Consider the following 57,671-nt stretch of genomic DNA (forward strand, 5'->3'; position numbering starts at 1 on the left):
TCCCCAGCTTACGGGCGTGATCAAAAAGTGGCTTATGCCATTCCCACGGCATATGCGCTTCTTCATACAATTCATAAAGCGTGCGGCCATCCCATAAGCCACCTTTGATACAGAACTCCTCTGCCTGGGAATCGAGTGTAATCGTGTCCGGGCGATAGGTTTGCAGCTTAACGGCGTCTGCTCCCGCTTTAACCGCTTCCTCGATGATCCTCATTGCCGTTTCAAGTTTGCCGTTATGATTGGCCGACAGTTCCGCAATAATGTACGGGGATTGATTTCCGGAGATCTCCCGCCCATCGATAGTAATCATCGCCTCAGTCATAAATATGTCCACAGGTTACGAATTCGAATTCTGCCACTCTGAAGCAAGAATCCCGAAACAGACAATGTCATGGTATTGCTCACCATCGAAAAACTGGTCCCGGAGTGTGCCTTCAAGTGTAAACCCCAGCGCGCGGTGGAACCTGATCGAACGCTCGTTAAATCCAATGGCCTGGCCACAGAGCTTGTGTAACGACATGGTTCCGAAAGCATGCCGAAGCGCAGCCTGACCCAGTCCGCGCCCTGTCCCACTCCTTGCATTCGGAGCCAGATAAAAGCCCCAGTCGGCGATTGCCGGCCATCGCGTTTCGGAAATATTGACGAAGCCACACGGAATGCCGTCGAGCTCGTATACCAGCAGCGAGACTCCTTGCTCCTTCTGAGCGCGCTCAAACCAGTGCTTGTGCTCTTCCGGAGCAATCTCATGACTGCTGTACATATACCTTCGCACATCCGGATGATTACGCCAGGCAAGAACGCGATCGAGATCCCCGGAAACCATCGGCCTCAATTCACCTGTCGTCACTAGGCCCCTCCAAGCATTTGCGCAACAACCCGCCTGACTCCCTGTCCGTCACACAGAGAAGCGGCTCGATCGCTCATGGCTCGGATATGGGCCGGATCAAGCAACGACCTTACAGCACCGGCCAAGGATTCCGATACATGCGTTCTGTCCCCGACGGCAAGGGCGGCGCCGGTTCTAGCCAGCGCGTCAGTCCCGGGTTTCTGATTGGCGGCCATCACGACCAACAGAGACGGCAAACCAAGGCAGCATCGCTCCCAGGCGGTGCCTCCCGCGGCGCCGATGGCCAAGTCCGCGTCAGACATCAGTGACGCCATATCGCCCACATTCACCATCATCCGGGCGCGCAGACGCATCCGCTGAATCAACTCCGAAATTTCCTCAGCGTGAGGAGCCCCCCTCCCCATCACCACGGTAACGTGACAGGATTTCAGCTCTTGAACTGAATCCAGTGCGCGCAGTACATCGGACGTTATGTTCTCACTATCGACGCCGCCCATGCTCACAAGGATAGTTTGAACTGCTCCGGATCGCCGCCGCGCGATACTTATGGCCCGCTTATCGGCAAATTCAGGTCGCAACAAAGCGTAACGGAGGCCCATCAGTTTCACCGCAGTCTGAGGCAGCAAACCATCGTAATCGCTCTGACTGCGCCCAAGATTCTGATCCAGTAAAACATCACAAACGTGGGGGCGATCGGCAAGATCATCGATCACCAACAATGACTCCACGCTGTCGGCAAGAGCCTGCTCCCACCGGGCATCCAGGGCGTAGTGGTCTACGATAAGCCAGTCGGGCGGAGCATCCTGAATTGCGGCGATGGTGTCGGCGGCATCTGTTTTCCAGTCCGTCCGAAGCCAGCCTTCATGGCCGGTAAGAACTTCGCTATCCGATGGGCCGCGTTCCGGAAGCATCCTGACCTCATGGTCTTTGCTTTTTACCAGGCTCTCGAGGTTCCCGGGCAGGTTTCGCATCACAAAGATACAGCGAGCGTGCTTTGCTTGAAGGACATCGGCAAGCGTCAGGCACCTCATCGCATGGCCGGTACCGATTTCCAGAGACGCATCAACCCGGAAAACGACAACCATTTTACCCGCCATGACTGTTCCGGGCCCTCAACGCTTCAAACATATACTCCGCAGATTCCCAATCCTCTGGGGTATCCACGTCCTGAACGCGATACCGGGGAACGGGTACTGCCACCGAGTCCGGACTGAAGATGACGCGCTCCTCCATCCAGGCATCCGCCGTCCCCCAGTAAAACTGACCGGCATCATGCCACGCCTCCTCAAGATCCTGGGATCGCGTTGCAAATTGTAGGGGATCAACCATCTCCACCCGACCACCTTGTTTCAATCGCAGTGCTCGTTGGATCGGGAAGGCATAACTCGTTACTGAAAATGCAAAGCTGCAGCCGGACTCACGCAAACGCTGCTCTCCCTGCTGAATGTCCTCGACGGCCAGGAAGGGCGCCGTGGCGTATATGCAGCAGGCAAAGTCAACGGGGAAACCCTGGCCGACCAACCAGTCAACCGCATGCCGAATCACGGGAACCGTCCCGGCATAATCGCCAGACAGCGTCGCGGGTCTTCGGAAGGGAACCTCAGCACCATACTCCCGGGCTACGCTTGCGATTTCATCATCATCCGTCGACACAATGATTCGATCAAAACAGCCGCTGAGCTTCGCGGCATCAATGGACCAGGCGATCATGGGCTTGCCAGAAAAATCACGAATGTTCTTTCGGGGTATGCGCTTACTTCCCCCACGGGCAGGAATAATCGCGACCTTCATGCCGCCAGCGCCTTCGTCAGTGCAGCAACCACGGTGTCCTGCTGATCAAACGTCAGGCCGTGGAACATAGGAAGACTGATTGCTTCCCGGTAGTAACGCATGGCCTCCGGAAAATCCTCGGGCGAAAACCCCATGTCAGCGTAATACGGCTGGGTATGTACCGGAATATAGTGCAGATTGACGCCGATCCCCAGCGCTCTCAAGGATTCAAAGACTTGCCGATGGTAAGGGCCGGCGCCAGTGAAATGCAGGCGCACAACGTACAGGTGGAGCCCCGAATAGCTGTCTGGATGCTGAAAAGGTGCTGTCAACGGAAGATCGGCAAGAAGGGTGTCATAGCGTTTCGCCAACTCGTGACGTTTGGCCACAAAACTGTCCAGCCGATCCATCTGGCTGACACCAAGCGCTGCCTGGAGCTCGGTCATCCGGTAATTGAACCCAAGGCCAACCTGCTGGTAATACCAGGGGCCGTCCGGTTCGTGCGTCATTCGGTCTGGATCCCGGGTAATCCCGTGGCTTCGCAAAAGCTCCATACTCGCGGCAAGTTCCGGGTCGTTGGTCACGGCCATACCGCCTTCCGCCGTGGTCACTATTTTGACCGGATGGAAGCTGAAAACTGTGATATCGCTGTAGCGACCGTTCCCGATGAATTCGCCCCGGTATTTCCCACCAATGGCGTGGGAGGCATCTTCAATCACCCGAAAACCATAGTGATCGGCCAGGGATTTGATCGCGGCCATGTCACAGGACTGCCCACATAAATGAACCGCTACCACGACCTTTGGCAACCTACCTTCAGCCTTCGCGCGCTCCAGTTTGCGTTCCAGTGCCCGGGGACAGAGGTTGTAGGTTGCGGGATCGATATCGACAAAATCCACCCTGGCCCCACAGTAAAGACCGCAATTGGCGGATGCCACAAACGTCACAGGCGATGTCCAAAGCCAATCTCCTTCCGACAGCCCCAGAGCCGCGCACGCAATATGCAGGGCCGACGTCGCACTGTTCACTGCCACGCCAAAGCGGGCGCCGACGTGTTCGGCCACTTTTTGTTCAAAGGCCGGAACTTTTGGCCCCTGGGTCAGGAAATCTGACTGAAGAACCTCAACAACCGCATCAATATCCTGCTGGGTAATTTCATGCCGACCGTAGGGAATCATTGATCAAAAACTCCCAATCTTCTCGCGATTCGAATCGATCCAGCTCTGCAACTCCTGGTCCGACATCCACTCTGAATTATTGTCACTGGAGTAGATAAACCCTTCCGGGACTCTTTTGCCGTCCTTGATCCGATTCGCATCCGAACTCCAATCGTGAATCGCCGGCAAAATCTTGAAGTGTTCCGGATACTCGTACGTGTAGTAAGCGTCTTCGGCCCCAATCATCTGTTCGTGCAGCTTCTCACCGGGGCGGATACCGACGATCTCCTGCTTCGCTTCAGGGGCGACCACCCGGGCCAGATCCGTCACCTTCATGGAAGGAATCTTCTTCACATAGATCTCGCCACCTTCCATGTCCTCAAAGGCGTGCCAGACCAGTTCAACACCATCTTCCAGAGAGATCATGAAGCGTGTCATTCGCTCATCGGTAATCGGCAGAACACCTTTCTCCCTGAGCGACATGAAGAACGGAATCACCGACCCTCGAGAACCCATCACGTTCCCGTACCGTACGACGGCGAAGCGGGTATCGTGACTTCCCGCGTAGGAATTGCCAGAAACAAACAGCTTGTCCGAGGCGAGCTTAGTAGCGCCGTATAGATTGATGGGACTGCTTGCCTTGTCGGTGGAGAGAGCGACAACGCGCTTAACGCCCTTATCGATGCAGGCATCAATCAGGTTCATCGCACCATTGATGTTGGTCTTGATGCACTCGAACGGGTTGTACTCGGCAGTCGGAACGATCTTTGTCGCGGCGGCATGCACCACGTAGTCGACACCATCCAGGGCACGATACAGGCGATCCTTGTCACGGACGTCACCGATGAAGAAACGAACCCGATGATCGCCAGAGAATTTCTTGGCCATCTCCCACTGTTTCATCTCATCCCTGGAGAAAATAATGACTCGCCTCGGATTGAATCTCTCGAGGAGCATGGGCACGAAGGTATGGCCGAACGAGCCAGTGCCGCCGGTGACCAGGATGGAGCTGTTGTTAAACATGGATATCGAATCGCCTCAGTTCAGATGTTTCCGAGCCACATGCCCGAGCAATTAGTACTCCCGATGATAAAAGAAAAAAAGGACAAGGTCTTGTGGCCCTGCCCCCGACATCCCAGCTCCCCGTTCACCGGACACTTGTGTTCAAACTCGGTCGCGTTTCCCATCGAAAATTTCAGCCAAAGCCTCACTCATCGATTGGGGGGGAATCCAATCCACCACGTCCCTTGTTTCCTGAATATCAACCTGAAGTGTCCCACACAGTCTTCGTAGCGCAGCGTTTGCGCCAACTATCCGCCCTGCAACTCGCAGGAATACTTCAGGAACCGGGAAAAGAAGCGGACGCTTGTTCATAGACTTTGCCATTTCCCTTAGCAACTCTGTTGTAGACACGTCACGTCCGTCACTCACCAAGAACTTGTGCCTCGGCGCCTTTGGATGTTCGAGACACACACCAATCAGATCGACCAGATTTCCAACAGAGACCAAACTGCGCTTGTTTTTCAGTGCCCCCAAAGGCAGCGGCAATCGCAATCTTACGAGTTTCGCCAAAGCCCTGAAATTCGCTCCAACACCAGGGCCATACACGAGGGGAGGTCTAATGATTATCCATTCCAGATCCGACCCAATTGCCGCTTTCTCCAAAATCGCCTCGGCACACAGTTTTGATTTCGCATAGGGGTCATCTGTAGCTGGCGTATCTCCGGCACGGAAGGGTCTTCCCAACGTGGATTCCTCCCCGTGCACTTTCACGGTACTAAGAAAGACGAAGCGATTTACGTTCCGCCGCACGGCGGCCTGAACCAAGGCATCAGTCGCATCACAATTTACTCGTGTGTACTCACGTGAAAGCTGGGCACTCTCTTTCCCCATAAGGTGCACCAGAGCGGCACAGTGGACAACCGAATCTCCTGGCTCCAGCAACGCCATCCAGTCTTCCTGAGTCATAGCGGTGATATCCGACACCTCTACTCTCTCGCTCCCAACGGGTACACTCTGCTCTGACCGAACGACGCTTTTTACCTTATAGCCCCTCTCCAAGAGGTGTTTGACTACTGCACTGCCAACAAAGCCCGAAGCTCCTGTTACCAAAACGGTCTTCCTAGACATCGCTCTCTACCTTCAAATCAATGATATCGGCCGCCATAGCATTCATGATTTCCGTGCGAGCGTATCGGGATACAAAATCTCGACGGTCGTATGTTTTTAGAGCCAATCGATTAAGGGCCGCTTCAGCCTCATTTGAATTACATGGCGAGAACGTTTCCGCGCCTTTTACCTGATCAGCTATAAAAGACTTCGCGTATCCCTCCACACCGGCAAGGATGGGCTTTCCAGTAGCGGCATACTCGAAGAGCTTTGAAGGCAATACCCGGGAAAAGGCCGGCAAATTGTTTAAATGGAGGAACAAAACGTCAGCTTGAGCGTACTCCGCGGCAAGCTTCGAACGGGGCATTGCGCCGTACAACGTCACAGGTGCGTCCATTCTCTTTATTGCAGCATTTAGCCTTGGCAACGCCCCTCCATCACCGATCACCACGAAGTGCGCACGGTCTCGCAGTTTTACCGCCAACGAAGGAAGGATATGCTCAAGCCCTTGACCATCCCCAATATTTCCCGCGTACAAAATGGTGTACCGTTTTTCAGAGCTTGATTGGCTGCGATCAGGTTCGCTGGGAATGAACCCGAGAAACTCTTCATCAATTCCATTGGTGAAGAATCGATAGTCGGTTCGCGTATACCTAGATTCGAAATACGGTAGAAAGCCTTTTGATACCAGGTTAACTCGACTTGCCTGACCCAACACCCAGCGCTCGGCAAGCCCGAAGACCCATTTCGCAGGCCTCATCCAAGATGAAGTAAATACATCGTCAACCGTCTCGACAAAGATGTCTCGCACGTCCAGATAGAGCTTGGCACGCATACGCTTAGCGACGAATGCCCCGAGGCATGCAGTCATCAATCGTGATGAAGTCGCGACCACGATGTCGTAGTTGTCAGAGGGTAACGAGCGAATTGCTGAAGCAGCAAAGCTTCCGAACGCCCGGGTCTGACCGGAGACGCCATAACGCTGTTCCGGTAATGGGATACGTGTGACCGTATATCGCTGGTCGTTATTCTGACCAAGCTCTGGTTTATGACTACGATAACGATTCGGTTCCGTCGTCACGACATCCAGCTGTATGTCGGATCCCTCTTCCACCAAGGCATCGGCTAAAGCCTTGGCCCTGAACGAGCCGGCACTGAGATCTGGAGGAAAGTAAAAGGTTAGAAACAGAATTCTCACGACAAAACGCGCTCGTACAGCTCGACCAGTGAACCTTCCTGCTCCTCCCAGTTGAGTTGGTTTGCAGCAGTTTCAGCGTTGGAGGAATAGCGCTTTCTCAGGCCAGGATCCTTTACAAGGCGATTAATGGCATCGGCCAAGTCCTCAGAATCGCCTGGTTTTACAAGAACTCCCAAATCATATTTACGTATCACCTGCGCTATTTCGGGAAGCGCCGAAGCCACCACCGGGATACGGGCAACGACGTATTCAAAAAGCTTATTCGAGTCTGTGGTGAAGTGATTTAGACAGGTATTCTCAATCGGTTGCACACCGATATCCGCCGATGCGGTGTAATAAGGCAAATCCTGCAAAGGGACCGTGGGAATAAACTTGACCCGGTCCTCAAGGCCAAGCTCCTTTGTCCGCTGCTCCAACTCATCCGCTTGGCTGCCACCACCAACAAACACGAAATATGCGCCAGGCACATCCTTGGTAACCTCAACCAAGCGTAACAATCCTCGACCCGGTTGCAGGCCGCCCTGATAGAGAACAATTGGCCAATCCTCATCCAGAGACAGCTCCTCACGGATACGATTGCCTCGGCCAACCTTTGTTAACCTGGGACGATTCTGAAGCACGATCGGTCGCTCCATACCATAAGCCCTGGCAAAAAACTTGGCTCGTGCATCCGTGGTGGTGATTGAGCCAGCGGCCCTTGGCATGATCGCTCCTTCGAGACAGGCAACCATTCGGCCAATTTTTCGGTAGCCCTCTCGACCGGAACTTATTTCGTGGGCATCGTAAACCAGCCTGGCTCCGGAGAGACGGGCTGCCAACCAAGAGGTCGGCAAAACGTTCACGTCATGCGCATGGATAACATCTGGCCGTTTGCGCAAAAGGCTAACCAGAACCGCCAGATGCGTAAGTAAGCGGCTTAGCATCAGTGTCAGTAATTGTACCCGACTACGACCAGCAGTGTGTTTCCGGGGCTCGAGTAATCTGAGTCCTTGGATACGTCCATGACGGACCACTTCAACACCGGATGACAGGGACTCTGTTCGAGCCGTATAACCTGGCGCGTGCAGTGCGTGAACGGTAACCCGGTAGCCAGCCCTCGCTAAGGTATCTGCCTCATTTTGTACCCTTGCGTCATTTTGGAATGTATTCCATACAAACATATCAACTTTGGCACTGATGATTCTTCTTCCCATCTCTCTTGTTTCTGACTGACAACTCACTAGCAGACCGCTTCGGTACAACGAGCGAGACGTTCATATATTTCCGGAAGCAGTTCAAGCGCCTGATTGAGCCTTTGCCTCCTGCATTCACGGTCCAACGCATAAGATAGTGCTGCCAACTCCGCGTGGATTGGGTCGACCTCGGCGTTTGTATCCTTTTTCGAAGACTGCTCTTTCAAAGCATTCTCTAGTCTTGACAGCATGCTACGCCTCACGGGCCAGCCTGCACCTAACGGTTCAACCGTCCAACTCCCCAAATGCGTCACCAGAGGCCCTGAGCCATCATCAGGCAACCAAAGTTGGTCCTCTTTGATATCGGGAACAACGAGCGTCAAAGGTAACGAGCGAAGGATACGTTGCAGGTTGCCAAGCAAATTCCCCAAGGCAACTATGCATGCGTCATCAGTAGATGAAGCGGCTGCCGTATACAATTGGTCGCAAACCTGAGGCCCCAGACGTTGCCAAAGCATTGGTTGCGACCGTTCGAATCGATAAACGATATCCCGTGGTAAGCGGAGTGACATAAGGCGACGGCGGACTTCCAGCTCTGCCGACCTGAAAGACCGGACTGACGGGTAACTTCCGCTGGGAAGTCTGTAAAGCAGACAGGAAAACTTCTGGATGACTGTAGTTCCCAAAAACTCAGGGGCGGGCAAATCTGTAATTGCCTCACTGACCAAAGAGGCTTCATGCAGTCCTTGCCCTTTCCTTCTAGACCCGTATATTTTCAGGAGATAACCTTCACCGTCGCTTACAAACCTTAGTCCTGCCACATCCTGAATACCGGTTTGATGCCAGGTGATTCGCTGCAGAGCGTCAGCTCCATCAACCAGTTCACGATACACCGCTGACGCAACCGCCTCTCGTTTTTCCCTTGCTATGAGAGGCCAGATGGTTTTCTCCGGCTTCGTTGCCGGCATCAGTACCTTCCCGTGAAAAAACAACGCATCAACCTTAGTCTTTTGCTTTTGAAGCCAAGCCAGATCTTTGACCAGACTGACAACACGATTTGTCATTTGCCTCAGCAACAAAATGGCTACGATCGCCACAATCAGACCTGGCGGAGAACCCACGATAAAATCTGCCACCAAAAACCCAAACGCGATAAAGAAACCAACGCCCCCTGCGACCTTCAACGTCTGGTTCAGCCGGGCGTTCAGCTTCTCTTTAAATCCAGAACTTATGAAGCTCAAGCCGAGTAGCAGCATCGCCACTATCATTCCGTGGAGGGAAATGACTATAGCTACCCCCGGATACAGCCAAACCATTGTTGCCAGGGATATGAGTATGAAACATAAACTGGCCAAAGCACGTGTGTATCTCTGGTACGCACTCCCGGCCACCTCGTCCTGATTCTGGAAAAGAATGACTTTCCTACTCCTGGCAAGTAAGCGGACTGTTCCGCTACCAGTGACCCAATCAATGGCTCGCTCGGCCAAGAGATGTAGGAGGAAGAACGCAACAGTGGCTCCGCTCAAAGATACAATCAGGAAATCACGATCAACGCTCGACCAAGAGGCCGGAAAATAACGGGGAATTCCCTCAGAGCCTAGAAGAATGACAACTTTTAAAGGCAGAAAAAATGCCAGTAAAGAAGTTAACTGAGAACTCAGGGTGAGCAATACAACCCAAGACGTCTGCCACGGCACAACCCTGAAGAATTTATTCCCGAGCGATAGACACCATCGAATGAACGGCATAAGACTCATTTACCGAGGACGCTCTTCAAGCGGGCTTTGAGCTTGGCTTTGAACCCCCGATTAACTGAAGCCACGGGCCGCTCAATAGTTTCAGGACCGGCGACGTCACTTTTCTTACCAGAACCCATTTCGTACATTCCCGCCGTAGCACCCGAGGTGTCAGATTCCTTCCAGCGATCGAGAATCTCTCTGACTACCGGCGGGCAATCCGGAGTAAACAGTTGCTCAAGCTGAACACACTGAATCTGGTGATAATGTTTTGAGCATGGTTTCCCAAATATGTTGTATGCAGACCAATTCCCCATATCAAACCTGGGCAACATTGCTTCCACCGCCGAAAGCCCCTTATCCAGCAGATCATCAGCAAGTTGGCTATTGAACCTGTGTGAATACTCATGCAAACCCAGCAGCGCAAACAGCATCCCGTTCAGAACGAACGGTTTCTCGCCACCCTCACTGGCAAACTTCAAGTACCACCAGCTGTCGTCACTAAGCTTCTCAGTAAAGCCTCCCTCTTCCGTTTGAATACAGTAACCTCGAACAGCCCCGTCGGCCACCTGGAGATACTTCCGGTCACCGGTTGCATCAAACGCCCGAATCAGCAACAAAATAGCCTGCCCTTGCGCATGCCCCGATCTCCAGCCTGCGCTCATTTTGTTTTTGAAGGGATAGTTATACTTCCACAGGACAGCATCCGCTTGGGTAACAGCATTTTCTACAAGCCAGTCAGCACAATTAATCATGCCTTCAAGGTTGGACACTTGAGGTTCTGAACCGTTAGATGTTCTCAGGTCACGGCCCTCTGACCAAGAGTATGACAGCAGCACAGGTGATTGCGACGGATTCTCCTTGTTCCAGTAATCTAACCCCTTGTCCGCCACTGCAACTATTGATCTTTGATGACCTACAAGCTCCCCTTCTCTTTTTCCATAATCACTTAACGGAATGCCCTTATCATCCAAATTTACTGTTGCTGCGACCATATATTCCCCTCATAAAGTAATTACACGCGGCCGGAACTCGAGAAACAGGGTAAGATCAGCGTCTTACAAGCGCCCACCACATACATGGAAATCAATCGAGGCCCATGTAGATGGTTTTGAGTTCCGCGGCTCTTGTCGCCCAGGTAGGAATCGAATCGATGGGAGTCACTTCCCGCGAAAAAAGTTCGTCCAACCGATCAAGGTTGTCGAAGTCAACTACTGAAAAGCCGCCATCCAAGCTACCCTCCAGGGCTTCGGCAAGAGACTCGCTCACCATGAGTGGTCGCCCCTCAGCCACCACCTCAAAAGGCTTAATTGCGGGGACCAGACGAGTCAGCAGGTCTGCCTTCCGAGGCAAAGCAACTAGGTCCATCAGCTGATAACAGGCAGAAACCTCATGCCGTTCTACCCTCCCCGCAAAAATGACGTACTCCGCAACGCCAAGCTCAGCTGAAAGGCTCCTGAGCTTTCCCTCGTGTTTACCGCTGCCGACCAGCAACAGCGTCGGACGCGCATGTGAGGGAGTCCGAGCCAAAGATTCGATTAAAAGATCCAGACCCTCGTATTCAACCAACGAGCCGAGATAGCCGATCACGCGTCCATTCTCTGGCAAAGCAAACCTTGATCGCAGGTTTTCAACCGAAGTTTCTGAAAATTCTTCTACGTCAGTAACATAGGTCGCATTGCCTACTACGGAGATTTTGCTCTCAGGAACCCCCTTACCCGCCAACCATCTCTTCAAGGCCTCCGAAATAGTCACGACCTTGTCCACGTAAAAGCACGCAGCGATTTCTCGTTTCTCGCAATAATGATAGTGCTCTGATTGCCGATAGTTGGGCTGGGAAAAAGCTCGGGTTACATGCCATAAACCCCGAACCTCATAGACTGAGGTAATGCCGAGCAATGCACCCGCTTTGGCGGCAGCGAAGCCGTTCAGATAATTCGAAGCTGCATGGATGACCGAAGCCCTGCGATCGCTTGCAGCTTCGGCCAGCAATCGCCCATACACCTCGATATACTCAGAATCCGGGGTCCGCAGAGACACTCCGGCGTTAGGCCAGAACTGGAACTCTACACCCTGATAAGTTGTGTAACGAATCCGACGTTCCGTTTTGTGGGCAGGTAAATCCCACGGGTAGCCAGGCCTTACTACCGCGTTGACCCCAATACCCAATGCCTCGAGCCCTTGAGCCAAGGCAGTGGAACGTGAGGCGTATCCGGAGGGATCGAAAGCTCCGCAGCTATGAAAGGCCAGCATCACACAGCCATTAAATGGCTCCCGTCTTCCGTTTTCCTTTGAAATAGGATCATCCTTGGACACCAAAAAATCACGCATGTCCGCGATTTTCCGCTCCTGCTGCCTGACTCGCCCGCCGGTAAATCGCCACTTTCTCAATATCCGAAGACTCCCGGTAAGATCGCCCTGGGAATAAGCTTTAAGAAATGAAAAGGGAAAGGTCTGCGAAAGAACATTAAACCCCATTGCCAAAAAAGGGCGCACTTTCCCACCTTTCACGAAGAAAAGGTATTCTCTCAGCAGCCTCATACAATCACCGGATAAACACAAGCCAACCGGCGACAGGGAACCGGATCATTTCCAACGCCTCTAGCCATCAGCCTTCCTATATAAGTGCAAACCTTGGCCCTGCTCGATAGCCAAGCGCCCTAGCTTCTCGGAACCCCTCATACTTAGGTGGCCGGAATCATAATAAACGGGAACACCTTCCAGATACCCTGAACAAACCTTTCCTTGACAAAGCATATCCCTGACACTAATCGTGTTTACGTTATCAATCTTCTGAGCAAGATTTACAATAAACTCGTTAACCTCATAGTCACCGTCATTCTCGGTCATGGCGGCGTTCATGCAATCCATAAATGGAATTTTCAGAGCTTTATATTCGCAAAATCTATCGAAACTCGGTATTACCGGAATTTTTAGCGCAACAATTACTGACTCAGCATTATCACTGAGGTACTTAATAGTCTTCTCAACCTCCTGGTAAAAACCATCCTTCCGATATGCAGTCCAACTTGCAGCTACAATAACCGTTTTATATTTTTTTACTTCGGCCATCATAGCCTCATTAAAAGCTGAGCAAGTTTGACGATTTCTTTTTGCATAGAATCCAGAGTTTTCAAGCAGAGGAGGGCACGCCGAATGCGCAATATTTCTCATCGGCACCTTTAGTTCATCGGCTATTGCCTTAAAGTATCCTACATAGTGTGATGCATTAGAATCGCCGAATATCAAAGTATCAGGCTTAGCTCCTTCCGGGCCAATAACACACTTGGGATCATCCATCAGTTCCCGTCTGAAGTCGGGTCTTTGACAAACATAGGGGAAACGAGGTGCCGATATTGTTGCTTCCTCAAGTCCACTCAAAGCCGTCTGGTATCCGCTCGGCGAAACCGGATCAACCATACCTTCCGAGGCGTAAATAAGTGCCCCTAGTGACAAGGAGGCCAGACTTGCTCCTCCCACCATTACCGAAGCGCGCTTCAATTTTTCTGGACGCCTGAACGGCGTTTCAATCAGGTAGTATGAAACAAGTGTCCCCAATACGATAACAGCAGCGCAGATGAGTCCCGACCATAAGCCAAGTTCACCATAGGCATAGCGATAAAATGCCAGCACTGGCCAATGCCACAAATAGAGAGAGAATGAGATCTTCCCAATGAACCGAACCGGCCCAAGTGATAGGGCAAAACTTACTGGATTACCGGCGAATGCCCCACCAAAAATCAAGAGGGCTGTCGCTATGGTCGGCAGCAGAGACGCAATGCCCGGAAAACCGATATCGCGAGTAATTGTCATCAAGGAAATCACCAACAACCCCGCGCCGACAACAGAAGCCACGACACTAAACTGGCGACCGAGGTCAATTCGACTGTTACTTAACGCGAGAAACGTCAACGCACCAAAGAGCAACTCGCCAGCACGGGTTGGGAGCATGTAATAGGCGAAAGCAGGATATTCCTTAACCGACCACGCGCTTAGCGCGAATGAGATCAGGGTCAACCCAACCGCTGACAGGATGATGCCGCGCTTCCCGTCTATCCTGAAAGCAAAAAAGATGATTGCCGGCCAAAGAAGATAAAACTGTTCCTCTACCCCCAAAGACCACATATGAAGCAAAGGTTCGAATTCAGAGGAAGCCGCAAAGTAGCTGGTATCCAAGAACAGCCAGAAGTAGACGTTGGCAGCCATAAAGATTGATGCGACCGATGAATAAGTCAGATCCAAAAGATCATCAGGCAACATCACCAGCCAGCCAAACACTAGCGTACAAACCACCACAAATGTTGTGGCAGGCAAAATCCTCCGAAACCGCCTGAGATAAAACTCCTGAAAAGAAAAGGAGTCGTCCTGAAGCGTCTTGAATATAATCCCGGTTATTAGAAACCCTGAAATGACAAAAAATATATCGACACCAATAAAACCACCAGGAACCCAATCCTTGTTAAAGTGGTAAAGGACTACTGATAAGACTGCGATTGCACGCAGGCCATCAATATCTAAGCGGTATTTGAGATGCTTCACTTTTTCTCCTGGTTATACCTTGAAACCGTTAACCCCTTCCTAAGATCTTAAACATCAGAATCCCTAGCCAAAACTCACACTGAACCCGGAGTTAGTACTCTCAAAAACTGACAGCTCCTGCCTAAGAAGGTTTTTGGCCTCGACGATAAATTGATTGTCTACCGACCTATCCCCTTTATACTTATTATCAAAATTCCTGCTTCTGAAGTCTGTGCACATAAAACTTCGAGCAGACTCTCTAGTGAGAATCGACTTAAGATTCTCAATTACTTCATCCTCATGCCCGGAAATTTCTTCAAACTTTATAACAAGGTCAAAAGTCTTCCCTATTGCCTTTCGATAAAACTCCTTAACGAAGCTCACATTTTTTCTTAGATATTCCTGATCATCTGAGTCCGGAGATATAAATTCCCGATAGCTATTTTTCCTAAAAGTGCGAGACATAACTATATCAACTGGATCACGCAATAGCAGGACATTCCTTTTCTTCCCTCTATACAGGTCACTCATTTTCCAGCCACTCATATGTGATGAGTTCACAATTGGAATATAAAGAGAATTTAAATCTATATCACTCAAATTTAATAGGTGGATAGCGTTTAAGGCTACATCCCGTTCTGTACCCTTGAGACGTGAGACAATGGAACTCACCGGCTTGGCGAACTTTACCTCCCCGCATGGCTGTACCAGTCCCTTTTTCAAAAGCAGGTCCTGAACCCAATGCGATCCACTTCCCCCAGCGCTATGGAGGAAAATAATTTCTGCGTCGTTCGAAACTCTTTGCTCACTGACCGAAAAAAGAACCTTGTAGAAATTCGTCCTGCTAGATATATTCGCTAACTCTTGCAACCTTGGCAGATGAGTGCGAACCTTCGAAGCTGCTCTTTTTTCAGAGGGTGTCTCACCCGGAAGCTCTGGCGAACCCAAGCACTTTTCAAAATAATTAACCAAGTCAGTCTGCCACTGCGTTTTCACCGATACACTCCAAATAAATCAAGACAGCTTAAGTGGTAATAGCGCTAGCCTTTGATTGATAAGTTCATGCCATGCTTGGCGCTGGCTGAAAAGGATAAAGACTGCTCCTCCTTGCCATCCCGCCAGACTAAAACTTCCGATATGGTCTCGTCTCTATCGTTGCTTTCAGCTTTGCTTACCTCCGCATTGGAGGAGAAAGTAAACAAAGTCTTAAATCGGCCTCGGCTCTGTCCTCGCATTGCATACTGAAAGGCTGGAGATGGCTTGACCTCGCCATCGGACTCTGAGATCCAACCTCTCAATTCAGGGCTTTCATCCCCGAGGAACAAAGCCCCATCAACCGGACTTTCACTCGCCGATAGCACTGTCAATCGGGGGTCCATTTCGCACTCTGATTTATTGAGATAGATTGTAAACTCTTTATCGTTTTTGACTACAGAGTGCAGAGGAGACACGTTGAAACATTGTCGAACATCGTGGCTATGCCCCTTGATATCCGAAAAGTTATCAACGACCCATAACCAGTAACCTGGTTTAAAGATGAGGAAGCGGTCATAGCGGATGCTGTCAAATTCTTTGCATCGCGACCAACAAAAATACACGCCTGACGACTCACCGAAGCTTTCAATCGCGCTTCCAAACGGTTTGACGCCTCTTCTTTTGAAGTTGCGGCCATCGAATTCCAGTGTGTTGTGAGCACGAGTTGATTCACAATAGATTCGGTTTTCGTCTGAGTACCAAAATCCGTCAAGCCAGAGCCTAGACAGCCTTTTGGTCTTACCGATGTACCCATAACGGCCCGCATCAGTCAGAATTGGTACACCTCGGTCAAACCAAACAAAATTCAAATCGTCGGCATGCTTATGCGTTCGGGAATGAAAAGCCGCTGCATGTGCCAGATAACTGGATTGATTTTCCGCTAAAGATGCATTTGTAGTGTTGGCCCTAACAATCCAATAGCCTGATTTGTCGAAACCTCCGACTGGTGAATCGAAAAATTCCCCAGCTTGTCCTGAACTTGCAACAAACTGCATTTCGGGGGTCCGCCACTTTGTGCGCGCTTCCTCCACTGGCCGTCGCATGTCACGACTCGGAGAATCACCAAAGTTAACAAGAATGCCGTCTGGGTATACAAACCACGCAAGGACCTGCTCGATCCTTAAGGCACGTTCCGTAAGTTCAGGATCCGTTACCAACCCGGCATCCAACAAACCTTTTAGCGTTTCATACACCATCCGGTGATAGTCAGGTGAATGCTCTTTATGGACGCCCTCCTCAGTAAAGTGAAGCGCTAGTATTCGATGTAACCGATCAAGCCCTAAACGATAGGCTTCGGAGAGTTCCTTTGAAACGCTTGCAAACCTTCTCCCCAATGCCAACTGCCCGGCAATCTGGTAATAGCCGTGATTGTTTTGATAGGTGATGTTCTTTTCAGCTGCCAAATGTCGAGCATGTTTCAACATACATCGCCAAAGCAGCCTTAGCTGTGACCTATTTAATAGGCGCTTGTTATGGGCAGCATCGATGAGGTACGCCAAACGATAAGCACGCATACCCACCGCCATGTCATACCAGGAAAACTCGGAGACAGAACGAGTTTTCTGGTGGAGTTCAGCCCATTCCAGAGCTACCTCAAGGCAGGGTGTGAGAAAATGATCTTCGCCTGTTTCGGAATAGGCTGCCAAAGGGACATCCAGCATATTCCAGCAATGTAACGCACAAGCCCAAGAACGTGATTTGGGGTCCGAGATAGTCCAGTCGATCGAGTCGTGTCCAACTCGAACCGGCACGTTCTTCCCTACTGACCACCCAGTCTTCAGAATCCGGCGAGCGTTATCGACACAGCGCTGTGTGCTGATATTAGTGATTCGCTCGTAAGGATAAAATTCTCGACCCGCCAGCCGAGGAACTCCGAAACCAAACATTACCCCGATCCTTTCCCGATAAGATTTGCTAGAAGGCGGCGTATCCTGCCAGAAGAAATGTCCTTCTTTAAAAGGCGGGCATTTTCACGGGCAAGCGTCTCAACCCTTGCTGACAGTTTCTTCTCTCGTTCTTTCACACGCTCATAGGCTTCTTTTCGAGCGGCAACGACTTCCTTGTGCCTCGTGTTTCGGGAACGTAACGCCGTTTCAACTTTCTTGCGCTCGGATGCCGAAACAACCTCTGGCCACCAAGGCTGATATTGAACCGCTTCACTGCTAGACATAAACGGGGCTGGATCATTTGTTTCAGTCGTCAATTGCCTCAGCCACTCGACCGTTTCGGACTTCCGTTTTTCAATTTCCGGATGTAGGGAGGGGTAATCATCGATCGCCAAAAAAATGGCATTAACAATCTTATCCCGCTCGGCATCCATCAAACGGCCACCTAGCTCAAAACAGAATTGCTCCCGGCCAAGGTACTCGTATAAGCCGGGCATTTTGTGTCCATGCTCGGGAAAATAGGCGGTCACCGAGGGTGTTCCCGCCACATACCCAAGGATGGCAGCATGGAACCTCGACGTGTAGATGCAGTCGCAAGCGGACAATTCTCTAAGGTAATCTGATACCGATACAGGGCGATACAGACTAACCCTGGAGTCACCAAATTCTCCGCTTAATACGGCGTATAGCCCCTGCGTCAGATCTACATCCGCGTTGGACTGCATAAACAATCGGACGGTGAAACTCTGATCAGAAAGCAACTGCCGAAGAACAGCAAGGGTAGATTGGAATGAAGGTGATTCGGAGTATCCAGAGGCTGCGTAGCGCTCTGCCGCCTGTTTTGTTTCCAGTTCGCCCACTCTCAAGCCAGCGCTATCAGGGCGAACAGTCACAGCCAAGACCTTTTGGTGCTTTTGGCGTGACCGCTGCTTATCAGACCGCAAAAAGAACGCCATATCCGTAAAGACAGGAGCATCCGCCAGTAATCCCTGTGAGGCTAAAATCTCGGCGGACCGCGCGTCCCTCGCAGCAACTTCGGGGCCTTCACCCAAAACGTTGTGCATGAAGTCAACCGAATCCTTCGTTTCAAAAGGCCCAAAGCTCGAAGGAACAACAGCGCATCGCAGTCCCGACGCCGATGCCGCAATTATCGGCAAGGATCGCCAGAAAAGGTTATGCCAGTTTTCATTGTGATGATAAGAGAAGAAGTGCTCGCCACCATTGACCAATACCAGATCGAACCCCTCAACCCCACAGTCAGAAATAAAAGCCTCAGGGGAAGCAAGATACTTTATGGCTTCAGTTGCTGAACTGAAGACAGATTGAAATTCGCATTCAGGGAATTCCGAAAAACTCTCCCTGCCACCCAGTTCCTCCCCGGTGCTGTTCAAAAAGAAAACCCTTAACCTTAGGGAATCGCCAAACGCGCGACGCAAATACTCCACGAGCCCGGCATTGATCGCAACATCTCCAATGTTGCTAGAATAGTGTCCGTAAAACAGCGCCACCTTCATTGGTCGGCCCCTCCGGGATTCATTTTACTCTTCATGAAATCCGCTCCAGAACTCGAATCATTTCCTGTGCGATGTTGTTCCAGGTTCTTTTCGGCAGCATCTCTGAGCGCGCGTTTTGGGCCAGCTTGGCGGCGAGACCGGTGTCACTCAATAGAAGCCGAATCGCGTCAGCCAAGGACTCCGGATCGCCAGCCTTGTGAACCAGTGCTGAAACCTTGTCCGTAACCATCTCACGCAAGGCCTCAACATCAGAGACAACCATAGGGACGTTCATAGCCATGGCTTCGAGTGGTTTTAACGGGGAAACCAACCGACAGACCTGATAGGGCTTTCGAGGAAGTGCTATCACATTGAACAGGGAGAAATATTTCGTCACTTCCGAAGGCGGTACTTTGCCCGTGAACGTCACAAATTTGCCGAGGTTATTTTCCTGGACCCGATGCTCGAGATCCTCGCGTACGTCACCGTCCCCTACGACAACCAATCTCAGGTTCGGGAAGTCAGATACAAGCAATTCAACAGCTTTGATCAGATCATCAAGCCCCTCATACGCCACGATAGAACCGACATACCCCACAACGAACGAATCATCGGCCAACTCCAGATCGGCCGCCATACGTTGATCACGTTCAAGTGGGCGGAAGGCGTCAGGTTCAATTCCATTGGGAGCCAGAGAGATACGATCACAGTCTGTTCCACGCTTCGTCAGCTCCTCCGCCATCGCAGAAGTCAGCGTGAATACATGGTCGGCATGGGAAGCCACCAACTCCTCTAATCTACGATCCAGTTCAAAGCGCTCGGTACGCTCCCAACCGGGCTTCTTTGAGGCTGCAGTATACTCCCAGAGTCCGCGAACCTCGTACACGAACGGAATGCCGAGACGCCGTGATGCAATCAACGCGGGTAGCGCAGCCTCGTAGTTGGAAGCCGCCTGAATAATTTCCGGTTTAAGCTGTTTGGCTGCGTTTTCAATAGCGCACGCCGAGCGAATCAAGTATTCATCGTAGTCGACTTGCCGTCGGTGAAATCCAGGAAGTCTTTCGTAGATGATCCCATCAATTTCACGAGTCAGTTCCCCACCCCCTTCCCTGGCATCAGGACGATCATACGGATAACCCTGTCGGGTAACACAATGGGTAGTCCATCCCGACGCCTTTAACGCTCCCAAGATGTGATGGGTACGTGAGGTATAACCGGTAACATGGTACGGACGCGAACTCGATGCTACGTAGAGCATGGTCCGGGAATTAGGTTGGTATGCAGGCGAAGGTCTCGCGTCAGGTATCTCTGGTAGCTTTTGAAGAAGTTTCCCAGAGCCTCTAATCTGGTGTATCTTTTCGGCGACTGCCGAGGTTGATAATTCCGGATCACCAAGTGCATCGATCAACTCGTAGGGAACTCGGATGTTTCCACTATCCCAAGTAGCTAGTGCAGCCCATTGGCGCATGTTCGGCCGTTCGCTCTCCAAGCAAAGAGCTCGTGCGGTCCGCTCCGCATCAAGCACATTGACTGTCATTGCATACCGCGTAAGCGCAACAAGGCATTTCTCACGATCTCGCTTTTTGGTTTGAGAGCCAGATATATCCTGTAGAGCCGCATCAAGTCCCTGCTCGTTATAGATTTCGAGAACCTTTCCACGAATCCTCTCCATGAGACGACGATTCCGAAACCGCCTAATAGAGCTACTGACACGATCTGGAAGCACCCAAACCACTAAAAACCGAATAAAGTCACGGACAAAACGACGAAGGGCCCAATGGGCCCTTCCGATTACATGCCGCACCTGGCCGAATACTGAGCTATTGTGTTTTTGAGATGCCATGGCCCCTTAACTTGTCCCTTCAGACGCTTAATTCAGCCTGGTGAGAACCATCGGCTCCCAGAGGCCCTTAGTATCGACCACAATCTGCCCCTGATGTGCGGTAAACTCCTGGCCTTTAAAATCTCGATGATCTACCAATAAGACTGCGATATCAGAGCGTTTTCCTTCCTCCATCGAAACGAGTACCAACTCCGACGAAGCGGAGGCTGGCAATTTCTCGATGTTTGGCTCTACTGCCCATACTTTGGAAGCATGCTGTTGTGCAATTGCATTGGCGATCTTGAGAGCTGGGCTCTCCCTTAAATCATCAATGTCCGGCTTAAACGCAAGACCGAAGCAGGAAATGGTCACTTCTTTAGCTGTTTTGTCGGGATTGCTGCTCAAGAATTCACCGACAGCTTGTTGAACCTTCCCAAGAACCCATTCTGGTTTACCATCGTTCACCTCACGGGCAGTCCGAATAAGCCTGGCCTCATCTGGTGTTTCACTCACAATAAACCAAGGATCCACCGCAATGCAGTGCCCCCCGACACCCGGACCGGGCTGGAGGATATTCACACGAGGGTGACGATTGGCCAGCTTGATGAGTTCCCAGACATTAATGTCGAGCTTATCGCACACGATCGAAAGCTCATTGGCAAACGCAATATTAACGTCTCGGAAACTGTTCTCCGTTAACTTGGCCATTTCAGCGGTTCGAGCCGTTGTGGTGATGCACTCACCATCCACAAACAGCTTGTAAAGACTTGAGGCCGCATTCGAACACTTTGGCGTCATACCGCCAATTACCCGGTCATTCTCAACCAATTCACGAACCACATGTCCAGGTAGCACCCGTTCCGGGCAATGAGCCACACGAATATCGGAGTCCTCACCATGAGATTGAGGGAAGGTAAGATCAGGTCGAGCTCCGGCAAGCCAAGCCGCCATTTGCTCTGTGGCGCCAACGGGAGAGGTGGACTCAAGAATCACAAGATCCCCTTTCTTGAGAACCGGAGCAATCGCCTTACTTGCCGACTCGATATAGGTCAAGTCTGGCGTATGCTCGTTTCCATTCTCCGCCTTGAAAGGCGTCGGCACCGCAATCAGAAAAGCATCGGCAGGCTCAGCGCTCGTGGTTGCACGGAGATAGCCTTCTTTAACAGCCGCGTGAACGACGATATCCAGCTCGGGCTCCACAATATGGATTTCCCCCTGATTAATCGTATCTACCGCGTGCTGGTTGATATCAACCCCAATGACTTTTTTGCGGCGTGAAGCGATTACTGCAGCTGTCGGTAGGCCAATGTAGCCCAGACCAATAACGGAGATGGTATCAAATTCCATATTAATCCTATTCAAACTCGAAATGATCAGTTGGAGCCAAACTCGTAAAGCGACTCAAGAATCCGGGAGCACGCTTTGCCATCGCCGTAGGGGTTATGAGAAAAGCTCATAAGTTCGTAGGCATTAGAGTCATTTAGGAGGCCCTGTATCTCGGCGACAATAACCTCCACATCTGTGCCTACCAACTTTACAGTACCAGCCTCGACGGCTTCCGGGCGCTCAGTGGTATCGCGCATCACCAAGACGGGCTTGCCGAGGGAGGGGGCCTCCTCCTGAATACCGCCAGAGTCAGTGAGGATAATGTGAGCACGATTCATCAGATAGACGAACGGCAGGTAATCTTTAGGCTCAATGAGGTGTACATTTTCAAGCGTGCCCAAAAGCCTATGGACCGGTTCACGGACGTTCGGATTAAGGTGAACCGGATACAACAAATCGACATCCGGATTCTCTTTAGCTACCCGCGCAATCGCCTCACAAATCCGCTCGAAGCCGCCGCCAAAGCTCTCTCTGCGGTGACCGGTAATGAGAATCATGCGGGCATCCGGCCGGAGAAAGGGGAACTGAGCGGAAAGTTTATTTCTCAGTCCTTTTTCCGAGTCAATTTTTGCAACTACATCAAACAGCGCATCAATCACGGTATTCCCTGTGACAACAATGGAACAATCTCTTACGCCTTCACGAAAGAGATTAGAGCGCGACGTATCAGTTGGCGCAAAATGTAGCTCTGTCAAAGCACCAGTCAGCTTACGATTGGCCTCCTCCGGCCAAGGTGAATAGAGGTTTCCAGTACGCAGCCCGGCTTCGACATGGCCAACGGGTATCTGCTGGTAGTAAGCGGCCAAAGAGGTGGCAAATGTGGTCGCCGTGTCGCCGTGAACGAGCACGATATCCGGCTTTTCGGTAGCCAGTACCTCACGCAACCCGCCAAGAATTGAGCAGGTAACGTCGGTCAGGTCCTGACCGGGCTTCATGATATTGAGATCATAATCCGGCTCGATTGAGAACAGGTCCAGCACCTGATCCAGCATTTCCCGATGCTGGCCAGTTACACAAACCCGGGATTCAAACCGGCTATCACTGGCGAGCGCCTTCACCAAAGGCGCCATTTTGATGGCTTCCGGGCGCGTGCCAAACACACACAGGGTCTTCATTCGTGACTCCACTCAAATTCGGGTTCGAAGGTTTTCTCGACGGCGAAGAGCGCTCGTTCTGATAAAGCGGACGAGTCTAACACAATGGAGAAGGAGGATCTTTCACCGATCTGTAAAGCTCAGTAAAAGCTCAGTATAAAACTCGAACCTTATCGCCAGCATCGGCGTCCGATCCAATCGACTTGCCCGAACCGTTTGAGGCGCGCCAGACAAAGTCTTCCAGAGACTGGCTCTGATCATAACCAAGTGGAGCTTCTCGCAATAATCCAATCAGTGCTTCACAATCAAATGCGCGACTCGCGGACTCCAGACGTTCAAGCATTTTTTTCAGCTCTTCCCAAGTAAGCGAAAGCTCATGAGCCATCATTATCCTCGGGTGAGAGGTACCTTGCGGCGAGTCTCCCACCAAGAGTTCTTCGTATAGTTTTTCGCCCGGACGAAGACCGGTATACACAACATCAACATCTCCTTCCGGGCTTTCCTTTGTGCATTCGGTCAGGCCCATCAGGCGTATCATTTTCCGGGCTAGGTCAGCAATCTTCACTGGCGCGCCCATGTCGAGAACAAACACTTCACCGCCCTGACCCATTGCGCCAGCCTGCAAAACCAGTTGGCTTGCCTCGGGAATGGTCATGAAGTAACGGGTAATATCGGGGTGAGTCACGGTAACCGGTCCGCCATCCCGAATTTGATCTCGGAACAATGGGACAACCGATCCGGAGGAACCCAGAACATTTCCAAAACGCACCATGGAAAACACGGTTTTGCTTTGGCGTTTTGATAAGCCCTGAAGAATCAGTTCAGCAAGGCGCTTGGAGGCCCCCATTACGTTGGTCGGGCGAACAGCCTTGTCGGTACTGACCAAAACGAAGCGCTCTGCACCAGCCTCTATGGCGGCCTCTGCAGTGTGCCACGTTCCGAAGACGTTATTCTGCACACCTTCGATAACATTGTGCTCAACCAAAGGCACATGTTTGTAGGCAGCCGCATGATAAATAACCTCGACACCGAACGCCTTCATGACGGCCGCACACCGCCGCCGGTGGCAAACACTCCCCAAGATCGGATAGAGCGTAACATTCAGCCCTTCCACACGGCTGATGGACTGCAACTCCCTCTCAATGGCGTAAAGCGAAAATTCGGATTGCTCAAACAACACCAGAAGGCGCGGCCTATAGCGAATAATCTGTCGGCATAACTCAGAGCCGATTGATCCGCCGGCTCCGGTCACCAACACTGCCTTGCCACAAAGGCTTCCAGACAATACTGAGGTGTCTGGTTTAACAGGCTCCCGGCCAAGAAGATCTTCAACATCCAGATCCCGAATGTCATTGATCCTTGCCTGCCCAGCCACCAATTCTGACATTGAGGGTACTGTCTGAACAGGAACCGCCAACTCCTCCAGGCGCACTATTAAGTCCCGGCGCTCAAGGGACTCATTCTGCTCAAGAGCAAGGAAGATGCGTTGAATGCCCTGCTCGCGTACAGCCTTACGGATGTGCTTCAGGCCATAGACCTTCATACCTCCGATCATTGATTTATGATTGCCGCCATCGAGCGAGACATAGCCCATGGGCCGATACTCGGTCCCCTGGATAAGAGCCGAAGATAATTGCAGGGCGGTTGGTCCTGTACCGACGATGAGCACACGCCCTTTCGCCTTGTCCCGCGGGCGGTTAATCAAAGTGCGGAAGCCAAAGCGGGTGCCCGCAACCAATGTAAATACAAACGCACCATAAATAACAGGAACCGACCGGGGAACGATCGCACGAAACAGAAAACCGTAAAGAATCAGGGCGATCGCCGAGATGAAGATACCGGTAAGGATCACCACCAGTGCTTTCTCACTGATATAGCGGATGACGGCCCGGTAAAGACCCAGCTTTACAAAGCCAAAAACGGTTGTTAGAGCGGTACAAGCAAAAACAACCAGTTGGTCGATGGAAGGTAACCAGAGAGGATTCTCAAAACGAAGAGCAAACGCGGCCCACAGAGACGCAAAAATAAACAAGAAATCCGCCAGCACCGATATGGCCCGCTTCTGAGGACGCGGCAAGTCAAAAATAGCGGACTTGATTTCGTTAAATCGCTCTCTAAGCACGCATCATCCCTATGACAGATTAATTCTTAAAACGACGAACACCATCGCCAGAACCTTTCCCAGTGATCGTCATGAGCAAATACCCAAAATAACGCCTGACCGTAAGATCCTGCAGCATTTCGGCGTCCGTTTGGGCTAAAAGAGCCGGCGTCGACATATCAATACCATTCACTTGCCCCAAGCCGGTAATTCCGGGTGCAAACTCGAAAACCCCAAACATGTCACGAGCTTCGATCAATTCACTTTGGCTGGCCAGGCACGGGCGCGGACCGACCAGACTCATTTCACCTTTCAAAACGTTCCAGAGTTGGGGCAACTCATCCAGCTTGGTTCTCCGGAGAAAGCCGCCAAAAGAAGTGATCGCAGCCTCCGGGGCAAGGTGAGAAGCCACTGACGCGGTGCCCTGCCTCATGGTACGGAACTTCATCAGAATGAAAGGTTTCTTATGCCTTCCAATCCTTTCCTGGCGAAACAGTGGGGAGCCTGTGTCCCAATACCCCACCAACATAAGGACAGCCACAACCGGGAGCCCGACAAGCAAGCCAGCCGCCGCAAAACAGATATCCAAGGTTCTCAAAATGTGGGGCATTTACCAAAGAGCTCCAACGACCGGAAAACTAACGACAAGAGTATACCAGAATGCAACATATGAGAGCTTACAATCACTCATGTAAACACTTTTTAAGCAAGGTACCTCCAACGAAAAAGCTGGGCTAAAAGTGCGGGTTTGTATCCCAGCTAGCGAATTGGGCGCGAGATACCCTCTCAAAATCTCCAAACCAATGGAATCAGCCCAATAGCCACGCAAGCCACCAGTGCACTCAACGGCAACCCAATACGGACATAATCCATAAACTGATACCGCCCAGGACCATACACCATCAAGTTCGTCTGATAGCCCAGGGGCGTTACGAAGGAAGCGGAAGCAGCAAACATAACAGCAACTGCAAAAGGCAAGAAATTTACGCCCAACTGCTCCGAGACCGCCAGGGCTATCGGAAACATCAATACGGCAGCTGCATTATTGGTAATCACTTCCGTAAACAAAGCCGTCAGAAGGTAAACCAACCCGAGAGCCAGCCAAGGAGTCAACGGCGCAAATCCCAGCAAGCCGCCCGCTAGCCAATGGGCAGCGCCAGTAACGGTCATGGCATTACCCAGAGCAAAGGATGAAGCGATAACAACAAGAACCGGCAGATCCACACTTCGCCGAGCGCGACTGGCGGTCAGGCAACCGGACACGACCATGGCCCCGGCAGCCAAAAACGCTGCTTCCATGATTTTCAACAATCCGCTGGCACTCAGAGCCACCATGCCAAAGAGGATCGCCAAGGCCAGCGGCGCTTTACGAAAATCCGGTGGAGTCGAATCGTTCAAGGCGCTGACTAATAGAAAATCGCGACGGAAGCGGTACTGCTCGGCAAATTGATGGCTGGCTTCCAGCAGAAGTGTATCGCCCATCCGAAATGTCAGATCCCCCAACTTGCCCGGCACCCGCCTCCCTTCGCGGGATAGAGAAAGGATAACGGCATTGAATCGCGTACGGAAACGGCTATCGCGGATGGTCTTGCCCAGAGCCGGAAACTCTGGCCCCAACACGACCTCAACAAGACAACGCTGGTGATTGGCGATGTCCAGCTTGTGTACGCTGCCATTCGCGGGCTTAAGTCCTTGAATTCGCCTCAATTCACTGGCACTTTCCGGCGCACCCACAAAATACAACTTATCGCTGGCCTGCAGCGTCCGGTCCGGCTCCACGGCAGTGATCAGCCGCCCGCCCCGGTCAATCTCTGTAAGGTAACCGTAAGCAAGGGCTCGCAGCCCGGCCTCGGCGACAGTTTTCCCCACCAGGGGACCACCCTCAACCACCTGGACCTCAACGCCGTATTCTCGAACCTGCTCAAGCTCTTCCGACACGCCGCCCCGATCCGGCAATAATTGCGAAGCGAACAGCACCAGAAATCCGCCACCAATCACAAAAAGTGGTACGCCAACCCACGACAACTCAAAAAGCCCAAGGTGAATACCCTGAGTACTTTGCAGCAAGCCGTCAACCACCAGGTTTGTGCTGGTTCCAATCAGGGTACATGTCCCCCCGAGGATGGCGGCGTAACTAAGCGGCAACAGCAACTTGGAAGGAGGCATACCCAGCCTCTGAGCCCAGTCCTGAATCCCGGGTATGAACATCGCTACTACGGCAGTGTTGTTCATGAAACTACTGAGAATACCCGTCGGTACAATCATTCGCGCCTGAGCCACTTTTTCGGAATTCGGGTGTCCAAGCAGTTTCCGGGCGATCCATTGCACTGCACCGGTTTCTTTGAGGCCCGCCGCCACAATGTAAAGTATCGCAATGGTGATCACACCAGGATTGGCGAAACCCGCCAACGCCTCGGTAGGGCTCAAAATGCCTGTGATCAACAGAAACGCAAGCGCCGCCATGAGGACCAGATCCGCAGAGACTCGGGTCAACGCCAGAGAGCCCAGCACCGAGGCTAACGTAAGGAGGGTGGTTATGGCTTGCCAGTCCATTAGAATCCAAGTGGGGAAGTAAAGCGAATAGGGTCAGATAAGAGCCTGAAGCAGAACCTTTTTGTTAACCTGTTATGAGATCAGGCCACGCTCTGCAAGAAAACTGATCAACCGATCCGTACATTGATCCACTGACATGATAGACGTATCCAGCCTAATCTCGGGCTGTTCCGGTACCTCATAAGGGGAGTCGATCCCGGTGAAGTGCTTGATCTCTCCAGAGCGAGCTTTCTGATATAACCCTTTCGGATCCCGCCCCTCGCAGGTTTCCATCGGTGTATCCATAAACACTTCAATGAACTCTCCAGCCGGGAAGAGGTTGCGAACCATACGGCGGTCACTTGTGAAAGGAGAAATAAAAGCGCTGAGAACGATCAGTCCAGCGTCTGCGAACAATTTGCTCACTTCACCAATCCGACGAATATTCTCGACCCGGTCCTCATCGGAAAAGCCGAGGTCTTTGCATAGACCATGGCGAACGTTATCTCCATCCAGCAAGAAGGTGTGATAACCGCGACTGTGGAGTGTCACATCCAGCGCATTGGCAATCGTGGACTTGCCGGAGCCACTCAGGCCAGTAAACCAGAGCAGGCAGGGCTTCTGGTTTTTGGTGGAAGCGCGCTCAGCACGGATGATCTTGTGATTGTGCCAGACGATGTTATCTGCCAAGGGGATATCCTCTTTGAAAAAAGGTCAAATCAGAGAGGCCAGATAAACAACTTCACCTGCCCAAACTAAAAATAGAATAACCATAGATTGCCGTGGAATTTACCCAAAAAAGGGCTTCGATGAAAGCTCTCACGGACTACCCTCCATTTGAGCTCTTCTGTTCACGCGCTATCATCATTCATTGCCTAGACCCGCACTCAACCAACACCTTCCAATTTTGGCTCATTCGCGAACTCGTGGATGATTTGATTCGACGCTGCCTCGAGCTGATATAGGTCGGCTTTTCCAAAGAAACTATGTCATAGGTCTCGGTTAGCTCCAGAACTCGGCAATTGCATCCAAAAATTCATCCAACTGGCTTTCAGGCAGATCATTGATTCCAGCGGCGGCCTTGCGCCCACCACCGGTGGGAAAACGACGAGCCAGGTCATCGGCCCCGGAACGGTTATTCAAGGGGGCGCGAATACTCACCAGATAGCCGCCATCGGCTTTTTCAGTAACGATGGCACAGGCTTTATCCGGATTACGGTTGGCCAATTCGTTGCCCAACACACCACTCACACGGCGGGCCCACGGCTCATCCGGAAGCTTCACAACCAGAGAGCTTTCATTCTCAGTAAGCACCGGCGCAGCCAGCCCACTCTCCATGTCAGCCTCATAGCCGTCACGCAGTTTCTGCCAGGCCGACGGGGCCGCGGCGATGAGATCTAGCGGATCCTCATATTTCACAAATTCGTGATAAAGGTCCGCTGGGTGGAAGTGAAGGTCTTCTACCGTCGCACCATAACCATTGTAATTAATGCACACACCGAGCATCTTAAGACTCTCGGACTGTTTCTCTGACAGACTGGCCTTCGCCGCCAAATCCGCCGCAACAGAAATAAGATTGTCTCCGAACGCTGCGGCAATCGCCCAATTATGAAACCGGCCGCGCAAATACTGATCGATCAACAAACTGGTGCAAGTAGTAGGCCGGGTATCGATCATCGCAGTGAAGTGCGGGTGATCGGGCAATTTTTCGCCGGGAAAATGGTGATCCACATAAAACACCTCGCTACCGGCAGCAAGAAGCGCATCCACCTCTTTGCGGTTCTTTTCGAGGCTGACATCCAGCACGTTCACGCGGATTGGCCTGGAGACCGGCAGCTGTTTAACTAGAGCTATATCGCGCTTTACGCCCGTGACTAAAGTGCTTTCGACCGGGTCAGCCAGACGAAGCTGGATCAGAGCACAGATGCCATCGGCATCACCATTAAATACATCGTAGATTTGCATAAGAATTTCAGCGTCAATGAATCAGAAAAGTCGGGACAGACAATACAAAAACCGGCGCATACATAAAACAGGTCGCATCCCATCGGAAATGAGCATTTCGAGGATGCCGGAAGATGCTAAACCCAGAAAGTATTCAATCCCTACAGGGAGATACTTCACTTTGTGCTTTTCGGCAATCTGGATGAATACCCTAAACGTTCCGAAAAATCCCCACATTGCTGCCGAATGCAAGCAATGTTACCTCCATAATATTCCTCATAATCCATCACCCTCTTTCCTTTAGATTGGTATTGGTTGTCGACTTTTCCTGCTACATCCGAGGCTATACCAAACCCAAGATTCTGAGCCAACCCCTCAACAATACCTTTTTTGTCAGCCAAAAAATCTTCGTAACGGATCAGGATAAAAGCTTCTGGCTGGCTGAAATATGTTTCTGCCGACAGCCTCCAACGATAGGCCAACGAGTCCACGTAAGACTCCGGCCAATGCCCCAACCAGGAAGAGTCAAGGTTAATTCTCCAAGCCGGTGACCTCTTCAATTCTGGCCATTCTTCCGGATCAAGCTCTTTTAGGTTTCCGGGCACCTTGAGTCGATTGAGAATGCTACGGATATTGTCTTTAGGCTCCCGCATAATCATTACAAAACGGGCTTTTGGGAAATACGTCCTCAAGCATTCATAATCAAATGTCAGCCCCGGCTCTTTGACAATTTTTCGTGAGAATTCTTTCCTGTATCGGTAAATAAAATCGTCGAAACCTTCTACACCGTACCTCCGGAGGATTTTTGCTCCTGGTCGGTTTATGGCTCGCGTTATGTCTAGCGTAGCGGGCAACCCCGTGGCCTCAGCCAACAACGCTGCAATCGCTGTAGTGCCAGACTTCTGAACACCCAGTATAAACACTGGCTCTGTCTGCCGAAGTTTCGCAAGCACCTTCTGTTTGTGCGCTCTGCGTATGCGTTCGAATCCTCTCATGGCAACCAGCTCTAGGTTGGCTTCGATTCTTTTTAACAGTGCTCTATGCTTTTCTAACAACTTTGAGCACCTCACCAATTAGCGGCTTATCTAACATTAAAATCACGAAAATATACAAAGTGGAGAAAACGCTACATGCAAGCGCAAGACTAACTAATGCATCAACCTCTACTTGCGCCACCACCCAAACAGAGAAAGTGAAAATCAAGGCTGAAGCTCCGTAAAACAAACCAATGTCTTTTAACTGCTCAATGAAGGAGTAGTCTATCAAACGGTCTGAGTAGTACTTGTTGGGAAAATAAAAGATCAGAGATTGAACAACCTGCCCCCAAAGCACCGCCTCTATCCCGATTTGCGCAGTGATAACCAGCACAATGGTAGTCACCACTTTCTTGAAAACCTGCAAAGTGAGCAAGATATCCGAGCGCCCCAGCACCCTGAGAATATTCAGGTTCAATGAATGTATAGGATAGAGAAGCGCCGCGAGGCTCATTATTTGCAGATAGCGGTGTGCAGAGTACCAATCTTCAGGAAACAACAACTCAAAGAGCCAGGGCGCAATCAAGATCAATCCTGCTACCATAGGCACGTAGAGAGCAATGATCACTCTGATTACTCGTCGATAAGCACTTTTCAGCTCCAATTTGTTCGACTGTTTCTTTGCCAAAGCAGGAAAAGTGACGGCCTGAATCGAATGCAAGAGCTGAGTTACGACTAATTCGCGAATTCTGTCTGCAAAGAAGTACAACCCCGCGACCGATGCGTTGAACAACTTCGCGATCACTAAGGGGTAAATATTTTTAAATAGGGTCTCCAGACTCTCTGAGAGGAACAGCTTATAACCAAAATTGTACATTCCCTTCGCAGAGGCCCAAGTACAGGCCGCCTTCGGTCGCCAACCATGCCGCCGCCACAGTATTGCTGTGTGAATAACCGCCCCCAACAGGGATTGAATCACCAGTGCCCACACGCCAAAGCTCAAATAGGCAAGCCCAACCGCAACCACTCCTGAGATAATGCTCGCGGGTAAACTCGCCTGCATCTGGGCCTTGAAATTCAACTCACGGCTCAGGGTGGCAATCTGAATCACCTGGAACGAATTTACGATGATCACCAAAGATGCAACACGAACCAAGTCCACCAAACGACTTTCTTCATAAAACGCTGCAATTGCTGGCGCCGCGGCAAAAAGAACGCCATAAGAAATCACACCGAGGGTGAGGTTGGCGAAGAAAGCGGTTGCGTAGTCCGTTTCGGTGATTTCCGGAAGTCTGATTAACGCCTGCCTGAAGCCCGAATCCATCAGCGATTGCCCCAAGGACAAGAACACCGTCATCATCGCCATGAGACCGAAATCCTCAGGCACCAGGAATCTAGCAAGCAGCAGCGTGACCATGATGCCGACGCCGCGCCGGGCGAGTTGCTCGCCGAAGCTCCAGATTACGGCGGTAGAGGTTTTTTTGCCCAATGACATTAAGGATTTTTCTCTTTTTTGACTCTAGCAACTTCGGCAATAAGGTCTTCAGTGTACGCTTCAAACGCTGATCGCCCCCGGGTTGCTCTAATAATCTCCTGTTGTTTGCTTACAAGTGCTGGCTTCAGAGGTTGATCCAACGTTTCGCAGTCTTCAGAAAGTGCATCTACGGAACTTATCTTGAGGCCCATGTTCTCAAATTCTTTATAAAGAGGGTTGGAGGCATCGAGATAAACCTTTGCGCCCAAGTACAGCATAATGAAGACGTTTCCTGCTGCTTGCTGGCGAATATGGTTCATGATTACGCTTGAGCAAGTACTGACTAACTCGATGTATTCATCAAATGCCATGAATTCGGTCACTGGCCTGAACTGATCACCCAAGAGCCTTTTTCCTTCTTTGATCACTTTTTTACGATAATCTGCATCTCCATAACTAAGAGGCACGATTACTGTTGAGCCTGCAGGAATCCCTGTTTCCGCGAGAATCCGGAAAACGTCTATTTGATTATTGGAAGGGTCGGCACTGTTACCGACGAGAATATTCTTGCCGGTGACAAATTCAGGGCCCAGCCTACCGTCTACCAAGTCTGCAATTTTCCCGTAGTTCCAGCGAACATACTCCGGAAATGGTTTCTCTCCCAAAGCCTGTTTCAGAAGTACATATTCACTTTGTAGAACTGGCGCAAACAAATCGATTTTCTGCACCAGCTTCCGCTTTCGGCTGGCATTTGGGTAGAGAGCCCTGCCGAGCATTTCGTTTATTCGCAGTGCAGGCGCTTTCCATAATTTTGACGTTTTCGGGCTTTGAACCGCGCGGGTTTCCGGCTTTAACAATTCGAGAGGGCTGGACATCAACAGGTCATAGTAGTCATACCCCAACCCGATCCAGACCACAGGCACCCTGCGGTTCAGCCGAGCCAAAACCTCTAACGAGAATGCATAGAGAGAATGGAGGATAATGGCATCATATTGATCCAGGGATTTAATGAATTTAGAGCTCCGGAAAGCGTATTTAGGAACACGTACAGGATCGATTTTCTGCAGGTAGACGATGGGCTCAGAGGTTCCCGCCAGCATAAAGGTATTCTGCCCAGGAGCTACAGATTCGAAGAATTCATAGGCCGAGTCGGGAAATTTTTCGTCTTTTATAAGGTGGAGAAGTCTCAATTTTCGACGCTCACTGCTTTGTACATCCGCTCTGCATCATCCTGAGAATACTCTTCCGAGCGCCAGCGATTAGTATTAGAAAAGCTCATCTGCCCTGAGTATTCAGGTACGGTCTCCGCACTCACGCCACCCTGCTCAACCAGCCGGCGGGCGATTTCGTTGAAGTAATGCTCCGGTCTTTGGCAGAAGTCCTCGTACTGAACTAGAAGCTTCTTGTGATTTGGCAAAGCGGCCAAGCCCGATTCTACGGAACGGTTGATGGCAGCAATCTGGGCGGCTACGGATTCCAGCGGGTCCAGGTCTTTAAGATACGGGTATTCTTTAATCTTGAATGAATACCAAGTATTAATATCGCCGTACTGGCGCTTTCGGGCTTCCAGTGCAGACTGAATGTTGTAGACTGGATCCCGGCGAATCCAGATGAACAATGGCTTGTCGAACTGTTCAGCTAACTCCGGGATGTTCTGGTTCATGATCATCGCTTTCATGGCGAACGGCTTTTCGAAAATATTTGCTAGTGCGTTCAGTTCGTTCCTAAAGCCATCCAGGTCGGCTTTTTGCCGCAACTCATCCTCTGGCATGTAATCCAGTTCATCGAATGGCAAGAATCGGCGCCAGAAATACCAAAATTCGTTAGGTGCCAACGCGCCATTGGTTTTTCCGTTTTCAGAGCTGAAGTCGATGTCGGAGTTGAAGTCCAGAATTTCGTTACGAAAATTGTAACGCGGATCCGTTAGTAGTTGCTGGATTTTTGCGCCGACCAAAGGTGCCCCAAAAAAACGGGAAAGAAGGTTGGTTGGATAGGCGACCAGTCCGGTGTTGGCGAGCCATTGTGTGAAAAGTGTGGTACCCGAGCGGAGTGGCCCCATTACGAAGATTTTGGAGAATCGCTCTGATGCGCTTTCAAGATACTTTTCATTAGCCCCAGCGAGATTAGCATTCAATTCTGCCAGTAGAGTTTCCAGATCAGAGATTCGAGAGAACTGTTCTGCTCGCATTTTTTGTTTAGCCATAACACACTCATTTGAAATAAATTAATACATGGCTCCAGTCAGGTTGCTAAGCAAGATAATAGCCTTTCAATAAGCACTCAACTTCTGTGGGCGAACAATTCATTAACACATCAATTATAGAGAGGTTTGGAACAAACTCCGCCGCCCCCTGCGAATACGCTACCGGCAACGAGTCAACAAACTTCAAATCAATCCCCTTCTCAGCAAAATCTGGCTTGGAATACAATTTTCTTCCACCCGGCGCGTTAAGGTAAGAATCAGCTCCGAACTCATGACACAAGGCAATCAGGCGATCCCGGGCGGTGCCAGATCGGTCGTATTCCAGATCGCTCGTCTTCTTAAACTGTTTTTCTATACCGAGGTAGGAAAAGACACCTTCAAAACCTTTTTGGCATACGGATGCGATTAATCGATCCTCAAATTCCAGAGTCTCGCGAATTATTGGAAATACATTCTCAAAATACGGAGCCGTCGAATAACTATGCTCTATTGTTTTCAGAACCTTAGCCACATCGCCCGAAAACTCCAAAACGGAGAACAATTTATTCTGAGAGGCGCCAGGTACCGATACCGTAAACCGTATGACTCCATTCGGTGCAAGCACATTATTCCGGTTCACAAAACCGCGCTTAATGTAAGCAACATCGTCATAAATCAGAAAAAGATCGGCAGCTTGAATCAGCTGAAAGTAGCCAATGTGGGGAAATAGGTATGGCTGCATAACCGCCAGCTTCATGCCTTAAGTTCTCCCTCAATCAAGCTGATAATCTGTTGCTGATCAAATGCGGACAGCTGAGCGAAGATTGGCAAACAAAGTATCCGACTGGCTAGGTCTTTGGATACCGGTGGATCTGCTTGCCCCCCCACACAATTCACTGAACTCAGTGACGGGTAAAAATATCGCCTCGCCAATACACCGTTTTTCTCAAGAGCTGCGGCCACTCTCATCGCCTGAGCTTCGTTTTCAAACACCACTGGGAAATAGGCGTGATTGTAATCCAGTGTTTCCGGTTTTAGCTGCAATCGTAGCTTCCGGCTCAGCCCCTGTTCGTACCGGTGCCAAACGGCTGCACGAGCCTTAAGGTTTTCTTCCATCTCATCCAGCACACACAGCCCCATAGCCGCCTGCAACTCCGTCATCTTGGCGTTAATGCCCAAGTCTTCGATGCATTCCGGCCCCGATATGCCGAAGTTAATCAATTTCTTTGCCCGCTGAAGGTCTGCCTTGCGTTTGAAGATAATGGCCCCGCCCTCGCCTGTGTGGAACAGTTTGGTAGCATGGAAGCTAAGGGTAGCCGCATCCCCATGTTTTAGCAGGCTTTCGCCCCTGTAGTTTACGCCAAAGGCGTGGGAGGAATCATAGATGACTTTCAGGCTGTGCTTGTGGGCGACAGCATTGATGGCCTCTACATCGCAAGCGTTTCCGAACACATGCACCGGCACGATGGCCCGGGTGTTCGAGGTAATGGCCGGTTCGATGTTGGCCGGGTTCAGGCACCAGGTGTCCGGGTCTATGTCCGCGAATATCGGCTGCACGCCGTCCCATTTCAGGGAACTTGCGGTGGCGATGAAGGTGAACGGCGTGGTAATGGCTTCCGGCATTTCGCCGAGGTTCGCCTCGCTCACACCGAGGGCGCGAGAGGCAATTTGCAGGGCGAGGGTGCCATTGGTAACTAGCAACAGGTTTTCAACGCCCAGGTAGTCCTCGAGTCGCTGGGTGAGCTCTTGAACGAGTTGGCCATTGTTGGTCAGCCATTGACGCTCATAGATACCATCTATATACCGTTTTAGCTTTTCCCGGTTTGGTAAATACGGTTTGGTGACCGGAATCATTTGGTGTCTTCCAGAAGGTCTTGCAAGTATGCGCCGTAGCCGTTTTTCTCTAGCTGGGTGGCTCGCGCTTTCAACTGCTTGGGCGTTAACCAGCCCTGATTGAAGGCAATCTCTTCGAGGCAGGCGATCTTGAAGCCCTGACGTTTTTCAATGGTTTCTACAAACTGGGCGGCTTCCAGCAGGCTTTCGTGTGTACCGGTGTCCAGCCAGGCGAAGCCCCGGCCAAGAAGTTCAACATGCAGGTTGCCCTGCTCTAGATAGGCGCGGTTTACCGAGGTGATTTCCAGTTCCCCCCGAGGACTGGGTTTAACCTGTTTAGCGATGTCAACCACGCTGTTGTCGTAAAAGTAGAGGCCGGTTACTGCGTATTGGGATTTGGGGTACTCGGGCTTTTCCTCAATGGAGATAGCGCGTTTGGCCGCGTCGAACTCCACCACGCCAAAACGCTCGGGGTCTTTAACCTGGTAACCGAATACTGTGGCACCCTCGGCCCGCTGGGCGGCCTGTTTCAACTTGGGCGTGAAGCCCTGGCCGTAAAAGATGTTGTCACCCAGCACCAGGCACACACTATCCTCACCGATAAATTCTTCGCCGATTACAAGGGCCTGCGCAAGACCCTCCGGGCGCGGCTGTACTTCGTAGCTAAGGTTGATACCGAATTGTTCTCCGTTGCCGAGCGCCCGCTTGAAGCCGGCCAGATCTTCCGGGGTAGTTATAATGAGTATTTCCCGGATGCCCGCTAGCATAAGCACGGAGAGCGGGTAATAGATCATGGGCTTGTCGTAAACGGGCAGAAGTTGCTTCGATGTCCCCAGAGTTATTGGATACAAGCGGGTACCGGAACCTCCAGCCAGGATAATGCCCTTCATTGATTAACTCCCTGCCGCGTTCGCTGGTAACTTCCATCCTGTATTCGTTGGCACCAGTCAAGGTTTTCGAGGTACCACTTCACCGTTTTTCGCATACCAGTTTCAAAGCTTTCTTCCGGAATCCAGCCCAGTTCTCGCTGGATTTTGCCCGCATCTATGGCATAGCGCCTGTCATGTCCAGGGCGGTCTTCTACATTGGTGATCAAGTCGTGATAGCTGTTTTTATGCGGGCGCAGTTCCTGAAGGATATCGCAGATGGTATGCACCACTTCGTTATTCTGCTTTTCGTTGTGGCCGCCAATGTTGTAGGTTTCGCCGGGCATGCCTTCAGTGACCACTTTATATAAGGCGCGCGCATGATCTTCTACATACAGCCAATCACGGATTTGGTCGCCCTTTCCGTATACGGGAAGCGGCTTGCCTTCCAGCGCATTGAGGATCATTAGCGGGATTAGTTTTTCCGGGAAGTGGTATGGGCCGTAGTTGTTGCTACAGTTGGTGACCAGCACCGGAAGGTCGTAGGTGCGTTGCCAGGCTCGAACAAGGTGGTCTGCACTGGCCTTGCTGGCGGAATATGGACTGCTGGGGGCGTAGGCGGTTTGTTCGGTGAAAAGGTAACTCTTTGCATCTGGGGTTTGGCCGGGGTGTGGGAGGTCGCCGTAAACCTCGTCTGTACTTACGTGGTGAAAGCGGAAGTTTGCTTTACGCTCAACATCTAGACCCTGCCAATAATGCCGGACAGCTTCCAACAGCGTGTAGGTGCCAAAGATATTAGTTTCTATAAAGTCGGCCGGGGCATCTATTGAGCGATCCACGTGGCTCTCAGCAGCGAGGTGCATGATGGCATCTGGCTGGTGCTGGGCGAGAACGCGATTTACTTCGGTACGGTTGCAGACGTCCACGTGCTCGAATGCGTATCGCTCGCTATCGCTCACTTCAGCCAGACTTTCCAGATTGCCTGCGTAAGTTAACTTATCGAGATTGACCACTTCATCGCTCGCATTATTGATGATGTGGCGGATGACCGCGGAGCCTATAAAGCCGGCGCCGCCGGTGACTAATAGTTTCATACTGGGCGTCTTTTCAACCAAAACCTATAGATCAGCAAAGGGCATCCATCTGCGCCTCGGTTTGTACGTTGGCTACAGGTGGTTTCTTGATTGTTCGAATGCATTAGGCCGCGATCGGTTTGCGCCTGATCGTGTAAGAGCGGGAACCCAATCATCAATATTACCCACCCTCTGCGACGAAATGGGGGTTTAGCAGGTTCTCCTTGCCATAACGAAGCAACTTGCCATCCAGTGTGTGGACCTTTCCTCCCGCCGCGCTAAGTACCGCGTGCGCCGCTGCAGTGTCCCACTCGCTGGTGGGCCCAAGGCGCGGATAAATGTCGGCACGGCCCTCGGCAATACGGCAAAACTTCAGCGAACTACCGGCCTGAATAAGCTCATGTTCACCTAGTTGCTCAATGAACGCTTTTGTTTCGGCGTTCAAATGGTTTTTGCTCGCCACAACGCGCCTCGTAGACCGACTCTCCGCAACGCGAAGCTCATGTACACGTCCCGACCGGTCACGACGATGCGCGCCCTGCCCTTTCACGCCCCAAAACGCCTCTTTGAGCGCCGGCACAATCACCACACCAAGCACCGGTTCGCCATCCTCTATCAGTCCGATATTCACGGTGAACTCGCCCGTCCGCTGAGTAAATTCCTTGGTGCCGTCGACAGGGTCGACCAACCAGAAACGAGACCAGTGTCTGCGCTCATCCCAAGGGATGTCTGCGCCCTCTTCTGAGAGAATCGGGATGTCTCGGCTGATATTCCGGAGTCCCTTAACAATCACCTCATGGCTTGCGACGTCGGCAGCGGTAAGCGGCGATTCGTCCTCCTTGTAACTGACCTTGAAGTCGGATTCGTAGATGTGAAGAACACGTTCGCTGGCCTCATCTGCCACTTTAATTACATCCGCCAGGATGGAGCTGTAATACATGCTTTTGGCTTCCTGCTTCAGATCAAAACCGTATGAGCTATTCTGAGCCATAGTAACACTCCCTTAATCCAGAATCAGAAGGATGCCATCATGAAACTCCGCTTTCTTGGCGCCACAGGTACCGTTACCGGTTCCCGCTACCTGCTCTCTGATGGAAAGCATCGTTTGCTCGTCGATTGCGGCATGTATCAAGGGGTAAAAACCTTGCGCCGCAGGAACTGGGCGCCGTTTCCGGTGGAGCCGTCGTCGGTAAACGCGGTAGTTTTGACCCACGCTCATATTGATCATTCCGGCTACCTGCCCGCACTGGTCAAGAACGGTTTCAAGGGCAAAATATACTGCACCAAGGCGACCCACGACCTGTGCAAGGTTCTACTTCCCGATGCTGGCTTTCTCCAAGAGGAGGATGCCAAGTACGCGCACCGGAAAAAGTTCTCGAAACACGAGAAACCTGAACCTCTGTTTACCGAAAAAGATGCCTGGGAGGCACTGAAGCACTTTGAATCGCTGCATTACCACGAACCTTTTGAACCGGTTAAAGGCATGGAAGTGACGTTTACGCCAGCCGGGCACATCCTTGGTTCTTCGTGTGTACATGTCCACCACAGGGAAACGGATCGCAACGTGGTGTTTAGCGGCGACGTTGGACGCCAGAACGATGTCATCATGCGACCGCCGGAACCGATCAGGAAAGCCGATGTACTGGTGTGTGAATCCACCTACGGCGACCGGAAGCATGCTGAGACTGACCCCGAAAGAGAGCTGGCCGAGATCATTACCCGAACTGCAGGCCGAGGCGGAATTGTACTCATACCCGCTTTTGCGGTTGGCCGGGCACAAATGCTTCTTTACGTTATCCACAAGATCATGGGTGAAAGCCGCATTCCCAAGCTACCGGTCTTCCTCAACAGCCCGATGGCAATTAAAGCCACGGAAATCTTCTGTAAGCACAACAAAGAGCACAAGCTCAGTACGGCACAGTGCGAAATGATTGACGAAAACACCAAGTTTGTTCGCAAGGTGGAGGAGTCCATTGAACTGGACGCGGTGCGTTACCCCTGTGTGATTATTTCAGCCAGTGGAATGGCTAGTGGCGGTCGGGTGTTACACCACCTGAAAACGTTGTTGCCCAACGAACGTAACAGCATTGTATTTGCGGGCTTTCAGGCGCCGGGTACACGAGGTGATGCGCTGGTTAATGGAGCTGAGTCCGTGAAGATTCACGGGGAGTATTGGCCGGTTAGGGCGGAGGTTCACAATCTGGACAGCCTGTCCGCCCATGGCGACTATGAAGAGATCATCGATTGGCTTGCCCAGGGCTCATTACATCCGGATAAAATCTACGTAACCCATGGAGAGGTCGTGGCAAGTGACGTGATGCGGAAACGGATTTACGAAAAATTCGGATGGGAAACCGAGGTACCCGAGCTTTTTGAGGAGGTTGAGATCTAGATTTCTGGTTCAACTCGACACGCTCACCTGGGCTCCTTATCCTTCGTTGTTCCCAATAAGGAAATCTGAGTGTCCTCAAGCATGCCAGCCAGAGAATCCGAATCAAAACCAAGCTTGCTTGTTCTTGCTTCAACGTATCCAAGGTGGCCGGACGATTATGAACCAAACTTTGTGCACCGGCTTTGCGTCGAGCTTTCCGAATATTATGAGGTCACTGTCGTTACCTCTAGATCCCCGGGCTCAGAAAAAGACGAATGGCTGGGCCCCGTTTTCGTAAAACGCTTCTCCTATGCCCCAGCAAAATTTCAAACCCTTGTTTATGGCGGGGGCATACTTACGAATCTGAAACGTAATCCATTGAAGTGGCTGTTAGTTCCCCTTTTTCTATTCTCAATGTGTATTGCTACCCGCAGTGCAATTCGAAAAGCCCGCCCAGTCGCAATTCATTGCCACTGGATTATTCCCCAGGGGCTTGCGCTTTGGCTGCTTTCTCGAATCAGTCCGATCCCACCTGTCCTCGTCACCTCCCACGGAGGAGATTTATTTGCACTTCAAGGGCGTATTGGAACCTGGCTGAAGCGAAAGGTGTTAGAGATGGCAGATGCGATTAGCGTGGCGAGCAGTCCCATGAAACCAATAGCCATTGGACTGGGTGCAAAGGAGGAATCCACATATGTAGCACCAATGGGCTTTGGCTTTACGTCGGATTCCAGTTTGCGGTCAAAAAAAAGGGTGCCGGGACGAATTCTTTTTGTTGGACGACTGGTTGAGAAGAAAGGGCTAAAATACCTGATCGAAGCGCTCCCACGAATTCTTCTGCGTCACAGCAACTGCGAACTAATCATTGTGGGCGATGGTCCCGAACGGATCAATCTGGAAGACCAGACACGTCGACTGGGACTGTCAAATTCAGTCCGTTTTGTTGGCGCACTGCCCCAGGACAAACTTCCCGAGTACTACCAATCTGCCAATTTGTTCTGTGCACCCTTCATAGAGGCCGACAATGGAGATGTCGAAGGCCTGGGGCTTGTCACGGTTGAAGCAATGAGTTTTCGCTGCCCAATCTTGATCGGTAATGTCGCAGCCGCTCAAGATGTAGTGCCACCCCAGTTCAGGAATCTCTGCCTAGTTAATCCGAAGGATACCGCTGAATTTTCTGAGCAAATTGTTCGAAGACTGTCCCGGTCAGAAGCCACAGCTGATGAAATCGATGCCCTTAAAGAGTATGCTATTCAACAATTTTCGTGGAGCAAGGTCAAAACCAGATACCACGGAATCTTAGAAACGCTTGGCGCCTGAAGTTACCTTTTCCCGAACCCGATATTCTTGCCGCCTTGATCTACGGACACCCCATGATTACACCCGCCGTATGGTTTCCCACAGTTCAAACCGGCACTGGCACTGATGTATTTACGCGAACTCTCGTGGACAATCTGAATGCCCGGGGGATAAGAGCCGAAATAACCTGGTTACCCCATCGTGCTGAATACTGCCCTTGGAGTGTAAGGCAACCCCAAGCCCCCGATTGGTCAAACATCGTTCATGCGAATACTTGGCTAAACTCGCGTCTACTACCCAAAGGCATGCCTTTGGTCGTTACTGTTCATCACACGGTTCATCGCCCTGCACTTCGGAAGCAAAAGGGCATTCTGCGAGCCTTGTACCATCAATTCTGGATTGCTCCGAATGAGAGACGCATGCTCCGCCTTGCTAATCAAGCTACGGCAGTCAGCGAATTCGCCGCCGATGCAACCCGGAAAGACCTGGTCGATCGTCCCATCCGGGTCATTTATAACGGCATTAATACCGATCGATTCTATCCAGAACCTAGGGACAAAGGCAGCGACCCCTTCCGCTTACTCTATGCTGGCAGCTGGATCTCCAGAAAAGGCATTGATCTTCTTCAACCAATAATGCAGAAACTGGGTCCAGGATTTGAGCTTCTCTATACGGGCCCGCAAGAAGGAAGAGTACATGGAAATACTCGCGACATTGGTCAGCTGGTCAACGAAGAACAGGTAGTTCAAGCTATGCAGAGTGCAGATGCCCTTCTCTTTCCATCACGCAGCGAAGGGTTTGGTTTAGTTGTCGTGGAGGCGCTGTCGAGCGGGTTGCCCGTTGTCACTTCCGAAATAGCGCCAATTACTGAAATCATCCGCAACGGAGTTGATGGCTTTCTTTGTCCCGTGAACGATACCGACGAATTCGCCAAGGCCATAAAAAGGTTAAAAGAAGACTCCGAGCGCTACAGACAGATCAGCAAATCGGGAAGGCAGAGAGCCTTGGATCGCTTCTCTCTGGAAACGATGATGAAGCAATACGTGGAACTCTATTCAAACATGCTCGCACCAGACCAGAACAAAGAAGCTGGCCTATCTCCATTGGCCTGAGACAGATATGGACGAAGCCGCGAACCCAACAATTTCGGTCATCATTCCCGTCTTCAATGACCCCGAAGGCATAAAAGCCTGCCTTGATGGCCTCAAAAACCAAACCTGGCCGATGCAAAACCTTGAGGTCATCGTTGTCGATAACGATTCTCGGCCTGCTTTGAACCTATATCAGGAATATCCGTTCAACCTGCGAGTTCTTACCTGCCCCACCCCCGGCTCTTATGCTGCGAGAAATAAAGGTGCTCAGAACGCTCGCTGCGATATTTTAGCGTTTACCGATGCTGACTGTATTCCCGCCCCGAAATGGCTTCAAAAGGGAGCCCGAGCGCTAGGCAGCGATTCTGCGAACAGTTTGGTTGGCGGCGAAGTTAATCTACTGACACCCGAACCAGTAACCGCGACTGCCCGTTATCAGTTACTTACAGGCTTTCAGCAAGCTGAAAATATTCTAAATAAGGGGTTTTCTGCAACCGCCAACCTGTTTTGTTTTCGCGATCATTACTCAACGGTTGGACCATTTGAAGAAAAGCTACTTTCTGGCGGCGATAGGGAGTGGTGCTGGCGAGCAAATCAGTGTGGTTATGAATTAAAATACGCAGGCGATGCGATTGTTCACACAGCTCCGCGAACCACGTTGTCCTCCGCAATCCGGCAGGCCAGAAGAGTCGCCGCAGGGCGATTACATTTGAAGAACAACAAACTGTCATTCTCAAACGAGTCTCAAGTAGAGCCTCACCGAAACGCGATGGAAAGCGTTTTGTGGATCTTAAGAAGTTCTGGCCTGAGCATCAAACAGCGAATCCAGATACTTAGTATTGCAAGCATTATAAAACTTGCAACACTGATAGAGCTGGTCAAGCTGAGACTAGGTTCGAACCCAGAGCGACGTTGATTTAAGTGCTAACTCTATTTCGAGCCTGCGCACTCACAGCAAACGATCACTCACGATCGTCTCGGCCCAGATTTCCGCCGTCTCGCTGGTCAGAATCCTTGTACATGAGCGCTGTAATCTGCTCTGAAACCAACCCTACCAGGAACACCAAAAGCGACGTCGTAAACATTAGAGCGCTCATATTAGTGAAGCGGCCCATACTGAAGAAGGTGTAGCCGTAATATCCTATGCCAAGAAATAGAACCGCTAAGGCTGCCGGCATAAAAAGTTTGAGCGGAGAGTAGAGTGTACCGATCTTGAAAATGATAAGCAGGAATCTGATACCGTCCTTCACTGGGTGGATATGACTTTTCCCTACCCTCTTCCCTACGTCGATGGGCTCATATCCAACAGAATATCCGGCCCGGAAGAAAGCCATCGTCGATGTTGTTGGGTATGAAAAACCGTTCGGCAGCAGATTGAGAAATTGCAGGAACAAGCTTCGCTTGGCAACTCTGAATCCGGATGTTAGGTCCTTAACCTTTTGCCCACTCATATAGCTGGCGAGCCAGTTATAAAACCTGTTGGCCATTCCTCTTCCGAAATTAGCCTGACCGTTTTTGGTCCGCGCTCCCACGACCATGTCGTAACCGTCGTTCAGCCGAGACAACAGGCGAGGAATCTCACTTGGTTTATGTTGCCCATCGGCATCCATAAAAACGAGGACATCGCCCGTCGCATGCCGTGCTCCAGTTTTTACAGCAGCGCCGTTGCCTTTGGAATATGGATGAGAAATGACCCGCGCACCCTTCGCTTCTGCAATTTCGCCGGTCCCGTCTGTAGAGCCATCATCAACCACAATAATCTCATCCACCCACCGACCGGCCCGAATCTGAACTACCAGTTCTCCGATGCTTTGAGCCTCATTTTTTGCCGGTATGACTACCGTTACCTTCTGCATGTTCAGGATTTCACCGTAAGCTTGAATTGGATTACTGCCATGGGTTGTTCGGGAACACCTTCAGAATTTCGATTGCATCCAGATCAAAAACAGCCGTAGCAGACTGGTCGAAGCTGTATATCAGTGGCACTTTCACAGGACCACAACTCCGACCTTCAAAAGGTCGTTTCTCATCCGCCGATTGGGCATTAGAACACAGCCTTTCGATGATTTTTTCTCGTTGGTATTCAATCCGCTCATAACGATTGGGACGATATTCGATATCGGGCTCACCTCCCATCACGCTCAGCAGGTTCGACAAATCGGTCTCACTGAATTTCCGTGCAGCGACTAATGGAGGCTTTTCGCCCGAAAGGATCATTTCAGCTACGCCCACCGGAATATGCTCGCTAGGGATATGATGCGCCTGAACGACAACAAATCGATCAACAGAGAATACTGCCAGTATAGGCCGATGAGAATATGCATAGTGTAAAGCAAAGAACACTACACAGAATTTGAGCAGGTAGATCACACTGAGATCGTTCAGATAGGCTACGCGATCCGCTTTGTAGACAAACCGTCCGAGTATGGGCCCCAACACGATCAACAGTGCCACGAATACATAGAATTTGGGCGCAACCTCGAAAAGACTGTAGTAATAGTCCGGGTACCAACTCATCAAGAGAGTCAGCACCAGGATGCCTAACGTCGCAGTTTCGAGGAAACCTATCAGGATTATGAAGTTCCTTTCCACGAAGAAATTCACTTCAGAAAACGCTTATAACGCACTAACAACCGCTTACCATGCTTACCGGAGAATCCGTCGTTCTCCTGGCAAGCGCTGATAATTTCCTTTAGCTTGGCATCAGCGATCGTGCAATCGCCCTGCTCCAGGCATTGGAAAAGGCTGTTAAGGTAATTGAAGTTGTTGTAAGAGAACGGTGCGTTGGCCAGCCGAAAGAGCAACTCGTTGAAATGGCCGCTTTCCATTTCATAGCCCTCAAGACCCTCCATCATGAGCAGACCGAACAGTCCATCTGTATAACTTTCTCTTAGTTCGGCGCTTTTTCCGAAGTACAGGGCTGCAGAGTCGAGAGCCTCTTTTTTCTGAGGTGAAGCCTCAAGAGAGCTTGCATAAATTGCATACTGCTTGCCCATACCATAGTTTGCCCTGGGCGACTGGGGATGGTTGGAAACTTCACTTACCACATGAAAAACAGGCTCTCCCCAGATTGCTGCTCTAGTCATTGTTGTTATGCCGAAGAAAGCGATGAGACAAACTGCAGCAAACGCCCTAACACGAACTGTCTTTTCGGTACCAGTGACCAGACCATAGGCCACAGCAAAGAGGACTGAAAAGCTTGCGAGGTAGTTACGATGTTCATGCACGAGTTCAAGTGCAAAAACACTAGATTCGAGCAAATGGGCAACCAGAAAAAACAGTACTCCAAAGACGACGACGGGAAATTTCCTGGAGTAAATCAGCGCCCCCACCAACGATGCAGCCAGAGTGACTACCGATAGGATCGTTGTCCAGGGCGAAAAAATCGATTTCGATACAACAAAATCGTCATGAAACAGCCCCAGCGAACTGTTGATCGGCAAAAATATTTGGCCGATGTAATACATGATCACTCTGGCCTCAGTGAACAAACGCTCGCTGAAGGTGAAATCTCGCCTCCCATAACCGTTCAGGATCCAATCGGGAAACAGAAGGAAGTAAGCAACCACCAGTATTCCGGGAATCAGAACAAAACCAACAAAAGAATACACCAGCGGACGGCTAACCCTCTGCTCACCGGCTGCCCGGAATCTCAGAAACAGGAACTCCAAGAGCAGCAGATACGCTGGAAAAAGTACGGCATTCTCCTTACTCGCGAGAGCAAGCGGCCAGCAAACAACAAAACTGATAACGAAAAGTACGGACCGTGCAACTACCCTCTCCCGTCCAACCAACTGCCTTGCCCTCACGTATGCAAGCAGACCAAGCAACGTGAAAAGTGCGCTGAGACCGGCCATTCGCTGAACCGGATAGAGCACTGTCGTAAGGTTGATCGGATGCAGAAGCCAAAGCAACATGACAAGGAAGGCGAAAAGCCTCCGGCGCGGAATAGGAATTCCGCGAAGGCATTCAGAAAGAGAAAGGGCAATGGCATAGACCGTCACGCCACACAGCACGTGAATGAAAAGATTAACCAGTTTGAAATAGAAAGGGTCGAATCCAAAGAATACGTAATTGAGCGCAAAACTCAGCATAGCGAGCGGCCGCCCCAGTGGACCCGCTGTTCCCGAAAATGCAGCGTCCCAGAGCCCCCTGAAACCAAGAGAATCTAGCATGAGGGCCTGATTACTGAGAATATTCCATTCGTCGTCAAAGTAGAAACCGCCAGAAAGCCCGAGAAGGTAGGCTGCAGCGGTTAAAAGGGCGGCGCACAGAAAATGGAAATAGGTGTTGTTTTGTATCCACATAATAAAAAAAGCGCCCGAAGGCGCTTTCTCCTGTCCTCTAAGATCAGACTTAGTCTAACTTAGCGGCAGTTGGAAGGGAGGTATTTAGCGTCGATGGAATCAGCAGCACACACCCACTGAACACCAGTGGAAGCGCCAGTACCAGTCAGAGTAAAAGTATCGCCGGCAGATGTATCGCCACCGAGAGCCTTGATCGCCATTGCAATCTCACCTTCGGTCTGGCTGTTACGAGTGTATGTCATAGACTGAACAACATCTGTCGTTGCGTAGCTCGCTGCAGTATCCAGACCAGCAGTCGCTTGGTCGGCAGGCATGGAGCCTTCAGAGATATAGTACTCAGAAATCGCAGTCTTGGCCTGAGAGGCGATGGACATCGCTTCAGTGACTTTCGCACGGATGGTGTAATCCTGGTAAGCCGGGATCGCAACCGCAGCCAGAATACCGATGATCGCTACAACGATCATAAGTTCGATCAAAGTAAAACCCTGTTGTGCTTTTTTCATGCTTGCCTCCAATTTTTCTCGGTTTTGCCCCTCGCCAGAGCGGCTTGCCAGACAATTTGCACTCATCATGCCAAAAATAGAAATATATTTTTTTCTCTTTTTTTTCATAACCTTAAGAACAAACCCACAAATAAACAGAGTGATTCGCACACCCGAACCACTAACCCGAATTGTCATCAAGTGACGCATTTCGTCACATCAACCCGAGTACGGAGCAACTCTCTACAGCCTTGTACGGTACACATTAATAAACTTTCAAAAGCTATTCGCTCCATCTAAACTCTGACCTATTAATTTTGAAACCATGTTTCAGCCACTTAGCAGATTTCCTTGTTTTCTTATGGCAACTAACAAAAGCAGCATCACTCTCACCGGACTGGCCAGACGCTTTGTTGAGGACGGCATTCTCGACGAACAAGTGGCCAAAGACGCGTTCCTTCAGGCTTCGCAAAACCGCATCCCACTCATTACATACCTGAGTCAGAATGAGCTGGCAGACAGTGCCAAACTGGCCTTTTCCGCAGCGATGGAGTTCGGGACGTCCGTACTCGATCTGGACGCATTTGCATCTGAAATGCTCCCTGAGCAGTTAGTCGATGAAAAGCTGCTTCGAAAGCACAATGTCTTGCCACTCTATAAGCGCGGCAACCGGCTGTTTATTGGCGTATCGGATCCAACCAACATCCAGGCTCTTGATGAGATCAAATTCAACACTGGACTCAGCACCGATGCCATTCTGGTGGACGATGCCAAGCTCAGGGTAGCTATCGAAAAGTATCTTGAATCTCACGATACTTCGATGGGAGATCTCGAAGATGCTGACTTAGAGGGCGTAGAAACAGAGGGTGGCGACCAAGATGATGACAACTCAGTATCCGCTCATGAAGTAGACGACGCGCCGATTGTAAAATACGTCAACAAAATGCTTCTGGACGCCATTCGTGGGGGCGCTTCAGATGTGCATTTTGAACCCTATGAAAAGGTCTATCGGGTGCGATACCGGACAGACGGCATCCTCAAGGAAGTCTCTCGACCCTCTATCAAACTAGCACCCAAGATCTCTGCTCGCGTGAAGATCATGTCACAGCTGGACATTTCTGAACGGCGCATCCCCCAGGATGGCCGGATCAAAATGAAGCTGTCGAAAACAAAGGCAATCGATTTCCGCGTTAACACGCTCCCAACGCTTTGGGGGGAAAAGATCGTTCTGCGAATCTTGGACCCCAGCCAGGCCAAGCTAGGCATTGACGTCCTCGGCTACGAAGACGATCAAAAACAAATGTATATGGAAGCCTTGGAACAACCTCAAGGCATGATTCTAGTTACGGGGCCTACGGGGTCAGGAAAAACGGTGTCCCTGTATACGGGCCTTAACATACTCAACACCGCTGAGCGCAATATTTCGACAGCCGAGGACCCTGCCGAAATCAACCTGGAAGGCATAAACCAGGTTAATGTGAATAATAAAGTCGGCCTGGGCTTTGCGGAAGCACTCAGGGCATTTCTTCGTCAGGACCCTGATGTCATCATGGTCGGGGAAATCCGGGATCTTGAAACGGCCAACATTGCCATTAAAGCCGCACAGACCGGACACCTCGTTCTATCGACTCTGCATACCAACAGCGCGGCCGAAACTCTCACCCGAATGATGAACATGGGGGTGCCCGCCTTTAATATCGCCACATCAGTCAGTCTGATCATCGCACAACGACTTGGCCGACGACTCTGCAACAGCTGCAAACAGCCCGCAGACATCCCCAAGGACGTGCTTTTGGCTGAAGGGTTCACACAAGAACAAATTGATACAGGCTTCACGTTGTACCGCCCCAAGGGCTGTGATAAATGCAATGGAGGATATAAAGGCCGCGTCGGGATTTACGAGGTGGTAAACATCACTGATGAGTTGGCAAACATGATTATGGAAGAAGCCAGTTCCATCAAAATTGCAAAACAGGCTCAGGCGGAAGGTTTCCGGAACCTACGGCAGTCGGCGCTCCTTAAAGTGATTCAGGGAGTGACAAGCCTTGAAGAAGCCAACCGCGTGACGAAGGATTAAGCATGGCAGAGAAAGCGCAAAAGCTGGAATCGTACGTTTGGGAAGGTAAGGATCGAAAAGGAAACAAATCAAAGGGCGAACTTACCGGGCCAAGCCTTGCCCTTGTGAAGGCGCAACTGCGCAAACAGGGGATTATTCCAGACAAAGTAAAGAAAAAACCCAAGCCTTTGTTTGGGGGTAGCAAAAAGATAACGCCCTTTGATATTGCGATGTTGACCCGCCAGCTCGCTACCATGATGAAGGCAGGCGTGCCGCTGGTGCAAAGCTTCGATATCGTTTCCGATGGTCTGGAGAACAAGGGGCTTCAGGAGCTTGTAATTCTTATAAGAAACGACATTTCATCCGGTACAAGTTTCGCAGGCTCACTCAGAAAGCACCCAAAATACTTTGACGACCTGTACTGCAACTTGGTGGATTCGGGTGAAAAGGCCGGCGCACTCGAACAGATGCTCGACCGGATTGCCACTTATCTTGAAAAAACTGAGATACTGAAAAAGAAGGTCAAAAAGGCGATGACTTATCCGATCGCCGTCGTGGTAGTTGCGATCATCGTAACCGCAATCCTTCTTGTTAAGGTAGTGCCACAGTTCGAAAACCTTTTCCAGGATTTTGGAGCGGACCTACCCGTTTTCACCCAGTTTGTTATCCGTATATCCGAATGGATGCAAGAATGGTGGTTTATCGTTTTACTTGGAATAGTGGGTGCAATTTTCCTCTTTAAAGAATCGCGCCAAAGGTCGCCAAAATTCTCCGATCTTGTTGATAAATACATGCTTAAAATCCCCATTATGGGCGAAATTCTGGATAAGTCTGCTGTTGCAAAATTTGGCAGGGTTCTCTCAACCACGTTTGCATCCGGTGTCCCCCTTGTCGATGCATTGGATTCAGTGGCCGGCGCAACGGGAAATGCCGTGTACCGCGATGCCATCATGAACATAAAAACTGATGTTTCTAGCGGCACCCAGCTGCAAGCTTCAATGCGACAACAAGATCTTTTCCCGGTGATGGCAGTGCAGCTGACGGCCATTGGTGAGGAATCGGGCAATCTGGACGAAATGCTTGAAAAGGTTGCGGATCATTATGAAGGTGTCGTTGATGACATGGTTGATAACCTGACAGCTTTAATGGAGCCGATGATCATGGCTGTCCTTGGCGTTCTTGTTGGGGGCCTCATTATTGCCATGTACTTGCCAATCTTCCAGATGGGCCAGGTGGTCTAAGACACACCAACTTTTGCAAACTCCAAGTCAGGTCAGATCACCAGAATCTGGCCTGGCTTTGCTTTATTAGATTCAGGATACTCCATGCCATCACTCGAAACCTATCTAGCCACGCCCTGGCTACTCTATCTCTCTGTCATTCTGGTTTCCCTCTGCATCGGCAGCTTCCTGAACGTCGTCATCCTGCGCCTCCCCAAAATGATGCATCAGGACTGGCGCTGTCAGTGCGAAGAGTTTCTTGAAGTACCAGAGAAACAGAGAAAATCTGAAGAACAGATTACCCTTTCCAAGCCCGCATCCACCTGCCCATCTTGTGGCCACAGCATCCGCGCCTGGGAAAACATTCCGGTCATCAGCTACCTGGTATTAGGCGGCAAGTGTGCCTCTTGCAAAACCGGGATATCGCCTCGCTATCCGATCATTGAAGCGGTAACCGCCCTGCTCTCCGCTGGCACCATTGCTTTTCTCGGCCCTTCAGAGGCAGCACTCTGGGCCTTGCTGCTGGTTTGGTCGCTGATCGCACTAACCGTTATTGATTTCGACACCCAGCTCCTGCCGGACAACATCACCTTGCCCCTGATGTGGCTCGGCCTCGTGCTCAATTACTTCGGCGTGCTGACCGATTTCAACAGCGCATTCTGGGGCGCAGTGGCAGGCTATTTGTCATTGTGGTCGGTTTACTGGTTGTTCAAGCTGGTTACCGGCAAAGAAGGCATGGGCCATGGCGACTTCAAACTGTTGGCGGCGCTCGGGGCCTGGCTTGGCTGGCAGCTGCTACCCGCTGTCATTCTTCTCTCGTCCGTAGTCGGCGCCGTGGTCGGTATCAGCCTGATGGTCTTCAAGAAGCATGGCCGGGAGGTTCCTATTCCGTTCGGGCCCTATCTGGCGGCTGCCGGCTTGCTTTGCCTGTGGTTCGGCACTGAAATCCAGCGTTTCTGGTTCGGCTTCCTGGGTGTGTGATCGATGACAATTGTGGGTCTCACCGGCGGAATCGGTTCCGGTAAATCAACCGTCGTCAGGATGTTTGGCGATCTTGGCATTCACTGGGTGGATGCCGACGATGTCGCCCGAGAAGTCGTGGAACCGGGCACCCCCGCGCTCAAGGCCATTGCCGAGCACTTTGGTCCGGACATTCTGACCGGAGACGGTGCGCTGGACCGGGCTCAACTTCGCAAGATTGTCTTCGAGACGCCGGAAGAACGGGCATGGCTTGAGGCGCTGCTGCATCCCGTCATCCGTGAGGAGCTAGTTCGGCAGTTGACGCCGGATAATTACACACAGCCCTACACTCTCTTGGTCTCTCCCCTGCTGTTCGAAACCAATCAGCACCAGTTGGTTGATCGTGCCATTGTGGTCGACGTCCCTGTCGAGGTTCAGATTGATCGCACCATGTCCCGCGACACCAATTCCCGGGACCAGGTGGAGCGCATTATTGCCGCGCAGATGCCAAGGGAAGAGCGCCTTGCCAGGGCCGACGCTATAATTGATAACAACCGCCCGATTGATGACGTGGAGCGTCAGGTCCGTGACTTACACAAAAGGATTTTGGTGGATTTTGTCTGACCGAGCTTCTATCCCCCGGCTGGCTGGCTTGGCGGCCGTATTCTTTTGCCTCGCTCTGACACACGCTCAAGCCGCTGAACCGGTGTTCGAGGTGCAGGAAAGAACGGTGCCCGATATTTTGGCGCCGGACGCGTTGCCGCCGTCGTTCTTTGATTTCTCGCCGGACGAATACTGGGCGGAACCGCGCGACTCCTACTGGGTGAACTTCAGCAACTGGGTGCTGCTGCAGGGACGAACCCAGAACCCCAAAGTAGAAAGACTGGGCCAATGGGCGGATCGCACGCTGTCCGGAAGCGAGTACGGGTTGCCGAACAACGCCAGCTACCTTCGAATTGGCTTCGCCACCGAATCGGAATACGGCGCTCCATTCCAGTTTGAACCTGAGGCGCGGTTTCGACTGGATATTCCCACCACGCGCCGCAAACTCCGCCTCGTGATCGAGAGCGAAAGCGAGGAACTCATCCCCCTGGAAGAGCGACAGCGTGACCGCCAGTTAACCCAGGACGAGCGCTCCGACACCGAGGCAACCGGCGCACTGCGATACCTGACCCAGATCGGCGATGCCATCAACTTCTCAAACGACGTGGGTGTCAGGCTAAGACTCCCTCCTGATGCGTTCTGGCGCGCGACGGCCCAGAAAAACTGGCGACCGGATGAGGATTGGTTGCTGAGCGCCCAACAGCGCTTTTACTATTATCACGAAGATGGCTGGGGCGAGCGTACGTGGTTTACGGCCGGCCGGCAGGTCGGCAATGGCTGGTACTTTATATCGTCGTCGGAACTGGAATGGATCCACAACGAAAAAAAATTTGTAGCGGCCCAGATCTTCAGCGTGGACAAACGCTTGAATAATCGCTCGACCCTGACACCTCGTCTCGGCGTTCTTGGTGAAAGCCAGCCGACCTGGCGCACGACTGACTATTTCGCTGACTTGACCTGGCGTTACCGCCTGCACAGCGACTGGGTCTATGCAGAGGTCATACCCGCACTCGAATTCCCTCGGGAAGACAGCTTCAAGGATCGGGCCTCGGTCGTTTTCCGGGTAGAATTGTATTTTTCCGGCAGTCTTCAGCGACCTTATCTCAATTAATTATGCCCAGACACCCCTCCCGACCAGCCCAGGAAGCACTGACGCTACAGCCAGTCGCCTTGACGCGCTCCTGTTTTCAGGACAAGTTCGGTGTACCACGCCAGCCTGGCCTGACGCGTTACGCTCACGCCGAACTCGTTATCGAACCACCCTACGACCGGGAGGATGCGTTCCGGGGTCTGGAGTCCGCCAGCCACCTATGGCTCACCTTCCAGTTTCATGAAGCGGTGCGTGCGGAATGGCGACCGGTGGTGCGTCCGCCCCGCCTGGGCGGCAACAAAAAAATCGGTGTGTTTGCCAGCCGCTCCCCGTTCCGGCCCAACAGTCTTGGGCTCTCGGTGGTCAGGAACCGGGGACTGACACGCAAAAACGGCAAACTGATCCTGCACATCAGCGATCATGATTTGATTGAGGGAACCCCCATTCTCGACATCAAGCCCTACCTGCCCTTTGCGGATTCTGTGCCCGAGGCGTCCCTGGGCTGGGCCGATTCTCCGCCCACGGAGCGACTGACCGTGACTTTCCTGCCCGAAGCCGAAAAGCAGCTTGAAGCTCTCAGCCCGGATGACTACCCGGATTTGCGACCGCTGATCGAAGACGTTGTCAGTTATGACCCGCGCCCGTCTTTCCGTCGCGGCCGCGAGGAAGAGCGGATCTACGGAGCACACCTGTACGATCTGAACGTGCGTTTCCGTTTCGCAAACCGTAATTCAGAGGAACGTGTCGAAGTCCTGACTGTCTGTTAAACTCCGATTGGTGATTTAGTAGTCGACACAGGGAACTCGTGAATTGCCTTCAAACCGTTTTTTAAAGCGCCTGGGGATCCGGCCGCTGGCAGCTCGCCTGCTGGCGTATGTGCTGCTTTTCAGTCTTGTTTTCTCTCTTGTTGCTACCGGCGTGCAGATGATCGGCGAGTTCGAACGCCGCAAGGAAGACCTGCAAACCACCCAGGCCAAGGCTGCGGAGCTCATTTCGGGGAGCATGAGCAATAACATCTGGCTGATGAACTACAGCGAGGTGGCCAACAGCCTGGACGACATGAAGGCCGTGACGGCGATCCAGCATGCGCGGGTGGTTACCTCAACCGGCGATGAGTTCACCACCGGCACTCTCCCCGAGGGGCGAGTTATCTCCCAGACCTTTCCCCTGGTCTTCGACCGGTCGAGCTTTCGCAGCCCGGAGGACGTGGGCAAACTCACCCTCACCTCTTCCGTCGAACAGATCTACGATGACCTCAGAGATAGGGCGCTGTTGAATCTGCTGTTCCAGTCCATTGTGGTGATGCTGGGCACGTTGGGCCTTTTGGTGATCGTGCGCCTGACGCTATCCCGACACCTCGAAACCATGGCCGACTACGCTGCCAGGCTGAATCTGGATGCCCTTGTCGATCCGCTCAAGCTCAAACGGGTTGAGCCCAAAACGCCGGATGAGCTGACCGAGCTGGAACAGGCCCTGAACAAGATGCGCCTCCAGATACTGGAAGACACGCGGTCGCTGCGCCAGACCACCATCCAGTCCCAGGGCGAACGGGACGAAGCGGTCAGGGCCAACCACGCAAAGAACCAGTTCCTGGCCAATGTCAGCCACGAACTCCGCATTCCCCTCCAGTCGGTGCTGGGCTACGCCAACCTGCTCACCGACACCCCGCTGGATCAGGACCAGCGTGAATACGTCCATACCCTGCTCAATGCTTCCGAGGGGCTGTCCGCAATCATCAACGATCTGCTCGACATCTCCAGCATGGAGGCGGGCAAATTGGTGCTGGAAACGATTCCGTTCGACCTACGGGAAACCCTGAACGACCTCGTCCATATGCTGGGCTCCCGTGCCCGCGAAAAGGGCCTTGCACTGGAGCTTCGTATTGATGAGAACCTGCCGTGGGCGCTGAAAGGCGATCCGGTACGTATTCGTCAGATCCTGCTCAACCTCACATCCAACGCCATTAAGTTCACCGATTCCGGGCACGTTCTGATCAGCATCGAGGTACTCGGCCGACGCGATGATCAGGCCCGGCTGCGTCTGGCGGTCGAAGACACTGGCGTGGGCATTAATCCCGAAGACATTCCGCTGGTGTACGAGCCCTACGTGCAGCTCGGCCAGCGATTCCAGCGCCAGCTCCCTGGCGCCGGCCTGGGCCTGACCATTTGCCGGCAACTGGTCAACCTGATGGACGGCTCGCTCGACCTGGAGAGTCGACCCGGGGAAGGCTCGACGTTCTGGATCGAACTGACCTTGCCCGTCGCACCGGAAAGCTCGGCCCGGGTACGTCCGGACACCCGGATGGTCAAGAACAGGCGCATCCTGGTGGTGGATTCCTACGAACTGTCGCGCAAAATCACCCTCGAGATGCTGTCTCGTCATGACGTACATATCGAAGCGGTCAAGTCCGCTGGCGAGGCTCTGACCTCACTCCGACAAGCCTTTGACAGCCAGCAGCCCTTTGACGCGATCGTCCTGGACGGTTTCGTGCCGGACATGGACAGTGATCTGCTCTGCCGACAGATTCGAGGCAATCCTCTCTGGACCGAGATGCGGCTGCTGATCCTGTCGTCCAATCCTCAGCGGGGCGATGCCGAGCATTTCCGCCAGGCGGGGGCTGATGCGTTTCTCAGCAAATCCCTGCGGGAATCCTGCCTGACTCCGATTCTGAACCAGTTGTTTGCCGATGCGGCCAAGCAGGAACGACGCTTTCTGACCCGCTTCTCGCTTCAGGCAGTCAGCGACTCATCCCGTCGGCGGGAGTTGCCCTGTGGCCGCATGAAGGTCCTGCTGGTTGAAGACAACCCGGTCAATCGCACGCTCACCCGTCGCCTGCTTGAGAAACTGGGCTGCGACGTGATGACTGCCAATGACGGGGAAGCGGCCGCCAGCCTCTGGCAGTGGCACCCGTTTGACCTGATATTCATGGACTGCATCATGCCCCGGGTGGATGGTTTTGAAGCCACACGTCGTTTCAGGGAATGGGAAAGCACGAACCAACGGCCACGGGTGCCCGTGGTAGCCCTGACCGCCAGCGCCATGGAGGAAGACGAGGAAAAATGCCGGCGCGCAGGAATGGATTCATTTGTTGCCAAGCCTGTCAATATTGAAATGCTCCGGGCAGTACTGGAACAATATTGCAAAGCGTCCGCAACGTCCTGAACAGGCTGCGGGCTTCCCGGACCCGTTTTACTATTCTGAAAGGCAGCCATGAACGTCGAATGCCCCACCTGCAAAAAAACCGTGGAATGGACGGATGCCAATCCCTACCGCCCATTCTGCTCAGAACGCTGCAAACTCATCGATCTTGGTGCCTGGGCCAATGAAGAGTACCGGGTACCCGCCGAGAATGTATCACCGGACGACCTGGATCAGGGCGGTGACGATACCCGCCACTGAATCACCTCCTTGGGCAGATGAATGGCGGCTTACCGCCTTTTAAGTTGAGCCCCCCGGGCCTGCCCGTTAACATACGCCCAAATATTTTAATTACTTACGAAAGGTGCATGCATGAAAGTGTCCCGTATTTCCGTGATGGTTCTGTCACTCGCTGCCGCTCCGGCCTTCGCCGGCGATGTGGACCTCAGCCTCACCGATGATTCCGTGAAGGGCCAGGTGAACTTCCTCGGCAACAATGACGACCTCCAGATGGGAGCCGGCTACACCTACCGCGAAGGTGGCCTCGACATCCTCAACCTCGACTTTCACGCTCAGGGCCGCACCGCGATCGGCAACCTGCCTACGACAGCAGGCCTTGGCATGCGCGGTTTCGCCTGGGATGCGGATCAGGTTGACGGCGGCGCCATCGCACTCGGCGGCTATGCCACCCTGAATATCCCGAGGGTACCGGGGCTTTCTTTCACGGGCGGCCTGCACTACGCCCCCAGCATCCTGTCGTTCGGCGATTCCGATGACCTGACCAGTCTGGAACTGCGCGCCAGCTATCGCGTCATCCGTAACGCCGAGGTATTTGCGGGCTACCGTTACCTG

At 51.7% G+C, this 57,671-nt stretch carries 50 protein-coding genes (2 of these 50 running past the window's edge); 13 read left to right on the forward strand and 37 right to left on the reverse strand.

What is annotated here, in order from left to right:
* The 33 genes from pseI to cysQ all read right to left on the reverse strand — a co-directional run.
* Window positions 1-322 carry the start of a pseudaminic acid synthase gene (gene pseI, locus KZO34_RS03880; protein ID WP_219473584.1) on the reverse strand. The gene continues 731 nt to the left of window position 1, outside the view, so 322 of the gene's 1,053 nt are visible here — the first part of the coding sequence; it begins with the start codon at window positions 320-322; its stop codon lies off the left edge, out of view.
* A gap of 15 nt (window positions 323-337) precedes the next feature.
* The gene (pseH, locus tag KZO34_RS03885; RefSeq protein WP_219477148.1) at window positions 338-823 is read right to left on the reverse strand and encodes a UDP-4-amino-4,6-dideoxy-N-acetyl-beta-L-altrosamine N-acetyltransferase; all 486 of its coding nucleotides are present in this window, start codon (window positions 821-823) and stop codon (window positions 338-340) included.
* Between the two features lie 23 nt (window positions 824-846).
* Window positions 847-1,944 carry a UDP-2,4-diacetamido-2,4,6-trideoxy-beta-L-altropyranose hydrolase gene (pseG, locus tag KZO34_RS03890; protein ID WP_219473586.1) on the reverse strand — a complete coding sequence of 366 codons (1,098 nt, stop codon included), beginning with the start codon at window positions 1,942-1,944 and terminating at the stop codon, window positions 847-849.
* Complete coding sequence (pseF, locus tag KZO34_RS03895; protein ID WP_219473588.1) at window positions 1,934-2,638, reverse strand: pseudaminic acid cytidylyltransferase; 705 nt, start codon at window positions 2,636-2,638, stop codon at window positions 1,934-1,936. Before pseF ends, pseG begins: the two co-directional genes overlap by 11 nt.
* On the reverse strand, window positions 2,635-3,795 hold the full coding sequence (pseC, locus tag KZO34_RS03900) for a UDP-4-amino-4,6-dideoxy-N-acetyl-beta-L-altrosamine transaminase (RefSeq protein ID WP_219473589.1): 1,161 nt from the start codon (window positions 3,793-3,795) through the stop codon (window positions 2,635-2,637). Before pseC ends, pseF begins: the two co-directional genes overlap by 4 nt.
* Before the next feature lie 3 nt (window positions 3,796-3,798).
* The gene (gene pseB, locus KZO34_RS03905) at window positions 3,799-4,797 is read right to left on the reverse strand and encodes a UDP-N-acetylglucosamine 4,6-dehydratase (inverting) (RefSeq protein WP_219473591.1); all 999 of its coding nucleotides are present in this window, start codon (window positions 4,795-4,797) and stop codon (window positions 3,799-3,801) included.
* 141 nt (window positions 4,798-4,938) lie between these two features.
* Window positions 4,939-5,904 carry an NAD-dependent epimerase/dehydratase family protein gene (locus KZO34_RS03910; RefSeq protein ID WP_219473592.1) on the reverse strand — a complete coding sequence of 322 codons (966 nt, stop codon included), beginning with the start codon at window positions 5,902-5,904 and terminating at the stop codon, window positions 4,939-4,941.
* On the reverse strand, window positions 5,897-7,081 hold the full coding sequence (locus KZO34_RS03915; protein WP_219473593.1) for a glycosyltransferase family 4 protein: 1,185 nt from the start codon (window positions 7,079-7,081) through the stop codon (window positions 5,897-5,899). The genes KZO34_RS03910 and KZO34_RS03915 overlap by 8 nt, the downstream gene beginning before the upstream one ends.
* Window positions 7,078-8,274, reverse strand: a complete 1,197-nt coding sequence (locus KZO34_RS03920; RefSeq protein ID WP_219473594.1) for a glycosyltransferase family 4 protein — start codon at window positions 8,272-8,274, stop codon at window positions 7,078-7,080. The genes KZO34_RS03915 and KZO34_RS03920 overlap by 4 nt, the downstream gene beginning before the upstream one ends.
* A 26-nt stretch (window positions 8,275-8,300) precedes the next feature.
* On the reverse strand, window positions 8,301-9,509 hold the full coding sequence (locus KZO34_RS03925) for a hypothetical protein (protein WP_219473596.1): 1,209 nt from the start codon (window positions 9,507-9,509) through the stop codon (window positions 8,301-8,303).
* Between the two features lie 497 nt (window positions 9,510-10,006).
* Window positions 10,007-10,984, reverse strand: a complete 978-nt coding sequence (locus KZO34_RS03930) for a D-glucuronyl C5-epimerase family protein (protein WP_219473597.1) — start codon at window positions 10,982-10,984, stop codon at window positions 10,007-10,009.
* Between the two features lie 91 nt (window positions 10,985-11,075).
* Complete coding sequence (locus KZO34_RS03935) at window positions 11,076-12,530, reverse strand: glycosyltransferase (protein WP_219473598.1); 1,455 nt, start codon at window positions 12,528-12,530, stop codon at window positions 11,076-11,078.
* Window positions 12,531-12,590: 60 nt separating this feature from the next.
* The gene (locus KZO34_RS18770) at window positions 12,591-14,528 is read right to left on the reverse strand and encodes an acyltransferase family protein (protein WP_219473599.1); all 1,938 of its coding nucleotides are present in this window, start codon (window positions 14,526-14,528) and stop codon (window positions 12,591-12,593) included.
* Between the two features lie 63 nt (window positions 14,529-14,591).
* Entirely contained in the window at window positions 14,592-15,503 is a 912-nt protein-coding gene (locus tag KZO34_RS03945; RefSeq protein ID WP_219473600.1) for a hypothetical protein, read from the reverse strand.
* A gap of 44 nt (window positions 15,504-15,547) precedes the next feature.
* Window positions 15,548-17,428 (reverse strand): heparinase II/III domain-containing protein, encoded by a 1,881-nt coding sequence (locus KZO34_RS03950; protein ID WP_219473602.1) that lies wholly within the window; start codon window positions 17,426-17,428, stop codon window positions 15,548-15,550.
* A complete protein-coding gene (locus KZO34_RS03955) occupies window positions 17,428-18,942 on the reverse strand; it encodes a polysaccharide pyruvyl transferase family protein (protein ID WP_219473604.1) in 1,515 nt (504 codons plus the stop codon). Before KZO34_RS03955 ends, KZO34_RS03950 begins: the two co-directional genes overlap by 1 nt.
* Window positions 18,943-18,973: 31 nt before the next feature.
* A complete protein-coding gene (locus KZO34_RS03960; protein WP_219473606.1) occupies window positions 18,974-20,593 on the reverse strand; it encodes a glycosyltransferase family 4 protein in 1,620 nt (539 codons plus the stop codon).
* Between the two features lie 198 nt (window positions 20,594-20,791).
* Complete coding sequence (gene wecC / locus KZO34_RS03965) at window positions 20,792-22,090, reverse strand: UDP-N-acetyl-D-mannosamine dehydrogenase (RefSeq protein WP_219473608.1); 1,299 nt, start codon at window positions 22,088-22,090, stop codon at window positions 20,792-20,794.
* Window positions 22,091-22,116: 26 nt separating this feature from the next.
* Window positions 22,117-23,244 (reverse strand): non-hydrolyzing UDP-N-acetylglucosamine 2-epimerase, encoded by a 1,128-nt coding sequence (wecB, locus tag KZO34_RS03970; RefSeq protein WP_219473609.1) that lies wholly within the window; start codon window positions 23,242-23,244, stop codon window positions 22,117-22,119.
* A gap of 130 nt (window positions 23,245-23,374) precedes the next feature.
* Entirely contained in the window at window positions 23,375-25,345 is a 1,971-nt protein-coding gene (locus KZO34_RS03975; RefSeq protein ID WP_308318767.1) for a polysaccharide biosynthesis protein, read from the reverse strand.
* Between the two features lie 19 nt (window positions 25,346-25,364).
* Window positions 25,365-25,925: a sugar transferase gene (locus KZO34_RS03980; protein ID WP_219477151.1), complete on the reverse strand. Its 561-nt coding sequence runs from the start codon at window positions 25,923-25,925 to the stop codon at window positions 25,365-25,367.
* Between the two features lie 185 nt (window positions 25,926-26,110).
* A complete protein-coding gene (locus KZO34_RS03985) occupies window positions 26,111-27,877 on the reverse strand; it encodes an SLC13 family permease (protein ID WP_219473612.1) in 1,767 nt (588 codons plus the stop codon).
* Between the two features lie 72 nt (window positions 27,878-27,949).
* Window positions 27,950-28,546, reverse strand: a complete 597-nt coding sequence (gene cysC, locus KZO34_RS03990; protein WP_219473613.1) for an adenylyl-sulfate kinase — start codon at window positions 28,544-28,546, stop codon at window positions 27,950-27,952.
* 312 nt (window positions 28,547-28,858) lie between these two features.
* Window positions 28,859-29,821 carry a DHH family phosphoesterase gene (locus tag KZO34_RS03995; RefSeq protein WP_219473616.1) on the reverse strand — a complete coding sequence of 321 codons (963 nt, stop codon included), beginning with the start codon at window positions 29,819-29,821 and terminating at the stop codon, window positions 28,859-28,861.
* A 155-nt stretch (window positions 29,822-29,976) separates the two neighbouring features.
* Window positions 29,977-30,855 carry a sulfotransferase family protein gene (locus KZO34_RS04000; protein WP_219473618.1) on the reverse strand — a complete coding sequence of 293 codons (879 nt, stop codon included), beginning with the start codon at window positions 30,853-30,855 and terminating at the stop codon, window positions 29,977-29,979.
* Window positions 30,839-32,269 (reverse strand): lipopolysaccharide biosynthesis protein, encoded by a 1,431-nt coding sequence (locus tag KZO34_RS04005; protein ID WP_219473626.1) that lies wholly within the window; start codon window positions 32,267-32,269, stop codon window positions 30,839-30,841. The genes KZO34_RS04000 and KZO34_RS04005 overlap by 17 nt, the downstream gene beginning before the upstream one ends.
* Window positions 32,269-33,438, reverse strand: a complete 1,170-nt coding sequence (locus KZO34_RS04010; protein ID WP_219473628.1) for a TDP-N-acetylfucosamine:lipid II N-acetylfucosaminyltransferase family protein — start codon at window positions 33,436-33,438, stop codon at window positions 32,269-32,271. The genes KZO34_RS04005 and KZO34_RS04010 overlap by 1 nt, the downstream gene beginning before the upstream one ends.
* Entirely contained in the window at window positions 33,435-34,451 is a 1,017-nt protein-coding gene (locus KZO34_RS04015) for a sulfotransferase (RefSeq protein ID WP_219473629.1), read from the reverse strand. Before KZO34_RS04015 ends, KZO34_RS04010 begins: the two co-directional genes overlap by 4 nt.
* A 46-nt stretch (window positions 34,452-34,497) precedes the next feature.
* Window positions 34,498-35,187 carry a WbqC family protein gene (locus KZO34_RS04020; protein WP_219473630.1) on the reverse strand — a complete coding sequence of 230 codons (690 nt, stop codon included), beginning with the start codon at window positions 35,185-35,187 and terminating at the stop codon, window positions 34,498-34,500.
* Window positions 35,184-36,284, reverse strand: a complete 1,101-nt coding sequence (locus KZO34_RS04025) for a DegT/DnrJ/EryC1/StrS family aminotransferase (RefSeq protein WP_219473631.1) — start codon at window positions 36,282-36,284, stop codon at window positions 35,184-35,186. The genes KZO34_RS04020 and KZO34_RS04025 overlap by 4 nt, the downstream gene beginning before the upstream one ends.
* Window positions 36,281-37,153: a glucose-1-phosphate thymidylyltransferase RfbA gene (rfbA, locus tag KZO34_RS04030; protein ID WP_219473632.1), complete on the reverse strand. Its 873-nt coding sequence runs from the start codon at window positions 37,151-37,153 to the stop codon at window positions 36,281-36,283. Before rfbA ends, KZO34_RS04025 begins: the two co-directional genes overlap by 4 nt.
* On the reverse strand, window positions 37,150-38,223 hold the full coding sequence (gene rfbB, locus KZO34_RS04035; protein ID WP_219473633.1) for a dTDP-glucose 4,6-dehydratase: 1,074 nt from the start codon (window positions 38,221-38,223) through the stop codon (window positions 37,150-37,152). The genes rfbA and rfbB overlap by 4 nt, the downstream gene beginning before the upstream one ends.
* A 160-nt stretch (window positions 38,224-38,383) precedes the next feature.
* A complete protein-coding gene (cysQ, locus tag KZO34_RS04040; RefSeq protein WP_219477154.1) occupies window positions 38,384-39,142 on the reverse strand; it encodes a 3'(2'),5'-bisphosphate nucleotidase CysQ in 759 nt (252 codons plus the stop codon).
* Window positions 39,143-39,232: 90 nt separating this feature from the next.
* Here cysQ and KZO34_RS04045 point away from each other — a divergent pair, with 90 nt between their 5' ends.
* The 4 genes from KZO34_RS04045 to KZO34_RS04060 all read left to right on the forward strand — a co-directional run bounded on the left by KZO34_RS04045 (window position 39,233) and on the right by KZO34_RS04060 (window position 43,879).
* Window positions 39,233-40,594: an MBL fold metallo-hydrolase RNA specificity domain-containing protein gene (locus KZO34_RS04045; RefSeq protein ID WP_219473634.1), complete on the forward strand. Its 1,362-nt coding sequence runs from the start codon at window positions 39,233-39,235 to the stop codon at window positions 40,592-40,594.
* A gap of 69 nt (window positions 40,595-40,663) precedes the next feature.
* On the forward strand, window positions 40,664-41,893 hold the full coding sequence (locus tag KZO34_RS04050) for a glycosyltransferase (RefSeq protein WP_219473636.1): 1,230 nt from the start codon (window positions 40,664-40,666) through the stop codon (window positions 41,891-41,893).
* Between the two features lie 53 nt (window positions 41,894-41,946).
* Window positions 41,947-42,984 carry a glycosyltransferase family 4 protein gene (locus tag KZO34_RS04055; RefSeq protein ID WP_219473638.1) on the forward strand — a complete coding sequence of 346 codons (1,038 nt, stop codon included), beginning with the start codon at window positions 41,947-41,949 and terminating at the stop codon, window positions 42,982-42,984.
* A gap of 7 nt (window positions 42,985-42,991) precedes the next feature.
* Window positions 42,992-43,879, forward strand: coding sequence for a glycosyltransferase family 2 protein (locus KZO34_RS04060; protein ID WP_219473641.1), 888 nt, complete (start codon window positions 42,992-42,994; stop codon window positions 43,877-43,879).
* 46 nt (window positions 43,880-43,925) lie between these two features.
* Here the strand turns inward: KZO34_RS04060 and KZO34_RS04065 are convergent, their stop codons facing one another.
* From KZO34_RS04065 to KZO34_RS18775, 4 genes are read right to left on the reverse strand one after another with little or no spacing between them, the layout of a single operon-like run.
* Window positions 43,926-44,819, reverse strand: coding sequence for a glycosyltransferase family 2 protein (locus KZO34_RS04065; RefSeq protein ID WP_219473642.1), 894 nt, complete (start codon window positions 44,817-44,819; stop codon window positions 43,926-43,928).
* Between the two features lie 31 nt (window positions 44,820-44,850).
* Window positions 44,851-45,555: a hypothetical protein gene (locus KZO34_RS04070; protein ID WP_219473644.1), complete on the reverse strand. Its 705-nt coding sequence runs from the start codon at window positions 45,553-45,555 to the stop codon at window positions 44,851-44,853.
* Window positions 45,556-45,563: 8 nt separating this feature from the next.
* Entirely contained in the window at window positions 45,564-47,270 is a 1,707-nt protein-coding gene (locus KZO34_RS04075) for a hypothetical protein (protein WP_219473646.1), read from the reverse strand.
* A 59-nt stretch (window positions 47,271-47,329) separates the two neighbouring features.
* On the reverse strand, window positions 47,330-47,773 hold the full coding sequence (locus KZO34_RS18775; RefSeq protein WP_219477156.1) for a pilin: 444 nt from the start codon (window positions 47,771-47,773) through the stop codon (window positions 47,330-47,332).
* A 340-nt stretch (window positions 47,774-48,113) separates the two neighbouring features.
* Here KZO34_RS18775 and pilB point away from each other — a divergent pair, with 340 nt between their 5' ends.
* The 9 genes from pilB to KZO34_RS04125 all read left to right on the forward strand — a co-directional run.
* Window positions 48,114-49,829 carry a type IV-A pilus assembly ATPase PilB gene (gene pilB, locus KZO34_RS04085; RefSeq protein WP_219473647.1) on the forward strand — a complete coding sequence of 572 codons (1,716 nt, stop codon included), beginning with the start codon at window positions 48,114-48,116 and terminating at the stop codon, window positions 49,827-49,829.
* 2 nt (window positions 49,830-49,831) lie between these two features.
* A complete protein-coding gene (locus tag KZO34_RS04090; protein ID WP_219473648.1) occupies window positions 49,832-51,049 on the forward strand; it encodes a type II secretion system F family protein in 1,218 nt (405 codons plus the stop codon).
* 84 nt (window positions 51,050-51,133) lie between these two features.
* Entirely contained in the window at window positions 51,134-52,009 is an 876-nt protein-coding gene (locus tag KZO34_RS04095; protein WP_219473649.1) for a prepilin peptidase, read from the forward strand.
* A gap of 3 nt (window positions 52,010-52,012) precedes the next feature.
* The gene (gene coaE / locus KZO34_RS04100; RefSeq protein WP_219473650.1) at window positions 52,013-52,612 is read left to right on the forward strand and encodes a dephospho-CoA kinase; all 600 of its coding nucleotides are present in this window, start codon (window positions 52,013-52,015) and stop codon (window positions 52,610-52,612) included.
* Window positions 52,605-53,702 (forward strand): hypothetical protein, encoded by a 1,098-nt coding sequence (locus KZO34_RS04105; protein WP_219473651.1) that lies wholly within the window; start codon window positions 52,605-52,607, stop codon window positions 53,700-53,702. Before coaE ends, KZO34_RS04105 begins: the two co-directional genes overlap by 8 nt.
* A gap of 2 nt (window positions 53,703-53,704) precedes the next feature.
* Window positions 53,705-54,448, forward strand: a complete 744-nt coding sequence (tsaA, locus tag KZO34_RS04110) for a tRNA (N6-threonylcarbamoyladenosine(37)-N6)-methyltransferase TrmO (protein WP_219473652.1) — start codon at window positions 53,705-53,707, stop codon at window positions 54,446-54,448.
* A 43-nt stretch (window positions 54,449-54,491) separates the two neighbouring features.
* Window positions 54,492-56,843, forward strand: a complete 2,352-nt coding sequence (locus tag KZO34_RS04115; RefSeq protein ID WP_219473653.1) for a hybrid sensor histidine kinase/response regulator — start codon at window positions 54,492-54,494, stop codon at window positions 56,841-56,843.
* Window positions 56,844-56,891: 48 nt separating this feature from the next.
* Complete coding sequence (gene yacG, locus KZO34_RS04120; RefSeq protein WP_219473654.1) at window positions 56,892-57,080, forward strand: DNA gyrase inhibitor YacG; 189 nt, start codon at window positions 56,892-56,894, stop codon at window positions 57,078-57,080.
* A 111-nt stretch (window positions 57,081-57,191) separates the two neighbouring features.
* A protein-coding gene (locus KZO34_RS04125; RefSeq protein WP_219473655.1) for a YfaZ family outer membrane protein crosses the window boundary here: on the forward strand, window positions 57,192-57,671 show its 5' portion. 81 nt of this gene lie beyond the right edge of the window; only the first 480 of its 561 coding nucleotides appear in the window; it begins with the start codon at window positions 57,192-57,194; the stop codon falls past the right edge of the window.

It is taken from the genome of Marinobacter sp. F4206 (assembly GCF_019392195.1).
Taxonomy (GTDB): Bacteria; Pseudomonadota; Gammaproteobacteria; order Pseudomonadales; family Oleiphilaceae; genus Marinobacter.

Coding starts and splice junctions, on each gene's coding strand:
- pseH (WP_219477148.1), bottom strand. CDS start 823: ATGGTTTCCGGGGATCTCGATCGCGTTCTTGCCTGGCGTAATCATCCG.
- pseG (WP_219473586.1), bottom strand. CDS start 1,944: ATGGCGGGTAAAATGGTTGTCGTTTTCCGGGTTGATGCGTCTCTGGAA.
- pseF (WP_219473588.1), bottom strand. CDS start 2,638: ATGAAGGTCGCGATTATTCCTGCCCGTGGGGGAAGTAAGCGCATACCC.
- pseC (WP_219473589.1), bottom strand. CDS start 3,795: ATGATTCCCTACGGTCGGCATGAAATTACCCAGCAGGATATTGATGCG.
- pseB (WP_219473591.1), bottom strand. CDS start 4,797: ATGTTTAACAACAGCTCCATCCTGGTCACCGGCGGCACTGGCTCGTTC.
- KZO34_RS03910 (WP_219473592.1), bottom strand. CDS start 5,904: ATGTCTAGGAAGACCGTTTTGGTAACAGGAGCTTCGGGCTTTGTTGGC.
- KZO34_RS03920 (WP_219473594.1), bottom strand. CDS start 8,274: ATGGGAAGAAGAATCATCAGTGCCAAAGTTGATATGTTTGTATGGAAT.
- KZO34_RS03925 (WP_219473596.1), bottom strand. CDS start 9,509: ATGCTGCTACTCGGCTTGAGCTTCATAAGTTCTGGATTTAAAGAGAAG.
- KZO34_RS03930 (WP_219473597.1), bottom strand. CDS start 10,984: ATGGTCGCAGCAACAGTAAATTTGGATGATAAGGGCATTCCGTTAAGT.
- KZO34_RS03935 (WP_219473598.1), bottom strand. CDS start 12,530: ATGAGGCTGCTGAGAGAATACCTTTTCTTCGTGAAAGGTGGGAAAGTG.
- KZO34_RS03950 (WP_219473602.1), bottom strand. CDS start 17,428: ATGTTTGGTTTCGGAGTTCCTCGGCTGGCGGGTCGAGAATTTTATCCT.
- KZO34_RS03955 (WP_219473604.1), bottom strand. CDS start 18,942: ATGAAGGTGGCGCTGTTTTACGGACACTATTCTAGCAACATTGGAGAT.
- KZO34_RS03960 (WP_219473606.1), bottom strand. CDS start 20,593: ATGGAGAGGATTCGTGGAAAGGTTCTCGAAATCTATAACGAGCAGGGA.
- wecC (WP_219473608.1), bottom strand. CDS start 22,090: ATGGAATTTGATACCATCTCCGTTATTGGTCTGGGCTACATTGGCCTA.
- wecB (WP_219473609.1), bottom strand. CDS start 23,244: ATGAAGACCCTGTGTGTGTTTGGCACGCGCCCGGAAGCCATCAAAATG.
- KZO34_RS03985 (WP_219473612.1), bottom strand. CDS start 27,877: ATGGACTGGCAAGCCATAACCACCCTCCTTACGTTAGCCTCGGTGCTG.
- KZO34_RS03995 (WP_219473616.1), bottom strand. CDS start 29,821: ATGCAAATCTACGATGTATTTAATGGTGATGCCGATGGCATCTGTGCT.
- KZO34_RS04005 (WP_219473626.1), bottom strand. CDS start 32,269: ATGTCATTGGGCAAAAAAACCTCTACCGCCGTAATCTGGAGCTTCGGC.
- KZO34_RS04015 (WP_219473629.1), bottom strand. CDS start 34,451: ATGGCTAAACAAAAAATGCGAGCAGAACAGTTCTCTCGAATCTCTGAT.
- KZO34_RS04020 (WP_219473630.1), bottom strand. CDS start 35,187: ATGAAGCTGGCGGTTATGCAGCCATACCTATTTCCCCACATTGGCTAC.
- KZO34_RS04025 (WP_219473631.1), bottom strand. CDS start 36,284: ATGATTCCGGTCACCAAACCGTATTTACCAAACCGGGAAAAGCTAAAA.
- rfbA (WP_219473632.1), bottom strand. CDS start 37,153: ATGAAGGGCATTATCCTGGCTGGAGGTTCCGGTACCCGCTTGTATCCA.
- rfbB (WP_219473633.1), bottom strand. CDS start 38,223: ATGAAACTATTAGTCACCGGCGGCGCCGGCTTTATAGGCTCCGCGGTC.
- cysQ (WP_219477154.1), bottom strand. CDS start 39,142: ATGTATTACAGCTCCATCCTGGCGGATGTAATTAAAGTGGCAGATGAG.
- KZO34_RS04045 (WP_219473634.1), top strand. CDS start 39,233: ATGAAACTCCGCTTTCTTGGCGCCACAGGTACCGTTACCGGTTCCCGC.
- KZO34_RS04055 (WP_219473638.1), top strand. CDS start 41,947: ATGATTACACCCGCCGTATGGTTTCCCACAGTTCAAACCGGCACTGGC.
- KZO34_RS04060 (WP_219473641.1), top strand. CDS start 42,992: ATGGACGAAGCCGCGAACCCAACAATTTCGGTCATCATTCCCGTCTTC.
- KZO34_RS04065 (WP_219473642.1), bottom strand. CDS start 44,819: ATGCAGAAGGTAACGGTAGTCATACCGGCAAAAAATGAGGCTCAAAGC.
- KZO34_RS04075 (WP_219473646.1), bottom strand. CDS start 47,270: ATGTGGATACAAAACAACACCTATTTCCATTTTCTGTGCGCCGCCCTT.
- KZO34_RS18775 (WP_219477156.1), bottom strand. CDS start 47,773: ATGAAAAAAGCACAACAGGGTTTTACTTTGATCGAACTTATGATCGTT.
- pilB (WP_219473647.1), top strand. CDS start 48,114: ATGGCAACTAACAAAAGCAGCATCACTCTCACCGGACTGGCCAGACGC.
- KZO34_RS04090 (WP_219473648.1), top strand. CDS start 49,832: ATGGCAGAGAAAGCGCAAAAGCTGGAATCGTACGTTTGGGAAGGTAAG.
- KZO34_RS04095 (WP_219473649.1), top strand. CDS start 51,134: ATGCCATCACTCGAAACCTATCTAGCCACGCCCTGGCTACTCTATCTC.
- coaE (WP_219473650.1), top strand. CDS start 52,013: ATGACAATTGTGGGTCTCACCGGCGGAATCGGTTCCGGTAAATCAACC.
- tsaA (WP_219473652.1), top strand. CDS start 53,705: ATGCCCAGACACCCCTCCCGACCAGCCCAGGAAGCACTGACGCTACAG.
- yacG (WP_219473654.1), top strand. CDS start 56,892: ATGAACGTCGAATGCCCCACCTGCAAAAAAACCGTGGAATGGACGGAT.